At 71.6% G+C, this 54,428-nt stretch carries 57 protein-coding genes, 1 tRNA gene and 1 pseudogene (1 of these 59 running past the window's edge); 31 read left to right on the top strand and 28 right to left on the bottom strand.

All coding sequences use genetic code 11. The features are described from left to right. The first annotated feature begins 235 nt into the window (after positions 1-235). The gene (gene npdG / locus K933_RS12500) at positions 236-904 is read left to right on the top strand and encodes an NADPH-dependent F420 reductase (protein ID WP_023395100.1); all 669 of its coding nucleotides are present in this window, start codon (positions 236-238) and stop codon (positions 902-904) included. Positions 905-967: 63 nt separating this feature from the next. On the opposite strand, the pseudogene K933_RS12505 reads toward npdG, so the two are convergent. Next, positions 968-1,629: pseudogene (locus K933_RS12505) on the bottom strand (hypothetical protein). Positions 1,630-1,795: 166 nt separating this feature from the next. Here K933_RS12505 and K933_RS12510 point away from each other — a divergent pair. Then, the gene (locus K933_RS12510; RefSeq protein ID WP_023395103.1) at positions 1,796-2,194 is read left to right on the top strand and encodes a CopG family ribbon-helix-helix protein; all 399 of its coding nucleotides are present in this window, start codon (positions 1,796-1,798) and stop codon (positions 2,192-2,194) included. A gap of 52 nt (positions 2,195-2,246) precedes the next feature. On the opposite strand, the gene K933_RS12515 is transcribed toward K933_RS12510, so the two are convergent. Together K933_RS12515 and K933_RS18020 are read right to left on the bottom strand one after the other, a co-directional pair. Further along, positions 2,247-3,260, bottom strand: coding sequence for an NADP-dependent oxidoreductase (locus tag K933_RS12515; RefSeq protein WP_023395104.1), 1,014 nt, complete (start codon positions 3,258-3,260; stop codon positions 2,247-2,249). A 95-nt stretch (positions 3,261-3,355) separates the two neighbouring features. Next, entirely contained in the window at positions 3,356-3,886 is a 531-nt protein-coding gene (locus K933_RS18020) for a DoxX family protein (protein WP_023395105.1), read from the bottom strand. 211 nt (positions 3,887-4,097) lie between these two features. Here K933_RS18020 and ubaA point away from each other — a divergent pair, with 211 nt between their 5' ends. From ubaA to K933_RS12540, 4 genes are all read left to right on the top strand, one after another. Beyond that, a complete protein-coding gene (gene ubaA / locus K933_RS12525) occupies positions 4,098-4,913 on the top strand; it encodes an SAMP-activating enzyme E1 (RefSeq protein WP_023395106.1) in 816 nt (271 codons plus the stop codon). A 312-nt stretch (positions 4,914-5,225) separates the two neighbouring features. Further along, positions 5,226-6,221, top strand: a complete 996-nt coding sequence (locus K933_RS12530; protein WP_023395107.1) for a transcription initiation factor IIB — start codon at positions 5,226-5,228, stop codon at positions 6,219-6,221. 276 nt (positions 6,222-6,497) lie between these two features. Then, a complete protein-coding gene (citZ, locus tag K933_RS12535; RefSeq protein WP_023395108.1) occupies positions 6,498-7,640 on the top strand; it encodes a citrate synthase in 1,143 nt (380 codons plus the stop codon). 197 nt (positions 7,641-7,837) lie between these two features. Beyond that, a complete protein-coding gene (locus K933_RS12540; RefSeq protein WP_023395109.1) occupies positions 7,838-8,101 on the top strand; it encodes a hypothetical protein in 264 nt (87 codons plus the stop codon). 121 nt (positions 8,102-8,222) lie between these two features. Here the strand turns inward: K933_RS12540 and K933_RS12545 are convergent, their stop codons facing one another. Then, complete coding sequence (locus K933_RS12545; RefSeq protein ID WP_049947853.1) at positions 8,223-9,623, bottom strand: MATE family efflux transporter; 1,401 nt, start codon at positions 9,621-9,623, stop codon at positions 8,223-8,225. Positions 9,624-9,828: 205 nt separating this feature from the next. Here K933_RS12545 and K933_RS12550 point away from each other — a divergent pair, with 205 nt between their 5' ends. Next, complete coding sequence (locus tag K933_RS12550; RefSeq protein WP_049947856.1) at positions 9,829-10,284, top strand: gamma-glutamylcyclotransferase family protein; 456 nt, start codon at positions 9,829-9,831, stop codon at positions 10,282-10,284. Between the two features lie 198 nt (positions 10,285-10,482). Further along, positions 10,483-11,694, top strand: a complete 1,212-nt coding sequence (gene ilvA / locus K933_RS12555; protein WP_023395112.1) for a threonine ammonia-lyase — start codon at positions 10,483-10,485, stop codon at positions 11,692-11,694. Here ilvA and K933_RS12560 read toward each other — a convergent pair whose 3' ends face one another. Then, the gene (locus K933_RS12560; RefSeq protein ID WP_023395113.1) at positions 11,695-12,663 is read right to left on the bottom strand and encodes a hypothetical protein; all 969 of its coding nucleotides are present in this window, start codon (positions 12,661-12,663) and stop codon (positions 11,695-11,697) included. 52 nt (positions 12,664-12,715) lie between these two features. On the opposite strand from K933_RS12560, the gene K933_RS12565 reads away from it, so the two are divergent. After that, the gene (locus tag K933_RS12565; protein ID WP_023395114.1) at positions 12,716-13,096 is read left to right on the top strand and encodes a Rid family detoxifying hydrolase; all 381 of its coding nucleotides are present in this window, start codon (positions 12,716-12,718) and stop codon (positions 13,094-13,096) included. After that, positions 13,093-13,290 (top strand): hypothetical protein, encoded by a 198-nt coding sequence (locus K933_RS12570; RefSeq protein ID WP_023395115.1) that lies wholly within the window; start codon positions 13,093-13,095, stop codon positions 13,288-13,290. The genes K933_RS12565 and K933_RS12570 overlap by 4 nt, the downstream gene beginning before the upstream one ends. 50 nt (positions 13,291-13,340) lie before the next feature. Here K933_RS12570 and K933_RS12575 read toward each other — a convergent pair whose 3' ends face one another. Further along, on the bottom strand, positions 13,341-13,580 hold the full coding sequence (locus K933_RS12575) for a hypothetical protein (RefSeq protein ID WP_023395116.1): 240 nt from the start codon (positions 13,578-13,580) through the stop codon (positions 13,341-13,343). 96 nt (positions 13,581-13,676) lie between these two features. Between K933_RS12575 and K933_RS12580 the strand changes: the two genes are divergently transcribed. Continuing rightward, positions 13,677-13,757: transfer RNA gene (locus K933_RS12580), tRNA-Ser, on the top strand. A gap of 192 nt (positions 13,758-13,949) precedes the next feature. Here the strand turns inward: K933_RS12580 and K933_RS12585 are convergent. Further along, the gene (locus K933_RS12585) at positions 13,950-14,738 is read right to left on the bottom strand and encodes a class I SAM-dependent methyltransferase (protein ID WP_023395117.1); all 789 of its coding nucleotides are present in this window, start codon (positions 14,736-14,738) and stop codon (positions 13,950-13,952) included. Beyond that, positions 14,739-15,386 carry a riboflavin synthase gene (locus K933_RS12590; protein ID WP_023395118.1) on the bottom strand — a complete coding sequence of 216 codons (648 nt, stop codon included), beginning with the start codon at positions 15,384-15,386 and terminating at the stop codon, positions 14,739-14,741. A 104-nt stretch (positions 15,387-15,490) separates the two neighbouring features. Here K933_RS12590 and K933_RS12595 point away from each other — a divergent pair, with 104 nt between their 5' ends. Together K933_RS12595 and K933_RS12600 are read left to right on the top strand one after the other, a co-directional pair. After that, the gene (locus tag K933_RS12595; protein WP_023395119.1) at positions 15,491-16,132 is read left to right on the top strand and encodes a DUF502 domain-containing protein; all 642 of its coding nucleotides are present in this window, start codon (positions 15,491-15,493) and stop codon (positions 16,130-16,132) included. A gap of 148 nt (positions 16,133-16,280) precedes the next feature. After that, the gene (locus K933_RS12600) at positions 16,281-16,550 is read left to right on the top strand and encodes a DUF7533 family protein (protein ID WP_023395120.1); all 270 of its coding nucleotides are present in this window, start codon (positions 16,281-16,283) and stop codon (positions 16,548-16,550) included. A gap of 57 nt (positions 16,551-16,607) precedes the next feature. On the opposite strand, the gene K933_RS12605 is transcribed toward K933_RS12600, so the two are convergent. From K933_RS12605 to K933_RS12630, 6 genes are all read right to left on the bottom strand, one after another. Then, on the bottom strand, positions 16,608-17,834 hold the full coding sequence (locus K933_RS12605; RefSeq protein ID WP_023395121.1) for a M24 family metallopeptidase: 1,227 nt from the start codon (positions 17,832-17,834) through the stop codon (positions 16,608-16,610). 4 nt (positions 17,835-17,838) lie between these two features. Next, the gene (locus tag K933_RS12610; protein ID WP_023395122.1) at positions 17,839-19,695 is read right to left on the bottom strand and encodes a UvrD-helicase domain-containing protein; all 1,857 of its coding nucleotides are present in this window, start codon (positions 19,693-19,695) and stop codon (positions 17,839-17,841) included. Positions 19,696-19,894: 199 nt separating this feature from the next. Continuing rightward, on the bottom strand, positions 19,895-20,083 hold the full coding sequence (locus tag K933_RS12615) for an HVO_0416 family zinc finger protein (RefSeq protein WP_023395123.1): 189 nt from the start codon (positions 20,081-20,083) through the stop codon (positions 19,895-19,897). 187 nt (positions 20,084-20,270) lie between these two features. Continuing rightward, positions 20,271-21,731, bottom strand: a complete 1,461-nt coding sequence (locus K933_RS12620; protein WP_049947858.1) for a carboxypeptidase M32 — start codon at positions 21,729-21,731, stop codon at positions 20,271-20,273. Between the two features lie 171 nt (positions 21,732-21,902). Next, positions 21,903-22,769 carry a deoxyribonuclease IV gene (locus K933_RS12625; RefSeq protein WP_023395125.1) on the bottom strand — a complete coding sequence of 289 codons (867 nt, stop codon included), beginning with the start codon at positions 22,767-22,769 and terminating at the stop codon, positions 21,903-21,905. 44 nt (positions 22,770-22,813) lie between these two features. Then, positions 22,814-23,641: a lipoate--protein ligase family protein gene (locus tag K933_RS12630; protein WP_023395126.1), complete on the bottom strand. Its 828-nt coding sequence runs from the start codon at positions 23,639-23,641 to the stop codon at positions 22,814-22,816. 121 nt (positions 23,642-23,762) lie between these two features. Between K933_RS12630 and K933_RS12635 the strand changes: the two genes are divergently transcribed. From K933_RS12635 to K933_RS12645, 3 genes are all read left to right on the top strand, one after another. Beyond that, on the top strand, positions 23,763-24,674 hold the full coding sequence (locus K933_RS12635; RefSeq protein ID WP_023395127.1) for a serine/threonine-protein kinase RIO2: 912 nt from the start codon (positions 23,763-23,765) through the stop codon (positions 24,672-24,674). Between the two features lie 270 nt (positions 24,675-24,944). After that, entirely contained in the window at positions 24,945-25,535 is a 591-nt protein-coding gene (locus tag K933_RS12640; RefSeq protein WP_023395128.1) for a 50S ribosomal protein L15e, read from the top strand. A gap of 54 nt (positions 25,536-25,589) precedes the next feature. After that, a complete protein-coding gene (locus tag K933_RS12645; RefSeq protein ID WP_023395129.1) occupies positions 25,590-26,105 on the top strand; it encodes a CNNM domain-containing protein in 516 nt (171 codons plus the stop codon). Positions 26,106-26,158: 53 nt separating this feature from the next. On the opposite strand, the gene K933_RS12650 is transcribed toward K933_RS12645, so the two are convergent. From K933_RS12650 to K933_RS12660, 3 genes are read right to left on the bottom strand one after another with little or no spacing between them, the layout of a single operon-like run. After that, positions 26,159-26,782: a uracil-DNA glycosylase gene (locus tag K933_RS12650; RefSeq protein WP_023395130.1), complete on the bottom strand. Its 624-nt coding sequence runs from the start codon at positions 26,780-26,782 to the stop codon at positions 26,159-26,161. Between the two features lie 31 nt (positions 26,783-26,813). After that, positions 26,814-27,431 (bottom strand): endonuclease dU, encoded by a 618-nt coding sequence (locus K933_RS12655; RefSeq protein ID WP_023395131.1) that lies wholly within the window; start codon positions 27,429-27,431, stop codon positions 26,814-26,816. 9 nt (positions 27,432-27,440) lie between these two features. After that, positions 27,441-27,623, bottom strand: a complete 183-nt coding sequence (locus K933_RS12660) for a DUF5786 family protein (RefSeq protein WP_023395132.1) — start codon at positions 27,621-27,623, stop codon at positions 27,441-27,443. A gap of 123 nt (positions 27,624-27,746) precedes the next feature. Between K933_RS12660 and K933_RS12665 the strand changes: the two genes are divergently transcribed. Then, on the top strand, positions 27,747-28,367 hold the full coding sequence (locus tag K933_RS12665; RefSeq protein ID WP_023395133.1) for an MBL fold metallo-hydrolase: 621 nt from the start codon (positions 27,747-27,749) through the stop codon (positions 28,365-28,367). A 186-nt stretch (positions 28,368-28,553) separates the two neighbouring features. Here the strand turns inward: K933_RS12665 and K933_RS12670 are convergent, their stop codons facing one another. Further along, entirely contained in the window at positions 28,554-28,703 is a 150-nt protein-coding gene (locus K933_RS12670; RefSeq protein ID WP_023395134.1) for a 50S ribosomal protein L40e, read from the bottom strand. Between the two features lie 187 nt (positions 28,704-28,890). Continuing rightward, positions 28,891-29,157: a thioredoxin family protein gene (locus K933_RS12675; protein WP_023395135.1), complete on the bottom strand. Its 267-nt coding sequence runs from the start codon at positions 29,155-29,157 to the stop codon at positions 28,891-28,893. A gap of 124 nt (positions 29,158-29,281) precedes the next feature. Here K933_RS12675 and K933_RS12680 point away from each other — a divergent pair, with 124 nt between their 5' ends. The 6 genes from K933_RS12680 (at position 29,282) to K933_RS12705 (ending at position 32,791) form a co-directional block, all read left to right on the top strand. Further along, positions 29,282-29,443: a preprotein translocase subunit Sec61beta gene (locus tag K933_RS12680; protein ID WP_023395136.1), complete on the top strand. Its 162-nt coding sequence runs from the start codon at positions 29,282-29,284 to the stop codon at positions 29,441-29,443. A 116-nt stretch (positions 29,444-29,559) separates the two neighbouring features. Next, a complete protein-coding gene (gene pdxT, locus K933_RS12685; RefSeq protein WP_023395137.1) occupies positions 29,560-30,225 on the top strand; it encodes a pyridoxal 5'-phosphate synthase glutaminase subunit PdxT in 666 nt (221 codons plus the stop codon). After that, a complete protein-coding gene (gene hisE / locus K933_RS12690; RefSeq protein ID WP_023395138.1) occupies positions 30,222-30,557 on the top strand; it encodes a phosphoribosyl-ATP diphosphatase in 336 nt (111 codons plus the stop codon). Before pdxT ends, hisE begins: the two co-directional genes overlap by 4 nt. A gap of 66 nt (positions 30,558-30,623) precedes the next feature. Beyond that, on the top strand, positions 30,624-31,292 hold the full coding sequence (gene hisH / locus K933_RS12695; protein WP_023395139.1) for an imidazole glycerol phosphate synthase subunit HisH: 669 nt from the start codon (positions 30,624-30,626) through the stop codon (positions 31,290-31,292). A gap of 108 nt (positions 31,293-31,400) precedes the next feature. After that, a complete protein-coding gene (gene pheA / locus K933_RS12700; protein WP_023395140.1) occupies positions 31,401-32,225 on the top strand; it encodes a prephenate dehydratase in 825 nt (274 codons plus the stop codon). Positions 32,226-32,347: 122 nt separating this feature from the next. Further along, positions 32,348-32,791: an Hsp20/alpha crystallin family protein gene (locus K933_RS12705; RefSeq protein WP_023395141.1), complete on the top strand. Its 444-nt coding sequence runs from the start codon at positions 32,348-32,350 to the stop codon at positions 32,789-32,791. A gap of 66 nt (positions 32,792-32,857) precedes the next feature. On the opposite strand, the gene K933_RS12710 is transcribed toward K933_RS12705, so the two are convergent. After that, positions 32,858-36,211 carry a prolyl oligopeptidase family serine peptidase gene (locus K933_RS12710; RefSeq protein WP_023395142.1) on the bottom strand — a complete coding sequence of 1,118 codons (3,354 nt, stop codon included), beginning with the start codon at positions 36,209-36,211 and terminating at the stop codon, positions 32,858-32,860. Positions 36,212-36,359: 148 nt separating this feature from the next. Here K933_RS12710 and K933_RS12715 point away from each other — a divergent pair, with 148 nt between their 5' ends. Continuing rightward, a complete protein-coding gene (locus K933_RS12715) occupies positions 36,360-36,803 on the top strand; it encodes an Hsp20/alpha crystallin family protein (RefSeq protein ID WP_049947854.1) in 444 nt (147 codons plus the stop codon). A gap of 119 nt (positions 36,804-36,922) precedes the next feature. Here the strand turns inward: K933_RS12715 and leuS are convergent, their stop codons facing one another. Further along, complete coding sequence (leuS, locus tag K933_RS12720; protein WP_023395144.1) at positions 36,923-39,610, bottom strand: leucine--tRNA ligase; 2,688 nt, start codon at positions 39,608-39,610, stop codon at positions 36,923-36,925. Positions 39,611-39,777: 167 nt separating this feature from the next. Between leuS and K933_RS12725 the strand changes: the two genes are divergently transcribed. Further along, entirely contained in the window at positions 39,778-39,996 is a 219-nt protein-coding gene (locus tag K933_RS12725; RefSeq protein WP_023395145.1) for a DUF7535 family protein, read from the top strand. 84 nt (positions 39,997-40,080) lie between these two features. Here K933_RS12725 and K933_RS12730 read toward each other — a convergent pair whose 3' ends face one another. After that, on the bottom strand, positions 40,081-41,079 hold the full coding sequence (locus K933_RS12730; protein ID WP_023395146.1) for an ornithine cyclodeaminase family protein: 999 nt from the start codon (positions 41,077-41,079) through the stop codon (positions 40,081-40,083). Between the two features lie 123 nt (positions 41,080-41,202). Here K933_RS12730 and K933_RS12735 point away from each other — a divergent pair, with 123 nt between their 5' ends. Then, on the top strand, positions 41,203-41,694 hold the full coding sequence (locus K933_RS12735; protein WP_152529829.1) for a hypothetical protein: 492 nt from the start codon (positions 41,203-41,205) through the stop codon (positions 41,692-41,694). Positions 41,695-41,816: 122 nt separating this feature from the next. Here the strand turns inward: K933_RS12735 and thsB are convergent, their stop codons facing one another. The 3 genes from thsB to K933_RS18790 all read right to left on the bottom strand — a co-directional run bounded on the left by thsB (position 41,817) and on the right by K933_RS18790 (position 44,292). Further along, complete coding sequence (gene thsB / locus K933_RS12740) at positions 41,817-43,487, bottom strand: thermosome subunit beta (protein ID WP_080509279.1); 1,671 nt, start codon at positions 43,485-43,487, stop codon at positions 41,817-41,819. A gap of 186 nt (positions 43,488-43,673) precedes the next feature. Beyond that, positions 43,674-44,069, bottom strand: a complete 396-nt coding sequence (locus tag K933_RS12745) for a DUF7383 domain-containing protein (protein WP_023395149.1) — start codon at positions 44,067-44,069, stop codon at positions 43,674-43,676. Positions 44,070-44,121: 52 nt separating this feature from the next. Further along, positions 44,122-44,292 carry a hypothetical protein gene (locus K933_RS18790; protein WP_200862325.1) on the bottom strand — a complete coding sequence of 57 codons (171 nt, stop codon included), beginning with the start codon at positions 44,290-44,292 and terminating at the stop codon, positions 44,122-44,124. Positions 44,293-44,594: 302 nt separating this feature from the next. Between K933_RS18790 and uvrA the strand changes: the two genes are divergently transcribed. Continuing rightward, positions 44,595-47,609, top strand: coding sequence for an excinuclease ABC subunit UvrA (uvrA, locus tag K933_RS12750; RefSeq protein ID WP_023395150.1), 3,015 nt, complete (start codon positions 44,595-44,597; stop codon positions 47,607-47,609). A 350-nt stretch (positions 47,610-47,959) separates the two neighbouring features. On the opposite strand, the gene K933_RS12755 is transcribed toward uvrA, so the two are convergent. After that, a complete protein-coding gene (locus K933_RS12755) occupies positions 47,960-48,466 on the bottom strand; it encodes an ester cyclase (RefSeq protein ID WP_023395151.1) in 507 nt (168 codons plus the stop codon). Positions 48,467-48,601: 135 nt separating this feature from the next. Here K933_RS12755 and K933_RS12760 point away from each other — a divergent pair, with 135 nt between their 5' ends. Then, positions 48,602-49,594 (top strand): WD40/YVTN/BNR-like repeat-containing protein, encoded by a 993-nt coding sequence (locus K933_RS12760; protein ID WP_049947855.1) that lies wholly within the window; start codon positions 48,602-48,604, stop codon positions 49,592-49,594. A 226-nt stretch (positions 49,595-49,820) separates the two neighbouring features. Next, positions 49,821-50,900: a geranylgeranyl reductase family protein gene (locus K933_RS12765; protein ID WP_023395153.1), complete on the top strand. Its 1,080-nt coding sequence runs from the start codon at positions 49,821-49,823 to the stop codon at positions 50,898-50,900. Positions 50,901-51,284: 384 nt separating this feature from the next. Here the strand turns inward: K933_RS12765 and ygfZ are convergent, their stop codons facing one another. Then, the gene (gene ygfZ, locus K933_RS12770; RefSeq protein WP_023395154.1) at positions 51,285-52,373 is read right to left on the bottom strand and encodes a CAF17-like 4Fe-4S cluster assembly/insertion protein YgfZ; all 1,089 of its coding nucleotides are present in this window, start codon (positions 52,371-52,373) and stop codon (positions 51,285-51,287) included. A gap of 66 nt (positions 52,374-52,439) precedes the next feature. Next, positions 52,440-52,739: a DUF6432 family protein gene (locus K933_RS12775; protein WP_023395155.1), complete on the bottom strand. Its 300-nt coding sequence runs from the start codon at positions 52,737-52,739 to the stop codon at positions 52,440-52,442. Between the two features lie 248 nt (positions 52,740-52,987). Here K933_RS12775 and K933_RS12780 point away from each other — a divergent pair, with 248 nt between their 5' ends. Beyond that, the gene (locus K933_RS12780) at positions 52,988-54,118 is read left to right on the top strand and encodes a DUF7093 family protein (RefSeq protein WP_023395156.1); all 1,131 of its coding nucleotides are present in this window, start codon (positions 52,988-52,990) and stop codon (positions 54,116-54,118) included. 184 nt (positions 54,119-54,302) lie between these two features. Next, positions 54,303-54,428, top strand: the start of a protein-coding gene (locus tag K933_RS12785; protein WP_023395157.1) for a DUF5611 family protein. 258 nt of this gene lie beyond the right edge of the window; 126 of the gene's 384 nt are visible here — the first part of the coding sequence; it begins with the start codon at positions 54,303-54,305; its stop codon lies off the right edge, out of view.

A 54,428-nucleotide genomic window follows, 5' to 3' on the forward strand; every position in this document is an offset into this window, starting at 1 on the left:
CCCCGCCTCGTCGGGGGTCCCCCCGAGACCGGCGTCGCCGTCGGACTCGCCGCCGGCGTCGTCGGCGCCGCGGCGGCGTACCGCTACCCGCGCCCGGCGGACGACGACGGGTCCGGGGACGGCCGCGACGGGAGCCGGGGCGGCGCCGAGGCGGGGAGCGGGAGCGACGCGTGAGTCGGACGCCCGTGCCGCGGGGCGCGTAACGCTTACCGCCCGCCCCTCCCACCCTCCCCGCATGCGAATCGCGCTCCTCGGCGGCACCGGCGACGTCGGCGCGGGTCTCGCGCTCCGGTGGGGCCACGACACGAACCACGAACTCCTGGTCGGCTCGCGCGACCCCGAGCGGGCGCGCGAGGCGTCCGAGCGGTACGCGGCGGCCGTCGCCGACCGCGACCGCGAGGCGACCGTCAAGGGGTTCGACAACGCGATGGTGACCGACCGGGCGGACGTGGCCGTACTCTGCGTCCCGGCGTACCACGTCGCCGACACCGTCGCGTCGGTCGCGAGCGGACTCGACGGCGACACCGTGGTCGTCACGCCCGCCGCGGGGACGAGACGCGACGACGAGGGGGTCCACTCCCACCCGCCGAGCGCGGGCAGCGTGGCCGCGCTCGTCCGCGGGGCGGTTCCCGACGAGGCGCCCGTGGTGGGCGCGTTCCACACGCTCGCCGCCAGCCGACTCGCCGACCTCGACGCGGCGTTGGGCGTCGACACGCTCGTGTTCGGCGACGACGACGACGCGAAGGCGACGGTGGCGCGACTGGCCGAGGAGATAGACGGCCTGCGGGCGCTCGACGCCGGCGGGCTGGCGAGCGCGCCCGAGGTGGAGGCGACGACGCCGCTGTTGGTCAACGTGGCGGCGAACGACGACGACGTGTCCGACCCCGGGATCAGGTTCTCGTGAGCGGCCGGCGGGCCGCGCGGGGCAGGTATCGGGTGGCCGGCGGGCCGTGCGGTCGCGAGCGTCTCAGAACAGCCCGAGGAGGAACCCGACGCCCATGACGACCAGTACGGCCGCCGAGAACAGCGGGAGGTAGCCGGCGTACGCCTCGACGCGCGCCTCGAACCGGTAGTAGCCCGCGACCAACGGGAGCGTCAGCGCCACCAGCGCGGCGATCACCGCGAGCGCGTACGCCGCCATGAGTTCGAGACAGAACGTCGACCCGGTACACAGCGCGATTATCTCGAACTCCTCCTCGTGGGCGAACCCGAGCACGAACGCGGCCGACGCGATGCCCCACAGCCCGCGGTCCGCGGCGTCGTCGAGCGAGCCGTGGTCGTGCGAGTGGTCGTGGTCGTCGTGCGAGTGGTCGTGCGAGTGGCCGTTGCGGTACTCGCGTACGCGAGGAGTATCAGGAGGACGCCCGCGACGATGCCCATCCGGCTCCCGACGGTTACGGCGGCGTCGCCCGCGCGGAGGACGACCGGGTCGGTCAGGCCGGCCAGGTCGAACTGCCGTCTCGCGAGGAAGGAGACGCCGACCATCGCGACGCTGCTGACGAGGTGGCCGACGCCGAGGAGGAGACTCGCCGCCAGCCCCGAGAACCACCTGTTCGACCGGTCGAGCGCGTACGCGGCGGCGACGGGCCAGCCGTGACCGGGTTCGACGCCGTGGACGACACCGAGCAGGACCGCCCCGGCGCCGGGAGCGCGAGCCCCGTCGGGACGACGCCGACGGGCGGAACGGGCACGTGCACGGTCGGTGTCGGGCCGGGGGTCGAATGAGGGTTGTTATGCACGCGGCCGGGAAACCGTAATAACGACCTCTTAGGCGCCCGCCGCCGAGCCTCCGGGTATGCGAACGAGCGTGAACCTGCCCGCCGAGACGCTGGCGGCGTTCGACGAGGTGTGGGAGGCGGAGGGGTTCGACTCGCGGTCGCGGGCGGTTCGGGAAGCCGTCCGCGAGTACGTCGAGCGACACGACCGACTCGAACGCGTGACCGGCGACGTGGTGGCCGCCATCGCGTTCGACTACGAGCACGCCACGGTCATCGGCGAACTCCACGCGCTCCAACACGAGTACCAGGACGTGATCCGGACGACGGCGCACGCCCACGAGGGCGAGTGGTGTCTCGAAACGGTGTTCTGCCGGGGCGACGCCGCGGAGATACGCGAACTCCTCTACCGACTCCGCGACTTCGACGCCGTCGGCCGCGCGAACGTGATGTTCCTCGAACGCGTCGACGGGGAGTGAACTGGAACCGGGGGTGAGCCGGGACCGGGGGATGAGCCGGGACGGGTGCCGGTTACTCGCCGTCGGGGTCGGCCACCTTCACGACCTGCTTGCCGACGTTCTCGCCCTCGAAGAGGCCGAGGAACGCGTCGGGCGCGTTCTCGAACCCCTCGGTCACCGTCTCCCGGTAGGAGAGGTCGCCGCTCGCCACCCGGTCGCGGAGGAAGGCGGTCGCCTCGGCGAACCGCGGCGCGAAGTCGCCGACGAGGAACCCCTCGACGCTGGCGCGGGTCCGGATCAGGTCCGAGAGCTTCCGGGGACCGGTGGGGCGCTCCTCGGCGTTGTACAGCGCGATCTGTCCACAGACGGCGACGCGGGCGTCGACGTCGAGCCGCGGGAACACCGCGTCCGTCACGGGACCGCCGACGTTGTCGAAGTAGGCGTCGACGCCGTCGGTCAGGTCGTTGAGGCGGGCGCCCACGTCCTCGGTGTCGTAGTTGATACCCGCCGAGAAGCCCAACTCCTCGGTGAGCCACTCGACCTTCTCGTCGGTGCCGGCGACGCCGACGGCGTCTGCACCCTGTAGCTCGGCGAGTTGGCCGACGACGGAGCCGACCGCCCCCGCCGCCCCCGAGACGACCATCGTGTCGCCCGCGCGGGGCTGTGCCACCTCGCGGGTGCCGAAGTAGGCGGTCCGACCGGGCATCCCGAGCACCCCGAGCGCCGTCGAGACGGGGAGTTCGCCCGTGTCGACGGGCGTGAGGTCGCTCCCGTCGACGGCCGCGTACTCCGCCCACGGGACGTTGCCGACGACGGTCGCCCCCTCGTCGACGGTCGCGCCGTTCGACTCGATCACCTCACACACCGCGGCGCCGTACAGCGGCCCGTCGACCTCCCACGGGTCGGCGTACGACTCCGCCGCGCTCATCCGGCCGCGCATGTACGGGTCGACCGAGAGGAACAGCACCCGCACGAGCGCCTCGCCCGGTCCGGGGTCGGGCCGGTCGACCTCGCGGAGGTCGAACGTGTCGTCGCCGGGCGTTCCCTCGGGTCGCTTCGCCAGGTGGAACCGACGGTTGTCCGTCACGGCCGCTGTTCGGCCGCGCGACCCAAAAGGGGCCGGAAGTCGGAACCCGCCATCGGGAGCCGAACCCGAGCGTCGGCGCCGGCGGTCGTGCCGGGTCAGTCGGCGGTGACCGACTCGGCGCCGTCGGCGTCGTCGGTCAGGTCGAGGTCCACCTCGGCGTCGGCGAGCGCGTCGCCCGCCTCGTCGAGGGCGCCGCCCGCGTCGTCGTCGCTCCCGTCGGCGTCGCCGCCGCCGCCGCCGTCGTCCGACGAGCGCGCGTGGCCGACGAACGCCAGCGCGGCCGCGAACAGGCCGACGTTCTTGAGGAAGTGGAGCCGCTGCCGTTCGCGTTCTCCCTCGTCGTCGGCGTTCCAGAAGTCGTGCATCGTCGGCGTGGTGCCGGCGAGGAACGTCGCCACCGCGCCCGCCGCGAGCGTCGGCAGCCGCCAGAGCACGACGCCGACGGCGCCGACCGTCGCCATCCCGCTCGCGAACGGGACGAGCACGTCCGCCATCGGGACGTCGTTCGCCTCTGCGTACTCGACGGCTCCCTCCATGTCCCGGAAGTTACCGCCCACCAACGCGACGATGGCGCCGCCGAACAGCAGGCGCGCCAGCCGCGAGGGCGCCGAGCCGTCGTCGCTCACCGTTCCACCCCGTCGGATCCGATCGAATCCATGAGCGGTGGGGCGTACGGGGGACGGTGGCATAATCCCGGCGGCCGCGGCGGCGCCGCCTCGCTCCCGTTGGGTGCGGCCGTCGACGGTCCCGCCGCGGGTCGGCGGCGCCGCGACCGCTCCCGGCGCGGATCGGTCGCCGGACCGTGGGCTTATTCGCGCCGGCCGCCAAGCCGGGCGCATGAGCGGACTCTCGCTCGACGCCACCCAACTCGACCGCTACTCCCGGCACATCATCCTCGACGGGGTCGGGCCGGAGGGGCAGGCCGCGCTACTCGACGGGTCGGTGCTCGTCGTCGGCGCGGGGGGACTCGGGGCGCCCGCGATCCAGTACCTCGCGGCGGCGGGCGTCGGGCGGGTCGGGGTCGCCGACGACGACGCCGTCGAGCGGTCGAACCTCCAGCGGCAGGTGGTCCACGCCGACGCCGACGTGGGGCGACCGAAGGCCGAGTCGGCCGCCGAGTACGTCCGCGACCTCAACCCGGACGTCGACGTGGAGGCGTACGAGACGCGCGTCGGTCCCGACAACGCCCGCGAACTGGTCGAGGGGTACGACGTCGTCGTCGACGCCTCGGACAACTTCCGGACGCGCTACGTCGTCAACGACGCCGCGAGGCTGGCGGGCGTCCCCGTCGCGCACGCCGCCGTCTACAAGTTCGAGGGGCAGGCGACGACGCTGGTCCCCGGCGGGCCGTGCTACCGGTGTCTGTTCCCCGAGGCGCCCGACCCCGGCGAGGTGCCCGACTGCGCGACGACAGGCGTGCTCGGCGTGCTCCCGGGGACGCTCGGCTGCATCCAGGCGACGGAGGCGGTGAAACTCCTCCTCGACGCGGGCGAGACGCTCGCGGGCCGCCTCCTCTTTTACGACGCGACGGCGCTGTCGTTCGAGACGGTGCCGTACCGCCCGAACCCCGACTGCCCCGTCTGCGGCGACGAACCTATCGACTCCATCGAGGGCGTCGAGTACGCCGACGGCTGCCGCATCTCCGCGGACTGAGCCGCCGTCGCCCGGCGCGTCGTCCCGGCCGTACGCCCCGGCGACCCACCCACGGCGACCAATCCCCGCCGCACCCGCCCGACCTGCCGGTCGCTCGCCGACCGCACGGCCGCGCCCCGCCTCCAATCCGACCGGTGAAAGAGGACGCAATCGGGTAACACGCTTCAGAGGCCGCATGGGCCGTGAATTCTGGTTTCCTATTTTATAATTCGGGCGCAAAATACCCGATCACTTATGAGCATCCCTCCCCTAACTGTGAGTGAAGTCGTCCCGTCCCGGGCGCGGTCGGACGGGCGGCCTCCCCGTTTCACAATGAGTCAGTCAACACGCCACGAGTCCACCGAGCGGGATGTAACTCGAACGAACGAGCAGGAGCGAGAACAGGAAGGGGGCGACGAGCGCGAGCGCTGTCCCGAGTGCGGCGGCAAACTCGTCTCCGACGACGCGCGCGCCGAGACGGTCTGTGCGGACTGCGGGCTAGTCGTCGACGAGGACGAGATCGACCACGGGCCGGAGTGGCGCGCGTTCGACGCCGGCGAGAAGGACCAGAAGAGCCGGGTCGGCGCGCCGACCACGAACATGATGCACGACAACGGGCTGTCGACCAACATCGGGTGGCAGAACAAGGACGCGTACGGCAACTCGCTGTCGAGCACCCAGCGCAAGAAGATGCAGCGGCTCCGCACCTGGAACGAGCGGTTCCGCACCCGAGACCACAGCGAGCGGAACCTCAAGCAGGCGCTCGGCGAGATCGAACGGATGGCCAGCGCGCTGGGACTGCCCGAGAACGTCCGCGAGACCGCGAGCGTCATCTACCGGCGGGCGCTCGACGAGGACCTCCTGCCCGGCCGCTCCATCGAGGGGATCGCCACCGCGAGCCTCCACGCGGCCGCCCGGATGGCGAACGTCCCCCGGTCGATCGACGAGGTGACGCGCGTCTCGCGGGTCGACGAGGCGACGTTCGAGCGGGCGTACCGCTACATCGTCCGCGAACTCAGCCTGGAGATCCAGCCCGCCGACCCCGTCGAGTACCTCCCGCGGTTCGCGTCGGACCTCGAACTGTCCGACGAGACGGAGCGGCGGGCGCGGGAACTGCTCGAGACCGGCAAGCGCGAGAACGTCCACTCCGGCAAGTCGCCGGTCGGACTCGCGGCGGCGGCCATCTACGCCGCGGGCATCCTCACCAACGCGTCGCTGACGCAGGCGGAGGTCAGCGAGGCGACCGACATGAGCGAGGTCACGATCCGGAACCGCTACCAGGAACTGCTCGCGGCCGAAGAGCAGGACTACCCGCTCGCGGACGCGTAAGCCGGACGGACTCGACGTGCGCGGGGGAAGCCGCGCGACCGACTGAGGTTCGACTTTTCGCCGACGTGACGGCGTGGGAGGTTCTCGCCAGCGACGCCCGACTCGGAGCGGCGCCGCCCGCCGATCGACCGGGAGGATCACGAAGGAGAACCCGCAGACGGCGCGGCTGTCGGTGGCGGCGGCGCGAGCCGCACGCTGGCGGGACGAGGCCCGCGGTTCGCGGCCGCAGCCGTCGCAACGACAACGCTTTTCGGCGGTCCGCTGGAAATTCGAGCCATGTCCGACGAACTCAAGCGTGGACTCGAGGGCGTGCTGGTCGCCGAGTCCGGTCTGAGCTACATCGACGGCGGCGAGGGACGGCTCGTCTACCGCGGGTACGCCATCGAGGACCTCGCGGAGCACGCCACCTACGAGGAGGTGCTGTACCTCCTGTGGGAGGGTGAACTCCCCACCCGGTCGGAGTTGGACGAGTTCGAGGAGGCCATGTCCGCCGAACGACACCTCTCGGAGGACGCGATGGAGACGGTTCGGCGGCTCGCGGAGGCCGACGAGGAGCCGATGGCGGCGATGCGGACCGCGGTGTCGTCCTTCTCGGCGGCCGACGAGGACGCCCGCGCCGACGCCGACCCGCAGGACCGCGAGGCCAACGTCCGGAAGGGCCGGCGGATCACCGCGAAGATGCCCACCGCGCTCGCGGCGTTCGCGCGGATCCGCGACGGCGACGACCCGGTCGAACCCCGCGAGGACCTCGACCACGCGGCCAACTTCCTCTACATGCTCAACGACGAGGAGCCGAACGACGTCCAGGCGGACGTGTTCGACCAGGCGCTGGTGCTCCACGCCGACCACGGGCTGAACGCGTCGACGTTCTCCGCGATGGTGACCGCCTCGACGCTCGCGGACATCCACTCGGCGGTCACGTCGGCGATCGGCACGCTGTCGGGCGGGCTCCACGGCGGCGCGAACGCCAACGTGATGCGGATGCTCAAGGAGGTCGACGACGCCGACCGGAACCCCACCGAGTGGGTGGAGACCGCCCTCGACGAGGGCCGCCGGGTCGCCGGCTTCGGTCACCGCGTCTACGACGTGAAGGACCCCCGCGCGAAGATCCTCGGCGCGCGCTCGGAGGAACTGGGCGAGGCGGCGGGCGACACCAAGTGGTACGAGATGTCAGTCGACATCGAGGAGTACGTGATGGACGAGAAGGGGCTGGCGCCGAACGTCGACTTCTACTCCGCGTCGACGTACTACCAGATGGGGATCCCGATCGACGTGTTCACCCCCATCTTCGCCGTCTCGCGCGTCGGCGGCTGGGTCGCGCACGTGTTGGAGCAGTACGAGGACAACCGGCTGATCCGGCCGCGGGCGCGGTACGTCGGCGAGACGGACGCCGAGTGGGTCCCGGTCGACGAGCGGTAGAGGCGAGGAGTCGGGTCGTCGGCGTCGCGGCGCGGAGACGGACGGGTGCGCGGCGCCGACGCTTCCGTCGTCGGTGTCGCAGACGCCCGGATCGGCGGTGGTTCGACGGGCGATAGCCTGACGGGCGGGGTCGGATTTCGGATCACGGAGTCGCACGGCCAAGAAACTTATATCTTCAGGGATACGTACTATCCAGTATGGATATCAAACTAACACCCGAGCAGCGACGAGAGTACACCGAACGCGTCCGCGAGGAGACCACCAAGGCCCGCGAAGAGGCCGGAGAGCGCGGCGACGAGATGCGGAGCCAGGTCGGCGACCGACTGCTCGACGTGATGGCCGAGAACTTCCCCGAGGAGTACGAGTCGCGCCGCCGCGCGGCGATGCTCAAGGGGTTCGGCGTCGGCGTCGCGGTCGGTCTGCTCGGCCGCGAGGCGCTCCGGATGCGACGCTCGGAGTAGGTCGCGACACGTCGGCCGACGACGACCGGTCAACCCGCCACGTTTTTCGAGACGACACCCGATAGCCGACGGCTCGTCGGCCCTCGCGCGGGCCGCACCGACGGGTCGGCCGGTCGGCCGGTCAGCCCGTCTCCTCCACTTGCGGGTCCTCGTTCTCCTCGCTCCCGCTGCCGCGTTCGGCCATCATCGCCGCCGCCCGCGACGCCCACCCGGAGTAGCGGAACCCGGCCGCGACGACGAGCGCCATCCAGACGAACTGGAGACCCACGCCCCAGTACGCCCCGACCGGCCCGTAGCCGAGGGTGTCTCCGAGGAGGTACGACAGCCCCAGAAGGAAGCCGAACGTGCCGGTCAGCCGCGCGACGAGCGGGATGCGGGTCTCGCTGGCGCCCTGGAGCGCGCCCGACAGTACCGAAAACGCGATGAGGAACGGCGCGGTGACGCCGTAGACGCGGGCGAACGCGACGCCGTACGGGACCGCGGGGGCGGCCACGTCGAACACGCGCACGAACGCGGGCGCGAGCGCCACGAGCGCCGCGCCGACGGCGCCGACGGTGAGGAGGCCGAGCGCGACCACGGCGTACCCCTGATAGCGCGCACGGTCGGGGTCGCCGTCGCCGAGCGACTGCCCGACGAGGACGCTCGCGGCGACGTTGTACCCCCGCGAGAGCGGGCCGGTCACCTGCTGGTACATCCGCCGACCGATCTGGAACCCCGCGTTGACGGGCGTGCCGAACGCCAACAGGAGGCTGTTGAACGGGAACTCGGCGACGGCGGCCGAGAAGCCCTCCAGCACCCGCGGGGCCGACACGCGAACGAGTTGCCGCGCGACGACGGGGTCGCGCGGCCTGACGAGGGTGGCGCCCGCCCACGACGTCGCGAACGCGAGCACGAGCAGTAGAGCGGTGAAGACGTTCGCGCCCGCGGTGGCCAGCCCCACCCCGACCACGTCGAGGCGGGGGAACGGCCCGACGCCGAGGCCGAGCGCGACCGACCCCGCGATGTTGAGGCCGTTGGCGACGACGTTGACGTACATCGGCGTGCGGGTGTCGCCGGTGCCCTGGAGCGAGCGCGCGCCGATGAGCGCGACGTGGCGGGCGGGCGCGGTGGCGAAGACGACCGCGAGGTACGTCCCCCCGAGCCGCGCGGTTTCGGGGGCGGCGCCGAGAAGCGCGATCAGGTCCCGGCCGAAGAGCGCGCCGACGGCGACGAACGGCAGTCCGAGGAGCGCGCCCATCACGAGCGCCTGCGTGACCGCCTCGTCGCGGTTGGCGGCGGCCGCCGCGCCGGTGTCCTGACTGGAGAGCGCGATGGCGCCGCCGCCGAGACCGAGACCGATCCGCAGCGGGAACCGCGCGTACAGGTCGGCGAGACCGATGGCGACGACCGCGGCGGGGGAGAACTGCGCGGTGACGATGACGTCGGTCGTCCGCATCGCCGTGCGGAACGTCTGTTCGGCCATGACCGGCCACGCCAGCGAGAGCACCCGCTTCCAGACGCCCGTCAGCCGGCCGGTATCCATGGAGCGGCGTCGGCCGGTCGCGGTTTCACGCTACCGGAACCGGAACGCGTCGGCGCGAGCCACGGGCCGCGGGCCGCGCGGCGGCGGACCGTCGACGGCGGGGTCGGCGAGCGCCGAACCGGCGAATCGTCGGACCGACCCGGCGAACCGCCGGACCGACCCAGCCGGCGAAACGGCCAAGCGCTCGCGGGGCGTCGACCGGCGTGTGTACGCGTTCGTCTACGGGACGCTCACGGAACCCGAGCGGGTCCGGGCGGTGCTCGACTCGTTCGTGTTCGTCGGGACCGCGACCCTCGAGGGACTCCGCGTCGTCGAGGGGGAGTACCCGACGCTCGCGCCGCCGGCCGGCGCGGACGCCGGGGCGGGCTGGGACCGCGGGGGCGGCGAGAGCGGCGGCGGTCCCCCGGCGGTCGGCGGCCGCCTGCTCCGGACGGAGGAGGTGGCCGCGCTCGACGCCTACGAGGGGGTCGACGACGGCCTGTACGTCCGCGTGACCCTGCCGTACGCGGGCGACGCGGACGAACCCGACGAGGTGGCGACGTACGTGGGCGACCCGGAACGGCTGGGTGCGGACGCCCGCTGGCCCGGCGACGGCCCGTTCGCCGAGCGCGTTCGGGCGTACCTCGACGGGGCCAGCGTCCGGGTCGCGAGTGGCCACTAACTTCATACGTGGGACGGGCGGCGGACGGCCGTCATACACCGACACGATCCCGTCGCCGTCTATCGATTTCACTTCCGCCGCGCGTGACTCACATTTATGTATCCGCGGCCGCTTCGTACACCTGCACGTCACACGCGTGCATTCCCCCATTCCCTTTCGACGGAAACGGCTAAACCGCGAGCGCCGGCTACCCCACGTATGCTCTCGTTCGACGACGTGCTGGCGGCGCGCGACCGCGTGATGGAGGTGGCGCGGGAGACGCCGCTGGAGTACTCCTACTCCTTCTCCGAGATGACCGGCGCCGACGTCCACCTCAAACTGGAGAACACCCAGCGGACGGGGTCGTTCAAGATCCGCGGCGCGACCAACCGGATCGCGGACCTCTCGGCGGTGGAGCGCGACCGCGGGGTGGTGACGGCGTCGGCGGGCAACCACGCCCAGGGGGTCGCGCTCGCGGCGACGCGGGCGGGCGTCGACTCGACCATCGTGATGCCGAAGTACGCGCCCGTCTCGAAGGTGGCCGCCACCCGCCGGTACGGCGGCGAAGTCGTCCTCCACGGGGTCGACTACGACGAGGCCCAAGGGCGCGCACACGAGATCGAAGCCGAGGAGGGGCGGACGTACGTCCACGCGTTCGACGACGAGGCGGTGATGGCGGGGCAAGGCACCATCGGCCTGGAGATAGCCGAGCAGTGTCCCGAGGTGGACACGGTGGTGGTGCCCATCGGCGGCGGCGGCCTCATCTCGGGCGTCTCGACGGCGCTCGACGGCCGCCTCGACGACGTGCGCGTGGTGGGCGTGCAGGCCAGCGGCGCCTCGTCGGTCGCCGACTCGCTGACGAAGGGCGCGCGACAGGAACTCGACAGCGTCGACACCATCGCCGACGGCATCGCGGTTCGGGAGGTGGGCGAGCGCACGTTCGAGGTGATCCGCGAGCGGGTCGACGAGGTGGTGACCGTCGAGGACGAGGAGATAGCGGTCGCGCTCACCCACCTGCTCGAACGCTCGAAGACGCTGACCGAGGGCGCGGGCGCGGCGCCGCTGGCGGCGCTTCTGACCGGCGCGTTCGACTACGAGGCGGGCGAGACGGTCGTGCCCGCGCTGTGTGGCGGCAACATCGACATGAACACCCTCACGACCGTGATCGTCCGCGGGCTGGTCGAGATGGGTCGCTACCTCAAGATCCGAACCGAGTTGAAGGACCGCCCGGGCGCGCTCGAACGGCTGGTCGAGGTGATCGCGGCCGCCGACGCCAACATCTACGCGATCCACCACGACCGGACCTCCCGCGACATCGCGGTCAACGCCGCCGAGGTGGAGATAGAACTGGAAACCCACGACGACGACCACGCCGCCGAACTCGTGGCCGCACTCGAAGCGAACGGCTACACCGTCGACGTGCTTGCGTAGTCAGGCGTCGGGGTCCGAACCCGGGGGCGCGTCGGAGTCGGACGGAGCGGCGCCCGCCGACCCCGCGGGCACCGCGCGGTACGTGACCGTCAGGAAGCGCCGGCCGAACAGCCACATGCGGTGGTCGGCGACCACGCCCGCATCGGTCCCGGCGGCCGCGTCCGAGAGCCGTGATACGTCGGGGGCGTCGACCGAGTACGCGCCCGTCGCTCCGGCGGGCCACACGCGGAACGCCTGGTCGACCGGGAGCGCGAACGCCCCCAGCGGCGTGACGAGGTACAGTCCCGGGTCGTCGCCGTCGGTGTGGAGGCGGACGCCGGTTCCGCCCGTCTCCCCCCTCTCGGCGTCGCTCGCGTCGCCGTCCGCGTCGAGGTGGTCGACCCGGAGCACCGTCGAGAGGTTGCCGCCCGGCAGCGGGACGGCAACGTTGACGAACCGCTCGCCCCCGGACTCGTGGTGGGCGTACGCCGCGACGAACACCGCGGTCCCGTCGGGGCGGGTGCGGACCCACGCCCGCGCCCCCTCGCGGGGGTCCGCATCGGCTGTGACGGCCGCGAACCGGCTCCGGAGGCGGCCGCCGCCGCCGCGGCCGGGGAGGTTCAGTTGTCCGAGGAAGCTCGTGAGCGGCGAGACGAGCGCGGCGCCCGACCGGAACGGGGCGTGCCAGCGGGCGCGGTAGGCCATCCGGTAGTCGCCGGTCCGCTCGTAGAACGCGCGGACGGCGGGCGCGACCCGGTCGGGGTCGAACCCCGGCCGCGCGAACTCGGTCAGGTCGTCCATCTCGCCGGCGGGCGCCTCGTCGGTGACGACGCCCGCCCGTTCGGGCCAGTCGGCGCCGACGCGGCCGCCCGCCGACAGCGGCGACAGCGGGACAGCGGCGGCCGCCCGGCGGGCGCGCGCGAGGGCGGCTCCGAGGAGGGCGAGCGACGCGAGGAGGACGGCTCCGACCGCGGGGCGGCGGCGTGACACGTCCGCGGGTACGTCGCCGCGATTTAAGGTGATCCCGGTCCCGTCTGGAGCCGTGAAGCGAGTCATCTCCACCGACGACGCGCCCGCGGCGGTCGGCGCGTACAGTCAGGCGACGACGAACGGGTCGCTCATGTTCACCGCGGGGCAGATCCCGCTGACGACCGACGGCGAACTGCTCGACGACGCGGACATCGCGACCCAGACCGAACAGGCGCTCGACAACCTGCTCGCGGTCGTCGAGTCGGAGGGCGCGAGCGCCGACGACGTGTTGAAGACGACGGTGTTCCTCGCGGACATCGGCGACTTCGAGGAGATGAACGAGACGTACGCGTCGTACTTCCGCGACGACCCGCCCGCGCGGTCGGCGGTCCAGGCGGGCGCGCTCCCGAAGGGCGTCGGCGTCGAGATCGAGGCGGTCGTCGACGTCGAGTGAGCGGCCGGCGGCGACGGTCGGCGCTGCTGTGGGGCGCGGTCGGCGCGCTCGCGTTCCTGGTGCTCGCGCAGGGAGCGACGCTCCTCGGGGTGCCCCTCCCGGTCGACGTCCCCGGTCGACTCGGTCTCGCGGTCGTCGTCGGGGGGGTCGCCGCCGTCGCGGCGTACGCGGCGGAGCGCCGGCTGGTCGGGTGAAAAAACGGAGGACGGAGGGGTCGGTCGGGGAGCGGTCGCCGGCCGCGCGGTCAGACGTCGCCCGTCAGTCTCACCTCGTCGTCGGTGACCGTCTCGACGGAGTCGAACGGGAGTTCGAGGTCGTCGGAGTCGGTGTCGGCGTGGCCGAACGCCGCGAGCACCCCCTCCGAGACGCTCGGGTCGGGGTCGAAGTACGCCGTCCCGTTTTCCACGCCGGTCACGATTCCGAGCTCTTCCCCCTCAGCGTCGACGAGGATCTTACCGGAGTCCTCCTCGGTCAGCGTCGCCATTACGTCGTGGCTCGGCCCGGGGTGACGTGTACCTGACGGCCGCCGGGTCGGGCGAAAGGAAGAACTTAAACGGCGCAGGGCGGTAGGTTCGACCGAGCCGGGATGGCCGAGTGGTAAGGCGCACGCCTGGAAAGCGTGTTCCCTTTGGGATCCAGGGTTCAAATCCCTGTCCCGGCGTGTTCTCGGGCCGCACCGCGAGCGGAGCGAGCCGCGGTCCGTTCCACCCGTTCGACGGGGATTCGAGCAGGGAGTGGAGTGACGGAGCGATACTCGCTCCGAACGGAACGACCGTGTTCAAATCCCTGCCCCGGCGTTCTCCGTCTACTGTCTCCCCGAGCGACGGTGTTCGCGGCGTCCGCTCGCGACGGCTCACCCGGGCGCGACGAACCGCAGACAGAGGAAGTTGGGGTGGGTCGACTCGTAGGCGTACCGCTCGGGGCGTTGCTCCGCGAACGCCGCCGTCGGCGTCGGCTCCACCAGTTCGTCGAGCCGGAACCCCGCGGCCAGCGCCGGGTCGAGCACCGCCGACAGCGGCCGGCGGTAGGCGGGCACCTCCACCCGCTCGCCGAACGACTCCCAGACGGCCGACACCCGCTCGACCTCGTGGTAGTTCTCGCTGTCGTCGTACTCCTCGAAGTCGGCGTGGGGGTGTTGGACCGAACAGACCACCCAGCCACCCGGGCGGAGCACGCGCCGGAGTTCCGCGAACAGCGGTCCCCACTCGCGGACGTAGTGGAACGCGAGCGAGCTCGCGACGCCGTCGAACCGGTCGGCGTCGAACGGCAGCCCCGTCCCCAGGTCCGCGCGGACGAACCCGGCGTCGGGGACGCGCCCGCGGGCGTAGCCGAGCATCGCCGCCGAGGCGTCGAGACCGACGACCGCCGCGCCGCCGTCGGCGAGTCGGTCCGCGAGGTGGCCCGCCCCACAGCCCGCGTCGAGAACGGTCCGCCCGGAGACGTCGGGCAGCAGCGACCGGGTCGCGGGGCGTTCGAGGTGAGCGTTCGACGGCTTGCTCGCCCCCTCGCGGTCGTAGCCCGCCGCCAGCCGGTCGTACGCCGCGCGCGCGAGCGGTCCCGTCGAGTCCGACCCGTCGGCCGGACCCGAGCCGTCCTCCGGGTCGGCGCCGGCCCGCGGGTCCGGCCTCGGGTCGTCGGCCATCTACTCGGCGGGCGGCGACTCGGAAGCGGGCGCGAGTCGCTCGGCGTACCCCTCCAACATGCGCTCGACGTACTTCGCGACCACGTCCACCTCCAAGTGGACCGGGTCGCCGACCGCCTTCTCGCTCAGGCTCGTCAGGTCGTACGTCGTCGGGATGACCGCCACGTCGAACTCCCCCTCCCGGCGGTCGGCGACGGTGAGCGAGATACCGTCAAGCGTGACCGACCCCTTGTCGACGACGTAGTTCCCGTAGCCGTCGGGCAGCGCGAACGTGAACCGCCAGTCCTCGCCGACGCGTTCCCGCCCGGTCACGCGGGTCGTGGTGTCGACGTGCCCCTGGACGACGTGGCCGTCGAACCGACCGTCGGCGGGGAGCGCGCGCTCGACGTTGACCGCGTCGCCCTCGCGGAGGTCGCCGAGGTACGTCTTCGCCACCGTCTCGGCCGCGAGGAACACCGAGAACCAGTCGCCCGCCCCGTCCGTCCCGCAGTCCTCGACCGTGAGACAGACCCCGCTGACCGCGACCGACTGGCCGTGGTGGAAGTCGGGGTCGTCGAGGCCCGCGATGCGGAGTCGGAGCCGGAGCCCCTCGTCGGTCGACTCCCGGCGGACCACCTCTCCCGTCGTCTCGACGATACCGGTGAACACACCCCGAGTTCGATCCCACAGCTGGAAAGCGTTCCGACACCGTGACGCACGGCGGCCCGCGAGAGCGGCGGAAGCTATTTGCTCGGCGCCGGGCGGGGAACAGCATGGACCTGTTCGCGCGGCTCCGGGGGAGTTTCATCGCCGGCGTGTTCATCGTCGCGCCGCTGGCGGTCACGCTGTTCGTCCTGGCGTTCGCCGTCGACTGGGTCGGCGGCTTCCTCCGGCCGTTCGTCCGCGAGACCAACCTCGCGGCGCTGGTCGGCGGGAGCGAGCCCCTCGCGCAGGGGCTCGCGGCCGTCCTCATCGCGGTCGGCATCATGCTCGTCGGGTTCGTCGCCTCCAACGAGGCCGGCCGGCGGCTGTTCGGCGGGTTCGAGCGCGGCGTCGCGCTCCTCCCGGTCGTCAGGGCGGTCTACTTCGGCGTCAGGCAGGTCAGCGAGTCGCTCGCCTCCCCGGGCGAGGGGTTCGACCGGGTGGTCGTCGCGGAGTTCCCCCACGACAACACGTACGCCATCGGCTTCGTCACCAACCCCGCACCCCGCCGGGTCAGCGACGCCGTCGGCGCCGACCTGAAGGCGGTGTTCTTCCCGCACAGCCCCAACCCGACGGCGGGGAAGTTGGTGATGATGCGCCCCGACGACTTCGACGAACTCGACATGAGCGTCGCCCGCGGGCTGCGACTGCTCGTGACCACCGGCCTGTCTGTCGACAACGTCGAGGAACTCCCCGACCCGGTCGCGCGGTGAACCCGCGTCCGGTCGGTCGACCCCCATCCGGTCGAGGTCCGCCGGCTCCGGGTCCGCCCCGCGGTGTGCCGGCAGGGACGCCGACGGGCCGGCGTCGCCCGGCGACGCCACGGCACCGCTTTTGTCCGCTCCCGTCCAACGGGTCGGCGTGGCACTCGGCATCCTCGATCTGGTCGGACTGGGCGCGAGCCTGCTGTTCGCCATCCCGCTGGCGGGCTACGGTCTCGGGCGGCTCTCGGACGGTGACCCGCTCGTCGGCGCCGCGTTCGTCGCCGTCGCGGCGCTGATGGTGTACCTCCCCCAGCGACTCACCACGCCCGGCGACATCCCCGGGAAGATAGCGGAACGGACGGTCGGGTCGGCGGTGACGACGCCCGACGGCGAGGAGGAACCGGTCGAGCGGTCCGACTCCGAGTGAGTTCGACGCCGAGCGACCCGGCCGCTCGATCCCGGGTGGGCAGGCCGGCGGGTCGGCTCACCCGCGGTCGTGCGGCACCAGGCTCCGCGGGTACTCCCCGAGCAGTTCGTAGCCGTCGTCGGTGACGACCGCGAGGTCCTCCAGGCGCACCCCGCCCGTTTCGGGGTCGTACACGCCCGGCTCTACGGTGACCACGTTCCCGGCTTCGAGTTCGTCACTCCCCGAAGTCGACAGCGACGGCGCCTCGTGGAGCGAGACGCCGACGCCGTGGCCCGTCGAGTGGACGAACCCGCGGTCGGCGCCGTCGACGCGGAAGCCGTGAGCGGCGAGTTCCGCGGCGGCCTCCTCGTGGACGGTCGAAGCGGGCACGCCCGCCGCGAGTTCGTCGAGCGCGGCCTCGCGGGCCGCCTCGACGGCGACGTACGCCCGGCGCTCCCAGCCGCCCCCCGAGTCGACCGCGAACGTCCGCGTCACGTCGCCGTAGTAGCCGTCGGGACCGCGCGGCGAGACGTCGAGCAGGACGGTCTCGCCCGGCCGGACCGCGTCGAGTCCGGTGAAGTGGAGGTCGGCGGCGGTCGGGCCACAACCCACGACGGTGTTGCCCGCGTCGCGGACGCCGTGGGCGGCGAGGACGCCGTTCACCTGCCGGCGGAGCCGCTCGGTCGACAGCGGCCCGCCGTTCCAGGTCACCCGGTCGCCGTCCGCCTCGCCGGCCGCGAGTATCGCCTCCGCGCGCGCCACCCCGCGGAGCGCCGCCCGCTGGACCCGCCGGAGGCGGTCGAGCTCCGCGTCGGCCTTCACGCGGCGCGCCTCGCGGACCGCGGCGGTCGATTCGAGGTCGAATCCCGCGTTCTCCAGCCGGACCGCCGCGTCGTGCGGGATACCCTGCGGGACGAGCAGCGTCCCGCCGTCGACCCCGCGGGCGTCGAGCGCCGCCGCGGCGCGGACGCCCGCCGGCGCCCCCTGGTCGGCGGTCCGCACCGTCCCGCCGGGGAACTCCCGGCGGGCCTGGTCGTCGAACAGCGCCGGCGCGCACAGCGTCGCCTCGCCGGCGGCGAAGACGAACGCGTACGCCCGGTCGGGACCGGAGAAACGGGTCAGATAGCGCAGGTCGTCGTCGAACCGGTCGCCGACCGCGACGAACCCGACCGCCCCGCGCGCGTCGAGTTCGGCCGCCAGAGAGCCGTAGTCGGTCGCGAGCGCGTCGAGATCCGAGTCCGGCGCCGACTCCGGGTCGGCGCCGGCGGCCGCGTCCGTCGGGTCCGCGTCGGGGCGGGGTGCCATCCGACTACGCTTCGGGTTCGGGGGCGTCCTGTTCGTCGACGACCTCGCCGACCAGCTCCGCGGGCGACTCCTCGCGGGGTTCGTTGTGGAGGAGGACGCTGATCGGCAGCGTGGGCGCGCCGCTCACCAGGCTCTCCATCAGGACGAGCCGCTCTCTCGCGCGGGACATCCCGACGTAGAACACGCGCCGCTCGTTGTCGGTGAGGATCGGCACCGGGGTGGTGGTCTTGGTGAACTCCTCGCCGTCGGGCAGGCCGTCCACCTCGATCCCCTGCTGGTCGACGCGGGCCGCCATCTGTTCGACCACCTTCTCGGTCAGGTCGGTCGAGACGAACACGTGGTCGGCCTCGCGACCCTTCGCGGAGTGGATGGTGCCGAGGCGGACCCGGTCGGGGTCCATCTCGGTGTACTCGCCCGCGAAGTACGCCTTGATCGACTTCCGCTGGAACGACGTGATCTTCCGCGCCATGTCGGCCGCCGACGGCCCGTCGGGCATGAACGGGATGAACCCGGTCACGTCCTCGGGCGAGACGGGGATCTCCGCGAGGTCGTCCTCCTCGGCGGTCTCCTCTACGTCGTCGATGAAGTCGTACAGGTCGTCGCGGTCGCTCGACCCGAACGCCGAGTCTTGGAGGATGTCGGCCAGCCGGCGCGCCTGGAGCGCGGTCATCACCTCGTCGCGTTCGGCCGCCTCGACCGCGCGGACGTAGTCGGTCAGCCGGTCGGTCCACATCCGCTGGTCGGTGAGACAGGAGAAGGGGATCCCCTCGCTGATGAACTCGTCGATGAACTGGAACATCTGGTAGCGCGCGCGGAACAGCACCATCAGCGTCTCGTCGGTGCCCTTGACCGTCGCGCGCACGTTCCGCACCAAGTCGAGCATCGACGGCGACTCCACCGCCTCGACCGACCCGCCCTCCTTGCGCGGGTGGAGGTCCTTCTCCTGGCGCTTGTCGATGTGGCGGATCTCCCGGTTGACGACGTTGAGGATGTTCGACGGCAGGCGGTAGGAGTTGGGCAACACCTCGTCGTGGGTCACCTCGGTGTCCAACAGGAGGTCGGGGTCGGCGCCCTGCCAGGCGTACACGACCTGGTCGTCGTCGCCCGCGATCAGGCACTTCCGCATGTGGGGGCGCCACTCCTCGTACACCGCGTACTGCAGCGTCGTGATGTCCTGGAACTCGTCGATGATCAGGTAGTCGACGTTCGGCAGCAGCGACCGCTGTTGGACCCGTTCGAGCATGTCCGCGAACCCGACCAGGTCGTGGTCGCCCTTGTAGTTGCGCCAGCCGCGGATCGCCTCGGGGATGTCGACCCGGTCGTCGTCGGACGGCCACGTCGGGGTGTACTTGTTCCCCTCCTGGGCGTTGGGGTCGATGTCCGGCGGGAGCCGCACCTCCTCGACGTCCCACTGGAAGGGGACGTCGTACCAGTCGGCGACGTCGCGGTTCGTCCGCTGGAGCCACTGGGAGGTGGCGATCACCTTGTTGCCGAGCGTCGTCGACCGGGCGGTCCGCCGGCCGCCGCCGGAGTACTCGTCCTCGTACTCGATGCCGTAGTCGTCACAGAACCCCTCCTTGTCGTCCTCGCCGACCACGTCCCCGCGCGAGAGGTCGAGCAGTTCGTACGCCTTCGCGTGCATCGTGGCGACGTTCCCCTGCAGGTGACGGGGCGTGGTGTCGAGCCGCTCGGCCAGTCGCTCGCGGATCTCCGCGGCGGCGGCGCGGGTGTACGAGACGACGAGGATGTCGCGGACGCTGACGCCCTCCTCGGAGATGATCCCCTCGACGCGGTCGAGGAGCGCGGTCGTCTTCCCGCTGCCGGGCCCACCGAACAGTCGGGTGACCGTCGGGTCGCTCATTGTCACCCAGTCGGGGTCCTGCGGCATAAGCGCCGTGTTTCACCTCAACCCGCGGAGACGAACGGCTCGCGGACGGACGAGCGGCCCGCGTCCCGCGGGTCGGGCGCGGGGTGGGAGTCGACTAACGGAGTCGGCTCCCGGTCGGCCGGCACCGCTCGCGGATGCCGGCGCGAAGAAGGTCGTATCGGAGCCGTTCGACTCAGTCGGAGGCGGGTCGCCAGCCGCAGACGCCGCACTCGTCGGCCCCGTCGTCGTGGAGGCCCCCGCAGTCGGGACACTGTTTCTTGTTATACGACTCCTCCCAGCCCGGTGAGTCGGGCTCGTGACCGCGGCTGGTGAGGAACTCGTCGAACAGGTCGTCGTCGTCGGAACGGGGTGCCGACGCCATACATGCTACGCTATGTCATACCACTACATAGGTCTTTGGGTGGCTCCCACCGTCCGAGAATCGGCAGACGGGAGCGGTGTGGGCGGCCACGTGCGGCGGTTTCGGTGACCCGGCGGTCCACGGGGGCACGCCCGGGCGTCGGGGGTTCCCTCGGTGGGGACCCCCACGACTAACGTCGTGGGAGGGGTCAGAGGTCGTAGAGGTCGCCGAACTTCGACTCGACGTAGTCGACGAAGTACTCCGCCGTGAGCGGTTCGCCCGTCGCCTCCGCGACGAGTTCGTCGGTGGGGTAGCGTCGGCCGTGGCGGTGGACGTTGTCGGTCATCCACTCCCACAGCGGTTCGAGGTCGCCCTCGCGGATCAGCGCGTCCACGTCGCCCAGGTCGTCGCACATCGCGGCGTCGAGTTGGGCCGCGAGCACCGAGCCGATGGTGTAGCTCTGGAACGCCGCGAACCGCCCCGACCAGTGGATGTCCTGGAGCACCCCCTCCGCGTCGGTGTCGGGCGTGACGCCGAGGTACTCCTCCATCTTCTCGTCCCACACGTCGGGGAGGTCGTCGGCCGCGGTATCGCCCTCGACGAACGCGCGGTCGACCTCACACCGGAGGATTATGTGGAGGTGGTAGGTGAGTTCGTCCGCCTCGACGCGGATGAGGTTGTCCGGGTAGACGTGGTTGATCGCGGCGTACGCCTCCTCGGCGCTCGCGTCCGTTCCGAGGTGTTCGTTGACCGTGTCGACGAACCGCTCCCAGAACGGCCGGGTGCGCGCGACGTGGTTCTCCCAGAAGCGCGACTGCGACTCGTGGACGCCGCTGGAGAGCGACTCGCCCAGCGGTTCGCCGAACCGGCCCCGGGGCAAGCCGAGGTTGTAGCTGGCGTGGCCGAACTCGTGGACCGTCGACGTGAGCGCCCCCAGCGGGTCGTCGGGGTCGTAGCGGGTGGTGATCCGCGAGTCGAACTGGTTGCCCGACGTGAACGGGTGCGCGGAGACGTCGAGGCGGCCGCGGTCGTCCGGGAAGTTCAGCAGGTCGAGTACGTCCTCCGAGAGCGCCCGCTGGGTCGCGTCGTCGTACGGGCCGGCGTCGGCGAACGGCGTGGGGAGGTCGGTCCCGGTGGCCCTGATGTCGTCGATGAGCGGGATCAGCGCCTCCTTCAACTCCTCGAATATCTCCGCCATCCGGGAGATGGGGAGGTACGGCTCGCCGTCCTCGTACATCACCTCGTACGCCGGCCGGTCGGGGTCGATCGCCTCCGCGCGGTCGACGTGGAGCTCGCGGAGCGTCTCCAGTTCCGGCGCGAACGACGCGAAGTCGTCCGCCTCTTTCGCCTCCTGCCACACCTGCTGGCTGTGCGACCGGTGTTCGGTCAGTTCCTCGACCAACTCGCCGGGGAGGCTCCGGTTGCGGTCGTGCCGTCTGCGGACCTCGCGGACGTTCGCCGCGCGCTCGTCGTCCAACTCGCACCCCTCGGCGGCGTCGAGGGCGTCCGCCATCGCGTCGCTCGTCAGCTTCTCGTGGGTCGTCCCCGACAGCGCCGCCAACTGCTTGCCGCGGGCGGGCGTGCCCCCCTCCGGCATCGTCACCTGCTGGTCCCAGTAGAGGACGCCCGCCCCGCTCTCCAGGTGGGCGATCCGGCGGTACCGCTCCATCAGGTCGCGGTACGCCGCCGGGCTGTCGTCGGTCACCGTCGAGTCGAGGTCGGTCGAGGCCTGGCTCACACCCGCGGGTGTGTGCGGGTCGGTATCAACTCCCGGGTGGACCGCGTGGATCGCCGACTTCGGGGCGGGGCGCGGCGTCGCGGGTCGGTACGAGCGGCCCGCTCAGTCCGCGCGGAACCCCTTCACGCGGTCGATGTTCCACGCGAACGACTTGCCGTTCTCCGTCGGCGTCTCCAAGACGAGGGGAACGTCCAGGAGCTCCTCGTGGTTGACGAACGCGCGCATCCCCTCCTCGCCGATGTGGCCCTCGCCGACGTGGGCGTGTTCGTCCTTGTTGGTGCCGCGGGCGTGTTTCGAGTCGTTGAGGTGGACACACTGGAGGTGCTCCAGTCCGACCACGTCGTCGAGTTCCGCCACCGTCTCGCGGACGCCGTCGGCCGTCGAGAGGTCGTACCCCGCGGCGAACGCGTGGGCGGTGTCGAGACAGACGTCGAGGGCCTGGGCGGAGCGGTCGAGCACCGCCGCCAGGTGTTCGAACTCGCCGCCGAGTTTGGTTCCCGACCCCGCGTCCGACTCCACGAGGACGGTGACGCCGTCGGGCACGTCGAGTTCGTCGAGGGCGCTCGCGGCGTTGTCGAGGCCCTGCTCGACGCCCGCGCCGGTGTGCGCGCCGAGGTGGACGTTGACGTAGGGAACGTCGAGCGCCGCGGCGGCGTCGACCTCCGCTTGCATCGACTCGACCGACTTCTCGCGCAGGTCCGGCTTCGGCGTACAGAGGTTCACGAGGTACGACGAGTGGATCACCCACGGCCCCACGTCGTGTTCCGCGGAGGTGGAGCGGAACCGCTCGGCCTCCTCGTCGTCGATGTTGGGCGCCTGCCACACCTGCGGCGAGTGGGTGAATATCTGCCCGCAGTTCCCCCCGTCGTCGACGACGTCGTCGACGGCGTTGTACACCCCGCCGGCTATCGACTCGTGGGCGCCGACCCGGAGGTCCGTGTCCGCGTTCGCGTCCGCGTCCGTACTCATATCCCCCCTCGCGGGTCGGGCGGCAAAGCCGTATCGAAACCCGGCTACCGTCCGCCGGGGTCCCGCCGCACCCACTCGTCGGCGCGGTACTTCTCGTCGGCTATCGCCTCCGCGCGGTCGAGTTCGGCGTCGGTCCACGCGCCCTCGTCCGCGCCGGCCCACTCCCCGAGCGCACCCTCGAACGCCGCCACCGCCTCCGCGCGGGAGGCGTCTGTCAACTCGGCGATACCGACGACCCGCTCGCGGAACTCGGCCGCACTCACGCCCGAGTCGGCGAAACACCCGAGGTGGGCGTCGGGCAGCGACTCGTACGTGACCGAGCCGTGCTGGATGACCGCGTCGTCGCGGCGGTACTGGGCGTTGCCCGAGAGCTTCCGGCCCCCGCCGCCCCCCGAGAGCACGTCGTGTGCGGGGTGGAGTCCCCGGAGGTAGCACGCGGGCTGGTAGACGGCGGGGCGCTCCTCGTCGGCGTAGCCGGCGTCGACGCCCAGCCGCGCGAACGCGTCGAGGACGGGCGTACACAGCAGGTGGTAGGCGTCCAGCAGGTCCCCGGGGAGTTCGTCGGCGGGCGCGGCGATACTGTACGAGATATCACCCGCCGAGTCGTGGTAGATGCCGCCGCCGCCGGTCTGTCTGCGCGTCACGTCGACGCCCGCCGTCCGACACCCGTCCCAGTCGACGGTGTCGGGGTCCTGGTGGTAGCCGAGCGAGAGACACGACGGTGCCCAGCGGTACACCCGGACGGTGCGGGGGCCGCCCGCGGCGGCCGTCTCGGCGGCCACCTCGTCGAGCGCCATGTTCAGCGGTCCCGGACGCGCCTCCTCGCGTATCAGTCGCCACTCCCCGTCGGGGACACCGTCTGCGGGCTCCATGCGCGTCGTCGGCCGCGGGCGGGCAAGTCGCTTGCGACCCGAGCGACCCGCGGCGGGGCGAGAGACCGCCGTCGCGGGCCGCGACCGACCCCTTTTACCGCACGGCGGGCCACGCACACCCATGGTCGAGAACGTCGCGGGGGTGATGGCCGAACTCGAAGCCGGCGACTTCTACCTGCTGTCGGGCGTCGAGCAGGGGATGCGCTTCTCCGAGTGGGTGAAACGGGAGAAACTCCCCGACTACGCCGACCTCACCGACGAGGAGGTGGACTACCGGGTGCAGCGCTGTGCCGAGCGGGGGCTGGTCCAACGGAAGACGATCCAGTACGAGGGCTACCAGCTCACGTTCGAGGGGTACGACGCGCTCGCGCTCCGGACGTTCGCCGAACGCGAGACCATCTCCGGCGTGGGCGCGCCGCTCGGGGTGGGCAAGGAGAGCGACGTCTACGAGGTGGAGTCGTACCGCCCGTTCGCGCTGAAGTTCCACCGCGAGGGGTTCACCAACTTCCGGCAGGTCAGCAAGGAGCGCGACTACACCGCGGACAACCACCACGTCTCGTGGCAGTACACCGCCCGGAAGGCGGCCGAGCGGGAGTACGCCGCGCTCGAAGACCTGTATCCGCAGGTGTCGGTGCCCCAGCCGGTCGACCACAACCGCCACGCCATCGTGATGGAGAAGCTCCCCGGGCCGGAACTCGCGAACGCGAAGCTCCGCTCCGAGCAGGTGGTGGGCGTGCTCGACCTGGTGCTCAGGGAGATGGACGCCGCCTACCGCGCGGGGTACGTCCACGCCGACATGAGCGAGCACAACGTCGCCATCAGCGACGAGGGCGTCGTCGTGTTCGACTGGCCCCAGTCGGTCGAGACGGACCACGAGAACGCCGACGAGCTGCTCGCGCGCGACGCCGGGAACGTGGTGGGCTACTTCGAGCGGAAGTACCCCAACGAGACGCCCGACGTGGACGCCGACGCCGTCGCGAACGCCGTCGCCGACGGGCGCTTCGAGTCCATCCGAGAGCTGAGCGAGGCGTGACCGGCCGCAGGGGGCGAACGACGCCTCGAACGGCGGCGAGCCGCCCGGGAAACGGGACGCGGAACGGTGCGACACTGACGCACGGTCGAGCGGCGTTCGAAGTGCTTAACAGCGCCGCACCGGTACGTCCGCCAACTCGCTGGCACGTGGGCCGCCAGCGGGCACCCGGTCCGCCCGGGACGACATGTGGTCGGCGGGCGTCGTCCGACGCCCGAGGGCGGGGGACCCGCCCGACCGCCGACTGAATCGCAAGCGCCCGCGGAGCAACCCATGGCACGAAGTTTCTACTCGCACATCAAGGAAGCCTGGCGGAACCCGGACGACGGGAAACTCGCCGAGCTACAGTGGCAGCGCAAGCAGGAGTGGCGCGAGCAGGGCGCCATCGTCCGCATCGACCGACCGACGCGGCTCGACAAGGCGCGCGAACTCGGCTACAAGGCCAAGCAGGGCGTCGTGATGGCGCGCGTCTCCGTCCGGAAGGGCGGCGCGCGCAAACAGCGGCACAAGGCCGGCCGCCGGAGCAAGCGGCAGGGCGTCAACCGGATCGGCCGCCGGAAGTCGATCCAGCGCATCGGCGAGGAGCGCGTCTCGCGGAAGTACCCCAACATGCGCGTGCTCGCCTCCTACCCCGTCGGGCAGGACGGCTCCCAGAAGTGGTTCGAGACGATCCTGGTCGACCCCGAACACCCCGCCATCGAGTCCGACGACGACCTAAACTGGATCTGTCAGGACACCCAGAAGGGGCGCGCGTTCCGCGGGCTGACGAACGCCGGCAAGAGCAACCGCGGCCTCCGCACGCGCGGGAAGGGCGCCGAGAAGACCCGTCCCAGCGTGACGAGCAACCAGCGCGGCGGGAAGTAACGCCGCCGCGCGGTCCGGCGACGGACTCTTTCGCGGACCGACCCTACCCGGTCCATGGACGGCCTATCGACGCTGGCGGTCGGGGTCGCGGCGACCGCGATCCTGCTGTTGTGTAGCGCGTTCTTCTCGAGTTCGGAGACGGCCATCTTCTCGTTGCCCCCCGAGTGGGTCGAGCGACAGGCGACGACCGACGACCGCCGGGCGCGGGTGCTCAAGGAACTCCACGACGACCCCCACCGCCTCCTCGTGACGCTGCTGGTCGGGAACAACATCGTCAACGTCGCCATCTCGAGCATCGTGACCGTTCTCGTCGCCGAGTCGCTCCCGACGGGACCCGCGGTGGTCGTGACGACGGTGGTGACCAGCGTCCTCCTCCTGATCGGCGGCGAGATCGTCCCGAAGTCGGTCGGCCTCGCGAACGCGCGGACGTGGTCGCTGACCGCCGCGCCGGTCGTCCGACTGGTCGAGCGCACGCTCGCACCGGTGATCGGGCTGTTCGACTGGATCACCCGCCGCATCAGCGCGCTCGTCGCCGCCGAGAGCGCCATCGAGCGGCCGTACCTCGACTGAACATCGGTCACCGGGTCGTCGGTCGGGTCGGCGGGTGCCCGTCCGACCCGCGCTCAGTAGTCGCCCAACCGCGACTGCCCGCCGCCCTCGCCGTCGCCCGCACCCGACAGCTCCGCGGCCCGCGCGACGGTCGACTCGAACGTCTCCGCCTGACTCCGGTCGTACAGCGTCGCCGCGGGGTGGACGCAGACGAGCAGCCGGACCGCCGTCTCGCCGACGCGGGCGTCGAACACCTCCCCCGCCTCCTTCGTGACCGCGACCGAGCGGTCGAGCAGGTGCTCGGAGGGCACCTTTCCGAGCGTCACGACCAGGTCCGGGTCGAGGCGGGCGAGTTCCGCCGCGAGGTAGCCCCGGCAGTTCGCCAACTCCTCCGCGCTGGGGTCGCGATTCTCCGGCGGCCGACACCGGACGCAGTTGGTGATCCGGACGTCCGCGCGGTCGAGACCGGCGTCCCGCAGCGCGTCGTCGAGGACGGTGCCCGACCGGCCGACGAACGGTTCGCCCTCGCTGTCCTCGTTCGCCCCGGGCGCCTCGCCGACGAAGACGAGGTCCGCGTCGGTCGGACCGACGCCGTTGACGATCCGCGAGCGCGACTCCACCAGCGCGGGACAGCGCGTACACTCCTCGACGCGGAGGTCGGCGTCGAGCGCGTACTCGTCGTCCGGACTCTCGCTCATACCGGGAACCCCGAGCGCCGCGGAGTTACAGTTACCCCTTTCGGTCGCCGCCCGCGCCGTTCCCCGACTCGCGCTCGCGGTACGCCCGGCCCGCGGCGGCCGCGACGCTCGCGACCCGGAGCGGTTCGGGCCGGGCGGCCCCGTCGGGCGTCAGCGCCGCGAGCGTCTCGCGCGCCTCGGCGTCGGTCGCGCCCACCGAACGGACCCACAGCGTCCGACCGTCGCCCGCGGCCCCGGAGTCACCGTCGAGTTCGACGCGCGTCCGCGGCGGCTGGCGGTCGTAGACGGCGAGTCGGTGGGCGAGCGCGTCGCCGGAGAACTGCTCGCACAACGCGGGTTCGAGCCCCCCGCTCGCCTCGAAGGAGACGGAGAGGACCGGTCGCTCGACGGCGTCGTGCAGTCGCCGGAGGTCGAGGACGTTGAACCACGCGGGCGCGACGCCCGCGACGAGCAGTAGCCGAACGTCCTGCCTACCGAGTTCGTCGAAACAACGGAGTACCGCGTCGGTCGCGTCGGTCCCGCCGACGGCACACGACGCGAACGCTAACCCCGAGAGCGCGCGGTCGGCCCGAACCAGCGCGCCCGCGAGCGTCGACCGCTCGGACCCGTCGGAGAACGCCACCCCGAGTGCCCGCGCGCCCGACTTCACCCGCCGACCTCAGGAGTCGGCGTCGCCCTTAATGTCCTGCAGGCGGTCGAGGAGTTCGTCGTTCGACGCCCCCGCCTCGAAGCTCACGTCGCCCTTGTGGTCGGCCTCGCCGGAGTCGACCGTCTCGTCGTCGAGGTCGGCGTCGAGCTCCTGGTTCTCCTGTTCGGACTCGTCGTAGCTACCGAATCCCATACGTCCTTTGCTAGCCGGGTAGCACGGAAAAGTGTACGGGTTCGCGTGTGCGGTGGTAGCGCTCCCCACGGGAGTGAGACCGTCTGACACCCCATTTAACACCGCCGCGGCCGTGGGACGACCGTGAACGTCGTCAACGTGACCGCGGACGCCGAGGAGTTCACCTGTAACGCGTACTTCGTCGACGGGGAGACGCCCGCGCTCGTGGACGCGGGGTCGATGTCCGGCGTCGAGGACGTACTCGCCGACCACACCTCGACGCTCGACCGGGTGGTGCTCACCCACCAGCACCACGACCACGTGGGCGAACTCGACGCGGTGCTCGACGCGTACGACGCGGACCTGTACGCGTACGCCGACCACCCCAGACGCGACCGGGCGCTCGAAGCCGGCGACGAGGTCGACCTCGGCGACGAGTCGTTCGAGGTGGTGTACACGCCGGGACACGCCGCCGACCACGTCTCCTTGGCGGGCGAGACGGCGCTGTTCTCCGGCGACGTGGTCGTCTACAACGACGGCGCGTTCGACGACGGCTCGTTCGGCCGGACGGACATGTCGGGACAGTCGCGCGAGCGACTGGTCGAGAGCCTCCGCGACCTGCTGGAGCACCTCCCCGACTCCGTCACGGGGATGTACGCGGGTCACGGCGACGCCTTCCACGCGAGCGACGAGGAGTCGGTGGGCGACGTGATACAGCGCGCGCTGGAGCGGGCGGAGCGACGCGAACCCAAGTACGACGAGTGAGCGACCGAGCCGACGCGCGGCCGCGTACCGTCAGCGGTGCGGCGGCGCGTCCGTGCGGCGACGGCTGTGGCGGGTCGAACGACCGGTCGCTCGTCGCGGACGGAGGAGACAGTAACGACGTGAAACTGGGTCGAACCGAGCGATGCGTCTACGGAAGCGCCGCGACGGCCCGGCCGCCGACCGGCCTCACGCGGTCCGCGGTTCCTTCGCCTTGGGGCGGAGCCGCGAGTAGCCGCACTTCCGACAGCTGTCGGCGCGCGGGGAGTTACGGGCGTTACACCGCATGCAGATCATCTTGTTGAGGATGCGGTCCTCGGCCGCTTCGAAACTCGCCATACATACCCCGAGCGGCCGGAGCCGTGTTAACCGTTGCGAGTCGGACGGGACGGCGCGCGGCGGGAGTCGGGTGGTGTGCGGCGGGAGTTCGGTGGTGTGCGGCGGGAGTCGAACCGCACGCGGCGGGCCGGCGCGGCCGCTCGGCGGGCGGTCGGCGGAGGAACGGGGCGGAGCGGTGGGAACCCGACTACGCGCCGGCGTCGGCGAGGGCGGCTTCGAGGTCCTCGCGCTGGGTCACGCCGACGAACCGGTCGACGACGCCGTCGTCGTTCTCGACGATGAGGGTGGGGAGCGAGCGAACCTGGTACTGGTTCGCCACCTCCTGTTCGCTCTCGACGTCGACCTTCTCGAAGTTGACGTCCGGGTAGTCGGATTCGAGTTCTTCGAGGATGGGGTCCTGCGTCTTGCACGGCCCGCACCAGTCCGCGTAGAAGTCCTTCAATCGAACGGTCATTCCGACCCCGACTTGCCCCGCGCCGCGCATAAGGGTTACTCACTCGGGAGGACGCCCCGGGAACGCGGCCGCGTCCGGGAGGCGAGGCGAAAAGCTTACGCGGACGTACGCCGACGGTTCGCGCATGAGCAGCGGCCAAAACAGCGGGGGGCTGATGTCGAGTGCGGGGCTGGTCCGCTACTTCGACGCCGAGGACCGGAACGCGGTACGGATCGACCCGAAGACGGTCGTCGCGTTCGGCGTCCTCTTCGGCGTCCTCGTGATGCTCCTGCGGTTCATGGTGTAGCGTCGGACCGGACCGACCGCGGGCCGACGACTCCGACCCCGGTTCCGCGTTCGTACCGACCGGACTCGACGGCCGACAGCGACAGCTTTTCACGACGGCCTCCCCCACGTGTGTCCATGAGAGCGGGCGTCATCGCCGTCCAAGGCGACGTCTCCGAGCACGCCGAGGCGATCCGGAACGCGGCCGCGAGCCACGGCGTCGACGCCGAGGTCGTGACCGTCCGCGAGGCGGGCGTGGTCCCCGACTGCGACGTCCTCCTGATGCCGGGCGGGGAGTCGACGACCATCTCCCGGCTCCTCGCCGAGGAGGGTATCGACGAGGAGGTCCGCGCGCACGTCGACGCGGGCAAACCCGTCCTCGCCACCTGCGCGGGGCTGATCGTCGCGTCGACGGACGCGAAGGACGACCGCGTGCAGACGCTGGGCGTCCTCGACGTGAGCGTCGACCGCAACGCGTTCGGCCGGCAGACCGACTCGTTCGAGGCGCCGCTCGACGTGACGGGGCTCGACGAGCCGTTCCCCGCCGTGTTCATCCGCGCGCCCGTCATCGACGAGGTGGGCGACGGCGTCGAGGTGCTCGCCCGCTGGGAGGGCGACCCCGTCGCGGTCAAGCGGGGTCCCGTGGTCGCCACCTCCTTTCACCCCGAACTCACCGACGACTCGCGGGTCCACGACCTCGCGTTCTTCCGGCAGGCGTACGCCGACGCGGGCGACGGCGGCGAGCGGGCCGTCGACGAGGGGGCCGCGGCCGACGGGGAGCCGACGGCGGAGGCGGACGAGTGAGCGACCCCGCCGACGCGGGCACGAGCGACGACGCGGACGCGGACGACGCCGACCGCGTGCTCGACGACCTGTTCGCCACCATCGAGGACCGCCGGGAGACGCTGCCCGACGACTCGTACACCGCGTCGCTGTTCACCCACGAGAAGGGGGAGAACGCGGTGTTGGAGAAGCTCGGCGAGGAGACAACCGAGACCATCCTCGCGGCGAAGGACGACGACCGCGAGGAACTCGCCGCCGAGAGCGCCGACCTGGTCTACCACCTGCTCGTGCTGTACGCCGCGAAGGGGATGGACCTCGACGACCTGCGCGGGGAGTTGCGCGCGCGCTTCTGAGCGGGGGCGGGAGCAGGTGTCTCCCCGAGCGGTCGCTACTTGTACCCGCGGCGGTAACCCCGACCCATGAGCGAGGCCCGAACCGAGACGGGGAGCGAGGAGCGCCTGGCGGACGTGGTCGTGGTCGACTACGGGCTGGGCAACCTCCGGAGCGCGACCCGCGGACTCGAACGCGCGGGCGCGTCGGTGACCGTCACCGACGACCCCGACGCGTTCGCCGACGCCGACGGGGTCGTCCTCCCGGGCGTCGGCGCGTTCCGCGAGGGGATGGAGAACGCCGGCCCCTACCGGGAGGCGCTGGTCGACCACGCCGAGGCGGGTCGCCCGCTGTTCGGCATCTGTCTCGGCATGCAGATGCTCCTGACGACGAGCGAGGAGGCCGAACGCGCCGGTCAGGGCGACGTCGAGGGGCTGGACCTGGTGCCGGGGCGGAACGTTCGCTTCTCCACCGACCGGAAGGTGCCCCACATGGGGTGGAACGAACTCGACGTCGAGCGCGACCACCCGCTGGTCGACGGCGTCGACGGCGAACACGCCTACTTCGTCCACTCGTACTACGCCGTCCCCGACGACGGCGACGCGGTGGTCGCGTCGACGGAGTACGGCGAGCGCTTCCCCGCGGTGGTCGCCACCGAGGCGGGGAACGTGATGGGCACCCAGTTCCACCCCGAGAAGTCGGGCGAGACCGGTCTCCGCATCCTCCGGAACTTCGTGGAGTACTGCGCCGAGCGGTAGTCGGCGCCCCTCCCGGGTCGTCGTCGCGCGCGCTCGACCGTCCCGGTTCCCTCCGCGGGCGCGGCCGCACCCGATGGGCTTATCCGGAGCCGTTGCACACGCGGGGGCATGCAGGTCGTCACCCTCGGACCCGCCGGGACCTACTCCCACCGCGCGGCGCGCGCCGTCGCCGACGACGTCGCCTTCCGGGAGTCGGTCACGGCGATCGTCGGCGCGGTCGTCGACGGGGAGTGCGAGCGCGGAGTCGTCCCGGTCGAGAACAGCATCGAAGGCAGCGTCACCGAGAGCCTCGACGCGCTCACCGACGGCGACGTGGCCGTCGTCCGCGAGATCGTCACGCCGATCCGACACGCGCTACTCGCGCAGTCGGGGGAGTTCTCCGTGGTCGCCTCCCACTCGCAGGCGCTCGCGCAGTGCCGCGACTACCTCGAACGCGAACACCCCGGCGTCACCCGCGAGGCGGTCGCCTCGACCGCCCGCGGGGTCGAACGCGCCCGCGAGGACCCCTCCGTGGCCGCGATCGGGCACCCGTCGAACGCCGAGCCCGCGTCGGGGTCGGGCGTGTCGCTGCGGGTGCTCGCCGAGGACATCCAGGACCGCGACTCGAACGCGACGCGCTTCCTCGTGGTCGCGCCCGCCGACGAGCGGTCCGACGCGGGCGGGAAGACGTCCGTCGTCGTCTACCCCGGCGCCAACTACCCGGGGCTCCTGCTCGAACTCCTCGAGGCGTTCGCCGAACGCGACATCAACCTCACGCGCATCGAGTCGCGCCCCAGCGGCGAGCGCCTGGGCGACTACCTGTTCCACTTCGACTTCGAGGCGGGGATGTACGAGGACCGCGCGCGCGCCGCGGTCGACGACCTCGAAGCGCTCGCCGCCAACGGCTGGGTCCGCGTGCTCGGGTCGTACGACACCGACCACGTCGTCGACTGAGCCGCCCGCGTGCGGGGCCGGACGCCGACGGTCGACCCGCTGACCGCGCGTCCGGGCGGCCGGGCGCATCCCGTCGTCGGACGCACGACAAATTCAAGCCGGCGGGCCACGCAGGGTCGGGTATGTCCCGACGGAATCCGTTCGAAGACGTCGAGGCCCTGTTCGACCGGATGAACCGCGAACTGGAGGAACTCGGACGCCAGATGGAGGGGGGCGGCGGCGCCGCCGGCCGTCCCGGCGCGGACGTGGCGGAGACCGACGACTCGCTGGTCGTGACCCTCGACCTGCCGGGGTTCGACCTCGACGACATCACCGTCACCGTCGACGACCGCGAACTCGTCGTGACCGCCGACCGCGAGGAGTCCGAGTCGTCGGCCGCCGCCGACGAACCCGGCGCGCGCTACCACCGCCGCGAGCGCTCCCGGCGAGGGACGAGCCGCCGCCTCCGCCTCCCGGTCGACGTCCGCGGCGAGGCGGCGAGCGCCGAGTACGAGCGCGGCGTCCTCACGGTCACGCTCCCCAAAGAGCGGACCGGCGGGGGCGGGACCCGGATCGACGTGGAGTAGGTCCGAAACGGGGAGCGCGGACGGCGACCCGGGCGGTCGGCGGGTCCGCTCCGCGCGTCGGCCCGCTCAGTCGCTCCCCGGCGCGGGGAGCGTGACCGTGATGGTGTGTTCGCCGGGACCGTAGGTTCCGGTGGCGGCTTCGAGCAGTTCCTGGTCGTTGGCGGTGTCCGTCGAGAACTCGTCGCCGGGCATGGAGTAGGCGACGAGCGACAGCGTCACCGCCTCGCAGTCGTCGGCGACGGTGAACGTGACGCTCGCCGTGCCGTCGTCCTCGACGATGTGACCGTAGTCGACGCAGTCCCGTATCTCCGCGCTCGGCCACGCGGTGTCCTTCTCCGTAATGCCCTCGTCGGCCGACCCGAACGCGAACCGCATCAGGCGGTCCTGGTCGGCGTACAGCCCCTCCTCGCCGAGGTTCTCGATGGGTTGGCCGGCGACGAAGTCCACCTGGTAGTGAGTGACCCCGTCCCCCCCGTCGCCGGGCGCGTCGCCGCCGTCGCCCGTCTCGCCGCCCGACCCGGTCAGCCGCCGAGCGAACCCGAGCGTCGGGTCGTGCTCCCACGACTTATCGAAGAAGCCGGCCGCGAGCATCGCGTTCCACCCCTCGACCCGGACCCGGTCGTCGAAGACCAGGTAGTCGGCGGTCGGCGTCTGGGTCGGCGTCCAGTCGCGCGCGCCCGTCAGCCGAAGACCGTCGGCGCTGGTGCCGCTCTCGACTTGGACCAGGCGGTCCGACTCGGGGTTGGGCGCGACGAACGAGACACCCAGGTCGCCCTCGTACGTCTCGCCGCCGACGGTCACCTCCCCGTCGCCGACCGCCACGGGGAGGTCGTCGGCGTACTCCGCGAGCAGGCTGTTGGTCTCCGGCCGGCCGAACAGCACGAGGTGGTTGCTCGCCGCGTCCGCCTCGGTGACCGCGGTGTCGGGGACGACCGTCGCCGGGGCGCGGGCGCGCGAGACCAGACGCCCCGAGCGGAGGTTGGCCAGGTCGCGCGCGGCCTCGGTCTCCGCGTCGCTCCCGGCGGTACCGTACACCAGCAGGTAGCGGTCCTGGTGGACCTCCTTCAGGGGGCCGTACTGGTCGGGACCCTTCGCGGCGGTTGTGGGGTCGCTTGCGGTCGCCCGCGTCGCGTCGTCCCGGAAGTCGAGGTAGACCGTGTCGCCGTCGGGCAGCGACACCGACTCGCCGTCGACGAGCGCTCGCCGCGGCCCGCCGCGTTCGTCGAACACCGTCGCGTCGAGTTCGAGCACCGCGACGTTCTCGGTTTCGATGGCTACCCCGTCGTCGGTCACCCGGGCGTCGACGCGCGTGGGGTCGTACACCCGGACCTGCTCGGGGACCGCCACCCAGTACTTCGCGTGTTCGACCCGGAGGTTGGTGGTGAAGAGGTGGACGTGTTCGGGGTACGGGTCGCGGGTCGTCGACAGGAGGAACTCCATCAGGTCGGGATGGTTGACCGTGTCCGCCCCCTCGCCGATGTCGGCGTCCCACCAGTGGCCCTGCCCCGGCACCTCCAGAAGCGCGGCGTCCACCTCGTCGGGGTCGGGGTTCGAGTAGCGCCGGCCCACCTCGCCGCGGACGGTCAGCCCGCGGTTGGCGAGCGCTCGGACGTACGTCCGCGGGTGGACCGACGGGACGGAGGTGTCCTGACCGCCGTGGAGCACGAACGTCGGGAGCGTGCCGTCGGCGGCGTTCTCGGTCTTGGGGAGCGCGAGGTTCTTGTACAGCGACGTCTCGGCCAGCGACTTGAGCCGGGGGTGGGTGTACAGTTTGTCGCGTTCGAACGGCACCACGATGTACGTCTCGTGGTCGGTCCATCCCGCGGAGGGCGCCAGCCCCGCGAACCGGTCGGGGTTGGTGAGTCCGACGTGCCACGTCCCGTGGCCACCCATCGAGTGCCCCGTCAGGTAGACCGCGTTCTCGTCGATGTCGTACCGGCGCTTCATCTCCGCCATCGCATCGAGGTCGTCGACCCGGCCGAGGTCCTCGTGGTCGTAGTTGGCCGGGCCGCGCGCGCCCGGCGCGACGAAGTACGTGTTCTCCCGCTGGGTGTACGCCCCGACCCCGTTGATCGAGGGGACGTTCGCGCCGTGGAGCGCCACCACAAGGTCGAACGGTCCCTCCGAGTCGGGGTTCGGCGGTTCGCGCACCGAGAACTCCTGGACGCTCCCGTCGACGTCGGAGACGAACGTGGTCTGGAATCGCGTCTCCTCCTCGGCGCGCACTCGGAGCGGTATCGACCGCTCGGCCGTGACGCCGTCGGCGGTGACCCGCGCGAGCACCGACACCGGTGACGACGCGACCGGGAAGTCGGCGGCGGCCCCGGTCGTCCCGCCCGAGCGGTCGGCGTCGACCGCGTCGGGCCCGACGGCTGTCGAGGTCATGGCGAGACCGGGCGGGCCCTCGCCGCCCGCGTCGGGGGACGCCGCGTCGACCGCGGCCGCCTCGCCGTCACCGTCGCCGGCGAGAACGACCGGGCCGTCGGTCCGGACGCGGGTCTCGATCCGGCGCGTCTCGTACGGCGCGAGCGGCCGTTCCGTCTCGGTCGTCACCGTCAGCAGGCCGTCGCTCTCGGGCGCGAACGTGAGGGTCACGTCCCGCTCCTCGGCGGTCGTGTTGGTCACCCGGACGGAGGCGGGCCGGTCGAGCGACTCGCCCGCGCGCAGGTCGGGGAGGACCGCGTTCTGTGGCGTCCCGCGGAACGGCGCGAGGTCGTTCACCTCGACGGGCGCGCGCGGCGGACGGAACGAGACGCTCACCGACCCGGCGCCGAGCGTGACGGTGTTCTTCACCAGCACCACGTTGGTCCCCGCCTGGAGGGTTAGCCCCGCGGGCGCCTCGTCGTACCGCGACCCGTTGACCCACGCCGCGGTGGCGTCCGTCTCCAGGACCGCACGGCGCGGCGCGTCCAAGTCGAACGTGGTGATGGCGTAGCCTGCCGAGTAGACCACGCCCCCGTAGCCGAACCAGTCCTGGAGGTCGTCGGTCAACCCGTCGGCGTCGACCAGCGGCATCAACCCCTCCGTCGGCGTGATCCGGTCGGAGAACTCCAGCGGGACCGACCCGTCGCTCGCCTCGACCGCGCCCCAGCCGACCGTGGCGCCGGCCGCGAACGCCGACTGGAGCGGCGCGTCGGTGTCGCCCTCACCCGCCGCGAACGCGTCCTCGCCACCGGCGGGGAACAGCCACCCGGTCTCCACCCCGCGGCGCTGGTACTGGAACGGGCCGACCGCGAGCCACGACCGGGGCGTGAACGCCTCCGACACCGGGTCGGCGTCGGTGTCGGCGACCGCGGGCCCCTCGCGTAGCTCCGCGGCGGCCGCCGGGTCGCTCGCCGCCGCGAGCACACCGCCGCCGGCCGCGGCCGCGAACGCACGCCTGCTCAGGTTCGGTTCGTCGAAGTCGACGTCTCGTCGCATACTTTCTACCACAGTTAGATGTTGTGTGATTAATCTACTTTCCTCTTGGTTGAACAAACACCCCCAACAGTTTGTCGTGTACAGGGATATCACGTATCCAGCTACGTTTAATATTTCAGCCGCCCTCTCTGTAGTCGGTAACACTCCGATGACCCGAATGACTCCCTTCGACGACATGAACCGCATGTTCGACCGCATGACCCGCGGCTTCGACGAGAACTGGGGGCAGGGCTGGAACGGCGGTCGCGGCCGGTTCGGCCGCTTCAGCATCGACCTCGCCGAGTACGACGACGAACTCGTCGTGGTCGCCGACCTCCCCGGCTACGACACCGACGAGCTCGACGTGAGCGTCGACGACGGCCGGCTCACCATCGCGGCCGAACACGCCGCCGAACGCGAGGAGGGCGACGAGGGCGCGTACCTCCGCCGCGAGCGCCACAGCGCGTCCGCCCGGCGCACCGTCTCGCTGCCCGCCGAGATCCGCGAGGCGGACGCGAACGCGACGTACACCAACGGCGTGCTCACCGTCACCCTCCCCAAACTCCACGTCGAGGACGGCGACGAGGACGCCCACCGCATCGACGTCGACTGAGCCGCGGGAGGGTAGAACCGACCTCGGGTCGACCCGCGTCGGCCGAACTCGGCCGGGCGGGTGACCGTTCCGACGTTTCGAACACCGCGTTTTCCGACCGCCGCGACCGGCGAGCCGCGCTACTCCGCGATGTCGATCGCCGGCCGGCCGGGTTCGGCCTTCCGGGCGACGCTGTCGTCGGCCTCGTCGGCGCGCAGGACGCGGACGGGCGCGTCGAACTCGCGTTCGACCAGCCACGCCGCCGCGGTCAGCGCGTCGTACTCCGCGTCGGGCGACAGCGCGGGCGTCAGCGCCTCCCGCTCGGCCTGAAGGTCCTTCCCGTAGTCGGCGGCCGCGTCGCCGTGTTCGCGGATCTCGTCGTGACCCATCAGCTCGCCGACCAGGTTGGGCGCGTCGCTGTCGAGCGCTATCTCCAGCGCGCGGTGTTTCCAGTCGGGCGCGACCACCACGTCGACCCGTTCCGGCTCGTCGATCCCCGCCACGTCGACGATGTTGCGCACGTCGCCGCGGGTGTTCTCGACCAGCCGCCGCCGCCGCTCGGCCGTCTCGACGTCCGCGTCCGACGCCGGCCAGTCGGCGTCGACGACGAACCCCTCGCCGCCCAGTTCCTCGTGGAGCGTCTCACACAGGTGCGGGGCGACCGGCGCCAGCAGGCGGACCGCGACCGTCAGCCCCCGCCGGAACACGGCGTCGTCCACCCCGTCGGCGTGCTCGCGGTAGTTGCGGAGCGTGCTCACCAGCCCCTGCGCCTCCCGCAGCGCGGTGTTGAACGTGAGCGTGTCGTACTCCTCGGTGGCGACGGCGACGGCGGCGTCCACCTCGCCGTCGACGTACGCCGCGACCGGGTCGTCGGGGTCGACCCCGCTCGCGTCGGCCGCGTCGGCGTCGAACGCCTCGACCGTCCGCTTCAGCCGCGTCAGGAACCGGTAGGTCGAGCGCACCCCCTCCTCCGACCAGTCGAAGTCGCGTTCGGGCTGGGCGGCCTGCATCATGAACAGCCGCGCGGTGTCGGCGCCGTACTCGTCGACGATCCGCTGGGGCGAGACGACGTTCCCCTTCGACTTCGACATCTTCTCGCCGTCCAACTGGACCATCCCCTGTGCGAGCAGGCGCTCGAACGGTTCGCGGTGTTCGAGCATCTCCATGTCGGCGACGACCTTCGTGACGAACCGCGCGTACAGCAGGTGCATCACCGCGTGTTCGATCCCGCCGACGTACTGCTCGACGGGCATCCAGTCGTTCGCCCGGTCGACGTCGAACGGGGCGTCGCCCAGGTCGGGCGAGACGTACCGCAGGAAGTACCACGAGGAGTCGACGAACGTGTCCATCGTGTCCGTCTCGCGGACCGCCTCGCCGCCGCAGTCCGGGCAGGTGGTGCGTTTCCACTCCTCGGCGGCGTCCAGCGGGTTGCCCGTCGTGTTGACGAACTCCGGCAGTTCCACGGGCAGTTCCGCCTCCGGGACGAGGACGGGTCCGCAGTCGTCGCAGTGGACGACCGGGATCGGCGTCCCCCAGTAGCGCTGTCTGGAGATGCCCCAGTCGCGCAGGCGGTACTGGACGTGCGACTCGGCGGAGTCGATGGCCGCGGTCAGCCGCTCGCGCGCCTCGGCGCTCGCCAGCCCGTCGTACTCGCCGCTGTTGACCAGGACGCCGTCGTCCGTGTAGGCGGCGTCGCTCACGTCGGGCGGGGTCGGCTCACCGTCGTCGGCCTCCCCGTCCGCGGGGGCGGGCGCGACCACCGGCACGATGTCGACCCCCATCTTCTCCGCGAACGCGTGGTCGCGGTCGTCGTGGCCGGGCACGCCCATCAGCGCGCCCGTCCCCACGTCCGAGAGCACGAAGTCCGCGACGAAGACGGGCACCTCCTCGCCGGTCGCCGGGTTCGTCGCCGTCAGGTCGGTGGCGACGCCGTTCGGTTCGTCGCCGTCGGGGTCCGCCTCCTCCTCGAGGAACCGCCGCACGTCGTCGTCCGCCGCGGCCAGTTCCTCGCTGATCGGGTGGTCGGGCGCGAGCGCGAAGAACGTCGCGCCGTGAATCGTGTCGAGGCGGGTGGTGAACGCCTCCACCTCGCCGCGCCCCGACACGTCGAAGCTCACGCGCGCGCCCTCCTGCCGGCCGATCCAGTTGCGCTGCATCTGCCGGACGCTGTCGGGCCACCCCTCCAGGTCGTCGAGTCCGTCGACCAACTCGTCGGCGTACTCGGTGATCTTCAGGAACCACTGGTCGAGTTCGCGCTGTTCGACCGGCGTGCCGCAGCGCCAGCAGCGCTCGTCGTCGCCCTCGACCTGTTCGTCCGCGAGTACCGTCTCGCAGTTGGGACACCAGTTGACCTCGGCGGCCTCCCGTTCGACCAGCCCCTCCTCGGAGAAGCGCTCGAACAGCCACTGGTTCCACTTGTAGTAGTCGGGCGTGCAGGTGGTCACCTCGCGGTCCCAGTCGTAGCCGAACCCCATCGACTCCATCTGCCCCCGCATCGTCTCGATGCAGTCGAGCGTCCAGTCGCGGGGGTTGGTGTCGCGCTCCTTGGCGGCGTTCTCGGCGGGCAGGCCGAACGCGTCCCACCCCATCGGGTGGAGCACGCTGTCGCCGCACATCCGACGGTAGCGGGCGTACGCGTCCGTGATCGTGTAGTTGCGGACGTGGCCCATGTGGAGCTGTCCGGACGGGTAGGGGTACATCCCCAGCACGTACGTCGGGTCCGTCGCGTCGTCGGGCGTCCGGTACGCGTCGGTCTCATCCCACGCCTCCTGCCAGCGTCGTTCGACCGCCGCGTGGTCGTATCCCTCCTCGGGTGGGGACTCGGACATTCTCGTGTCCGTTCATCGTCCGCTTTTACCCCTATACCTTTCCATCCGACTGTCGTTCGGGCCGACCCCCGCGGTCGCACCCCGCCGGCGCCGGGCGACCGTCGGGTCCGGCCGCCAGTCGGACCCACACCGGTTCGGTTTTAGTGACGGCGGGCGTCCGTACGGGTATGAGCGACGAGACCAGCGACGACCCGGGACCGGTGAGCCGAGTGTACCGGACCGTCACGCCCGGCTATCGCGGACACGACGACCCCGGGATGAACGCGGTCGGGTGGGCGATCCTCCTCGGACTGATGGTGATGTTCGCGCCGTTGTTGCCGTTCATCGTGATCGTCTGGCTCATCAGCAAGGTCGTCGACGCGCTCACCCCCGGCAACCACCTGTAGAACGATTTCCGAAACCGGACGGGACGGGAGGGGAGGGAGCCGCTCCCCGAGCGGACGCGTCCGCCGGCCCGCAGTCGCGTTCTCCTACTCCCGGTCGCCGAGACCGAGCAGGTCGAACGGGTAGCCGTTGTCGCGTTCGTCCGCGTGTTCGTAGACGACGTGTGCGGCCGCGACGTCCTGGATCGCGAGACCGGTCGAGTCGAACACCGTGACCCCGTCGTCGTCGGTCCGGCCCGCGCGGTCGCCGACGACGATCTCGCCGATCTCCCCGTAGATGTCGTCGTCGGTCAGCGTCCCCGCGGCGTACGGGACGTTGATCTCCCCCGAGTGAGTGGTCTGTGCGTGGTCGTCGATCACGAGTTTCGCGTCGAGCAGTAGCTCGTCGGCGAGTTCGTGTTTCCCCTCGGCGTCGGCGCCCATCGCGTTGATGTGGGTGTGTTCGCCCACGTCCGCCCGCGAGACGACGGGCGACTCGACCGGCGTCACCGTCGAGAGCACGTCGCACGACGCGGCCTCCGCGATCGACCCCGCGCGCACGTCGAACCGGTCGTCGAACGCGTCGACGAACCGCGCGACGCGCTCCTCGTCCAGGTCCGACACCACCACCTCCTCGATCGCTCGAACCGTGGCGATCGCTTCCAACTGGGTGTACGACTGGACGCCAGCGCCGACGATGCCGAGCGAGGTAGCGTCCGCCACGGCGAGGTGGTCGGTGGCGACCGCCGCCGCCGCGCCCGTCCGCTTCATCGTGAGTTCCGTCCCGTCGAGGATCGCCAGCGGGAACGCGGTCTCCGGGCTGGAGTACACCATCGTCCCCATCACCGTCGGCAGGTCGTACTCCGCCTCGTTGTCGGTGTGGACGTTGACCCACTTGACGCCCGCGGCGTCCCACTCGCCCGCGTCGAGGTAGGCGGGCATCGACCGGAAGTCGCCGTTGTACTGCGGGAGGTCGACGTAGCTCTTCGGCGGCATCTGGGCGTCGCCGCGCTCGTACGCCGCGAACGCCTCCTCGACCGCCGGCACGAGTTCCCCCATCGCCGCGTTCTCGTGGACCGCGTCGCTGTTGAGTAGGAGCGTCTCCATTCGCTGGCAAGTTTTACGCGACCCGTTAGAAAGCCACCGGTCGCGGCGTCGAGACGGTCGACCGGGCGCGTCTCCCGGCGCCCCCCGGAAGACCCATGCCGTTCGACTCCGTCGCGGGTCGTGATGTCACCGCCCTCCAGCATGCGTCTCGCGGTCGTACTCGCGCTCGTCGTCCTCGCCGCCGGCTGTCTCGACGGCACGCCCGGGGGCACGCCGACCGCGACTCCGACACCCACGCCCACCGGGTCGGTTACGTCGACGACGCCGACCGGGACGTTCCCCGGCAGCGAACACGCCGCCGACCGGCCCGAACCGAGCCACCCGGTCACGCTCTCCAACCGGTGGAACCGCAGCGTCGAGATGCGCGTGACGGTCGTCCGCGAGGCGACCGACGGGACGGTCCACGAGGCGACGTACGACGTACCGGCCGGGAGCGAGCGCGCGGTCTACGACACCGCGGAGGCCGACCCCGACGGCGTCGAGGCGTTCACCGTGACCGTGAGCGCGCGGAACGCGACCCAGTCCGTGACGATAGAGAGCTCGCAGTGTTACGGCGACGTGTACGCCGAGGTCGGGGCGGACGGCGACCTGTTCGTCACGTACGCGGTCTGTTGAGCGCCGGACGGAGCCGCGGCTATCGGGTGGTGTCGAGCGGGTCGAAAGAACGGGAAGTCGAGCGTTCGGTCGGGAGGCGGTGCGGCAGTCGTCGGTGGGGGTGAACAGCTCGTCGGCCTACTTCACATCGCGCCGCCCATGCCACCCATCCCGCCCATGCCGCCCATGCCGCCGCCGGGCGCGCCGCCCTCCTCGTCGCCGCCGGACGTCGAGAGGTCGCCCGCGGCGATGATGTCGTCGATCTTGAGCACGAGGTTCGCGGCCTCGGTGGCACTCGAGAGCGCCTGCTCCTTCGAGTGGGCGGGTTCGACCACGCCGGTGTCGAACGTGTCCGACACGTCGCCGGAGAACACGTCGAGACCCGCGTTCTGGTCGCCGTTCTCGTGGGCCGCCCGGAGGTCGACCAGCGTGTCGATCGAGTCGAGACCCGCGTTCGCGGCGAGCGTGCGCGGTACGATCTCGAGCGCGTCGGCGAACGCCTCGACGGCCAACTGCTCGCGACCGCTCACGGAGTCGGCGTAGTCGCGCAGCCGGGAGGCGACCTCCACCTCGATGGCGCCGCCGCCCGCGACCACGCGGCCGTCGGAGACGGTGGTGGCGACCACGTCGAGCGCGTCCTGAACGCCGCGTTCGAGTTCGTCGACGACGTGCTCGGTCGAGCCGCGCAACAGCAGCGTCACGCCGTGGGCGTCGTCGCCGCCCTCGACGTAGAACAGTTCGTCGGCGTCGTCACGCGACACCGTGCCGTGCCCGAGGTCGTCGGCGGTCGCCGACTCGACGTCCGAGACGATGGCGGCGTCGAGGATGTTCTTGAGGAACTCCAGGTCGGACTTCTTCACGCGGCGGGCCGCGAGGATGCCCTCCTTCGCGAGGAAGTGCTGGGCCATGTCGTCGATGCCCTTCTGACAGAAGACGACGTTCGCGCCCGTCTCCTTGATCGCCTGGACCTTCTCCTTGAGCTGGGTCTCCTCCTGGTCGAGGAAGCTCTGGAGTTGGTCGGGCGAGTCGATGGAGACGCTGGTGTCGGCGTCGGCCTCCTCGACCTCGATGGGGTCGTCGAGCAGCAGGACGTTGGCGTCGTCGAGCGACGTCGGCATGTCGTCGTGGACGGGGTCCTTGTCGATGACCGCACCCTGGAGGAGTTCGGACTCGGCGGCCGAGCGGCCCGTCTGGGTCTCCATCTTCACGTTCGCCAGGTCGACGACGTGCGAGCCGTCGTCCGCCTCGACGGACACCTGCTGGACCGCGCGGTAGACCAGGTCGGCGAGGACGTCCTTGTTGAGTTCGGCGCCCTTGCCGGTCATCGTGGTCTCGGCGACCTTCTTGATCCGCTCCTCGTCGTCGGGTTCGACCTGCTGGGCGACCTCGTCCACGGCCTCGCGCGCCTGCTCGCTCGCGAGGTGGAACCCGTTAATGATCGCCGACGGGTGGATCTCCTGCTCGATGAGGTCCTCGGCGTTCTTGAGGAGTTCGCCCGCGATGGCGACGGCCGTCGTCGTCCCGTCGCCGGCCTCGTCCTCCTGGGTCTCGGCGACCTCGATGATCATCTCGGCCGTCGGGTTGTCGATGTCCATCGTCGTCAGGATGGTGACGCCGTCGTTGGTGATGGTGACGTCGCCCATCGAGTCGACGAGCATCTTGTCCATCCCTTTCGGCCCGAGCGTCGAGCGGACGGCGTCCGCCACGGCGCGGGCCGCCGAGATGTTGTATTCCTGCGCGTCGCGGTCCTTCACACGCTGGGAGTCGTCACCCATGATGATCATGGGCTGACCCTGCATACGCCGTTGGCTCATAGTCACTCGAAATGATGTTGTGGTTCTACATAAATCTTCGGAAAGCTGCCCGGGACCCTCCCGTCCCCCTCCGCCGGCGCGACCGGAGAATTCGCGGGTCACGAGTGCCCTATACGCTGGTAGTTGTTCTCACACCGCACGAGTATCCCGGCGTCACTGCCGGGGGTACGCGCCCGTTTTATATCCTCACTCCTCGTCGACCGGCGCCTTCCAGTTGACCCAGACGGTGCCGACGGCGAACGCGTCGCGCGTGTCGGTGTCGCGGGCGACTTCCAGCGTGTTGGTGCCCCGCGTCAGCGACGCCCCCGTCACGGAGTCGACCCAGTACTGCCAGCCGTCGCCCGGCGGGATGTCGAACCCCGAGAGCGGGTCGTCGTTGAGCAGGAGTTCGTGGCCGTACTCGCTGACGTCGAACGCCTGCACCCCGAGGAACGCGTCGCGGGGGTCGGCGGTCGCCACCTCGAACTCGTGGGCGTCGGTCCGGTCGCCGGCGTCGTCGGCCCACTCAAGGTTCAGGCTGCGCCCCTCGGGGGCGAGTTGTGCACCGACGTTGACGGACGCGTAGGTCGCACGGGTTCGCATACGGAGCGGCTTCGGGACGGCGCGGTAAAAAGGACTGTCGTCCGGCGGGCGGCTACTCCTCGCGCGGCGGCGCGGGGAGGAGGTCCGACTCGGACTCCGCGGGCGGGTACTCGGGTTCGGCCTCCTCGTCGAGCGTGGCGACCTCTCGCTCGGCGAGGTGGGTTTCGAGTTGCTCGCGCTTCTTCCGGCCCTGCCGTTCGCGCCCGCGCTTCGTGTCTGGCATCGTCACCCGTGACAACGATACCCACGGTTAAGAGTCTTTCCGCTCGAACGATCGGGGCGGATATCCGGTCGTACGCGGGTCGAGCGCCGCGTTCCGTCGTGGACTCGGTCGCCCGACCCGTCCGGCCCGGTGGAGCGACGGCGGCGCGAACCGGAACCGCCGGGTCGGCATAAGCGCCCGGCCGGCGAGTGCGGTCGGCCGATGACGCGCCCGTTAAGTGGCTCGGAGGCGTGATCCGGTGTAATGACCGATCGGGAGCGGGGAGCGAGTCGGAACGGACACCGGGTGCGGGGTGAGTTGTAGTGTCGAAGGAGTTCGTCCGGGTGACGGGGGCGGAGGAACACAACCTGAAGGACCTCGACGTGGAGATTCCGCGCGAGGAGTTCACGGTCGTCACCGGGCTGTCGGGGTCGGGCAAGTCGTCGCTCGCGTTCGAGACCATCTACGCCGAGGGGCAGCGGCGGTACATCGAGTCGCTGTCGGCGTACGCCCGGAACTTCCTGGGTCAGATGGACAAACCGCAGGTCGAGAGCGTCGAGGGGCTCTCGCCCGCCATCTCCATCGACCAGAAGAACGCCGCCAACAACCCCCGGTCGACCGTGGGGACGGTGACGGAGCTACACGACTACCTCCGCCTGCTGTACGCGCGCGTCGGGACGCCCCACTGTCCGGAGTGCGGCCGCGAGGTGGGCGAGCAGTCCGCCCAGCAGATGGTCCGCCGGGTGTTCGACCTGCCCGAGGGGACGCGCGCGATGATCGCCGCCCCCGTGGTCCGCGACCAGAAGGGCGCGTTCGAGGACCTGTTCGCCGACCTCCGCTCGGAGGGGTACGCCCGCGTCGAGGTGGACGGCGAGGAGTACGACCTCGCGTCGGAGGCGCCGGAGCTCGACGAGAACTACGACCACACGGTCGACGTGGTCGTCGACCGGATCAAGGTCCGCGAGGCGGACCGCTCGCGGATCACCGACTCCGTGGAGACGGCGCTCGAGGAGGCCGACGGCGTGATGAAGCTGATCGTGCCCGACCCGCCCGAGGAGGCGGGCGACCTGGGGACGACCGCCCGCTCGACGGGCGACCTGGCGGGCGACGGCGACTCGCGGGTCGTCGTGGAGTTCTCCGAGGAACTCGCCTGCACCCACTGCGGGATCGACTTCTCGGAGATCGAGACCCGCTCCTTCTCGTTCAACTCGCCGCACGGCGCCTGCCCGGAGTGTGAGGGGATCGGCTCGACCAAGGAGGTCGACGAGGACCTCGTCGTGCAAGACGAGTCGAAGCCGATCAAGTCGGTGTTCGAGCCGTGGAGCTACAACCGGTCGTACTACCGGACGCGGCTGGACAACGTCGCGAACCACTTCGACGTGAGCGTGAACACGCCGTTCGAGGAGTTGGACGACGACGTGAAACGCCAGTTCCTCTACGGCACCGACCGCCAGGTGGAGTTCACCCAGCAGACGAAGAACGGCGTCCGCCGGAAGACCCAGCGGTTCGAGGGGGTCATCCCCAACCTCGAACGCCGACACGTCGAGACGGACTCCGACCGCACGCGCGAGCACATCGAGGACTTCATGGCGACCACGACCTGCCCCGCCTGCGACGGCACGCGGCTCAAGCCGCAGTCGCGGTCGGTGCTGGTCGAGGGCACGGCGATCACCGAGGTCAACCGGATGAGCATCGGCGACGCGCTCGTCCACTTCGAGGGGATGGAGTCGGCGCTCACGGACCGCGACCGCACCATCGCCGAGGAGATCCTCAAGGAGATCCGCGCGCGTCTCGGCTTCATGGAGGAGGTCGGGCTGGAGTACCTCACGCTCGACCGCGAGGCGGCGACGCTATCGGGCGGCGAGTCGCAGCGGATCCGCCTGGCCACGCAGGTCGGCTCCGGGCTGGTGGGCGTGCTGTACGTCCTCGACGAGCCGTCGATCGGTCTCCACCAGCGCGACAACGACAAACTCCTCGACACGCTGGAGGGACTCCGGGACCTCGGCAACACGCTGATCGTGGTCGAACACGACGAGGCGACGATGCGCCGCGCCGACACGATCGTCGACATGGGTCCCGGCCCGGGCAAGCGCGGCGGCGAGATCGTCGCGCAGGGCGACTTCGACGACATCGTCGCGGCCGACGACTCGCTCACGGGCGACTACCTCGCGGGGCGGAAGGGCATCCCGGTGCCCGACGAGCGCCGCGACTCGGAGGCGGCGCTCACGGTCGAAGGCGCCCGCCAGCACAACCTCGCGGACCTCGACGTCGACATCCCCGTCGGCACGTTCACCGCCATCACCGGCGTGTCGGGGTCGGGCAAGTCCACCCTGATGCACGACGTGCTCTACAAGGGACTCGCCCGCGAGATGAACGACAACACCGAGGTCGACCCCGGCGAGCACGACGCGATCACGGGGGTGGAGCACCTCGGCGGCGTCCGGCTGATCGACCAGTCGCCGATCGGCCGCACGCCGCGGTCGAACCCCGCGACGTACACCGACGTGTTCGACTACGTCCGCGAACTGTTCGCGGAGACGAAGCTGTCGAACCAGCGGGGGTACGACAAGGGCCGCTTCTCGTTCAACGTCAAGGGCGGCCGGTGTGAGGAGTGCGGCGGGCAGGGCACCGTGAAAATCGAGATGAACTTCCTCTCGGACGTGTACGTCCCCTGCGAGGAGTGCGGCGGCGACCGCTACAACGACGAGACGCTCGACGTGACGTACAAGGGCGCGACCATCGCGGACGTACTCGACATGAGCGTCGACGAGGCGTACGAGTTCTTCGAGTCGCACTCGGGACTCAACCGTCGCCTGGGCCTGCTCCGGGACGTGGGGCTCGGCTACATGCGGCTGGGTCAGCCGTCGACCACGCTCTCGGGCGGGGAGGCCCAGCGGGTCAAACTCGCCGAGGAGTTGGGGAAGAAGGACGGCGGCGAGACGCTGTACCTGCTCGACGAACCGACCACGGGGCTCCACAAGGAGGACGAGCGGAAACTGATCGACGTGCTCCACCGCCTGACCGACAAGGGCAACACGGTGGTCGTGATCGAACACGAACTCGACTTGGTGAAGAACGCCGACCACGTCGTCGACCTGGGTCCGGAGGGCGGCGAGGGCGGCGGCGAACTCGTCGCCGCGGGTACGCCCGAGGACGTCGCGCGGACCGACGGCTCGTACACCGGCGAGTACCTCCGCGACTACCTCCCCCGGGTTGACGTCGAGGGACCGCGCGCCGACCGCCGCCTCCCCGCCGAGGACGACGGCCGGACGGCCGGCGACGAGGCGGAGACGGAGGAGACGGACGAGGCGGAGGCGACCGCCGCGAGCGACGACTAGCGGCGGCGACGGCCGGGCGGTACCCCCGCGGGCGGGAGCGGCCGACGAGACGGCTTTGCCCGCTTCTGCCGTCGAGCGAGCGACGCCGCGCCCGCTCGACGACGTGGGGTACGCGTTCGTCGGCTGGTTCCGTCGCGGTCGTCCCCGTCGCGTTCCTCCTCGGGGCAGTCGCGCCCGCGCGTTCGAGCGAACCCACACCCCTGCACCTCGCCGGGGCCGCCGCGCCCCCGTTCGCCGGGACGCCGGCCGGGCGGTCGGCCCGCTGGGGGCGACGCTCTTGTGGGCGGTGGTAGGGCGTCGGACTACCCGTCTACGTTCTCTCGGGGCGGGATCCGCCCGCCTGACCGCGCTCAGTTCGACGGCCGGTCGCGCGCGCCGACCGCGAGCCGGGCGGCGTCGTCGGCGGCCTCCGGGAGCGCGTCGAGTTGCCGTGCCGCGCCGAGCGCGTCGGCCATCCACCACCACTCCGCGACCTGCCAGTCGGAGAAGCGGAGCCGGTGGACGACGTCCACCTCGAACGAGTCGCCGGCGTCCGCCGGGATGTCGGGACGGTCCGCCTCCAGCGTCCCCCGGCGCGTACAGAACAGCACGACCGTGTCGTCTTGAACGACCACGTCGTCGACGGCGTCCTCGCCGTCGGGCACCGCCTCGTGCCACGCCGCGAGCGCGTCCGCGAACGCGTCGATACCCCTCGTCGTCGCGTCGCCGAACCCGTGGACCACGACCCCGTCGGCCACCAGCTCCCGCATCGCGTCGGGGTCCCCGCCGTCGACCACGTCGGTGACGACGCGGCGACTGCGCGCGGCGAGTTCCCGCGACCACTGTTCGCGCTGGCTCGGTTGATCCGGTTCGTTCATGCTAGATTCGACGCCCCGTCGAGGGATAGTCGTTGTCGCCGCACGTGCAGGGTCGGCCGCGAGTCGTTCCCACACGGCGGCGAGATGGTTCCCGCCGACGGCGGCTTTTCGGTCCCCGACGACGTACGGACGCGCATGGTCACGGCATACGCCGCCCTGGGGGACGGCCTGGTGGTCGTCGACACCGAACGGGAGACGGCGACCCGCGCGTCGGCGCTCGACGGCCGCGCGCTGGAGTGTCTCGCCGTCCACCCCGACGCGCCCGACCGGCCGGTCGTCGGGACGTTCGAGTCGGGGCTGTACCGTTCGACCGACGCGGGCGAGACCTTCGAACGGGTCGACGAGTTCGGCGCCGACGCCGTGATGTCGGCGGCGTTCGCGCCCGGCGACCCCGACGAACTCTGGGCGGGGACGGAGCCGTCGCGCGTCTACCGGTCGACCGACGCGGGCGACTCGTGGGCCGAACTGGACGGGCTGACCGACCTCGACTCCGCCGACGAGTGGTCGTTCCCGCCGCGGCCGCACACCCACCACGTCCGGTGGCTTGAACCCCACCCGACCGACCCCGAGCGGTGGTACGTCGCCGTCGAGGCGGGCGCGCTCGTCCGCACCGACGACCGCGGGGAGACGTGGCGCGACCGGGTGCCCGACGGGCGTATCGACAACCACACGCTGGCGACCCACCCCGACGCCCCCGACCGGGTGTGGGTCGCCGCGGGCGACGGCTACGCGGAGTCGGACGACGCGGGCGAGACGTGGCGCGTACTGGAGGAGGGACTCGACCGCACCTACTGCTGGAGCGTCGCCGTCGACGCGGGCGACCCCGACCGGGTGCTCGTCTCGGCCGCCCGCTCCGCCCGCGAGGCGCACACCGCGGCGCGCGCGGAGACGTACGTCTACCGCAAGGAGGGGGACGGCGAGTGGGAACGGCTGGACGACGCCGGCCTGCCGGTCGGCGAGGGGGTCACTCGGCCGGTGCTCGCGCGCGGCGACGCGGGCGAGTTCCTCGCGCTGTCGAACCGCGGGCTGTTCCGGACCGACGACGCGGGCGACTCGTGGACCGCGGTCGACGTGCAGTGGCCCGAGGGGTTCGAGTCCGCGACGGCGCGCGGACTCGCGGTCGTCTGAGCCGGCGACGGACGATTTTCTGGGGCCGGCACCGACCCGCACCGGCGAGTCGGAGGCCCGCCGCCTCGACTCGATAAACCGCTCGGCGCGATATCGAATCCCCTTCGGCGACGAACGGCCGGTCGAACACCGGGGCGACGGACGGGGCCGGACTCCGTCCCTCTCGCGTGACAGCCGGCGATACTCCGACCGCGAAACCTATCAGCCTCCGCGCGTACCGGCGGGTATGTACGACTTCGTCGTGGTCGGCGTCGGCCCGGCCGGCGCGCGGTTCGCCCGCCGGGCGGCCGAGGCCGGGTACGACGTGCTGGCGCTGGAGAAGGGGGAGGTGGGGACGCCGCTGGCGTGTTCGGGACACGTCTCGACGGACCTCTGGGAGTACGTCCCGGAGGAGGCGAAGGGCCGACTGCTCCAGAACCGGGTGTACGGCGCGGACTTCCACGTCGGCGGGCCGGGGACGGACGCCGAACGGTTCTACAAGCGCGAGGAGGTGTCGAACGTCGTCGACCGCGTGGAGTTGGACCGGACGCTCGCCGACGCCGCCCGCGACGCCGGCGCGGACGTACGCGAGGGCCACACGGTGACGAGCGTCCGCGAGCGTCCGGGCGGCGTCGACGTGACCGCGAGCGTCGCCGGCAGCGAGGAGACGTTCGAGGCGCGGATGGTCGCGGGCGCCGACGGGCCGGTGTCGCGCGTCCGCGACCAGTTGGGGCTACCGGGGCCGGGGGAACTCCTCCACGGCGTGCTCGCGTTCGACGACGAACCCGACTTCGGCGACCACGTGAGCGTCCACCTCACCGCGCCGCGCTTCTTCGCGTGGCGCATCCCCCGCGGCGAGGCGGGCGTCGAGTACGGACTCGGCGCGCCGCCGGGCCACGAGGTGCGCGCCCTGTTCGACCGGCTGACCGACGCGTACGGCGTCGAGACCGACCGGTTCTGCTCGGGCGCGATCCCGGTCGGCCCGCCCGCCGAGACGGTGTCGACCCGGGGGTTCCTCCTCGGCGACGCGGCGGGGCAGACCAAGCCGTTCACCGGCGGCGGCATCCTCTACGGGATGCGCGCGGCCGACGTCGCGGCCGAGGTGATAGAGCCGACCGACCCCACGACGCTGGAGCGGTACGAGTCGGGGTGGCGCGCCGACCTCTCGCGGGAGATAGCGCTCGGCCGGTGGATCCGGCGGGCGTACTCGCTGCCCGAACCCGTCCAGCGACTGGGACTGGGGGCGCTCTCGGGGGAGATTGCCGTCCACATGGACGAGCCGAGTTCGTTCTTCTCCCGCGAGCACCTCCGAACCCTGTTCTCGTGAGCCGGCGACGAGTCCGGGTCGGCCGCGGCGTGGCTCGTCGGTAACGACCCTCGTTCGGCGCTCCGGGCGATCACCGCGTTCGCGAGCCCCGTCGCCCAGGGACTCACCGGGAGCACGACCCGGAGTCGGATAGTCGAGCCGCCGCCCCGACTGTCGGCCGGGCGTCGCTCCGACGACCTCCTCGCCGACCGATCGGGATTCGATATAGCGTCGTTCGGTGTACACCGACGGGTCAGACGGGCGACGGCGACCGCGGTCGCTCGGCGGGGAGGGTACCGGCAGGATGGACACGACGGCGCCCCCGAGGGCCGCGGCCGGGTCGAGCGGAGGAGGCGAGGGGTTTCGGGTGTCCAGGTGATTCGTGCCGCTCGGGGTAACTCGGGATTACTCGGGGTACGTCGGGAGTCGCTCCGAGCGCGCGCTCCCCTCGACGAACGGGAGGTCGACCCGCTCGGCGGCGACCTCGCGGCCGTCGACGCGGACCTGCAGGTCGGTCCCCTCGGCGTCGAAGTCGACCAGCGCGAGCGCCACCGGTCCCTCGAGCGTGACCGAGTCGGCGGCGCGCGTCACCTCGCCGACGCTCGCGTCGCCGTCGAACACCGCCGCGCCCGCGTCGGGTCGCTCGTCGGGCCGGAGACCGACCAGTCGCTTGCTCGGCTGCCCGCGGTTCTCCACCTTCGAGACCACCTCCTGGCCGACGAAACAGCCCTTCTCGAAGTCGACCGCGTTCCGGAGGCCGAGCACGTTCGGGAGCCGTCCCTCCAACTCGGTCTCGAACAGCGGCGTCCCCGCCTCGGCCGTGAGTGCGTCCCAAGTGGCGTAGCCGAACGGGACGGCGTTCAACCCCCGGGTGAGCAGCGTGTCGAACACGTCCGCCGCCTGGTCGGCCGCACAGACCACCTCGTACCCCTCCTCGCCGACGAGCGCGTCGCTCGCGACCACCGTGACGCCCACCTCGTCCATGCGCCCGCGGACGAACGACAGCGCGGGTTCGGGCGCGCCCGCGCCGTCGAGCACGGACGCCACCTTCTCGGTCGCCTGCGGGCCGTGGACGCCGAACACCCCGAACTCCGCGCTCGCGTCGCGCAGTTCAACGTCGTCGATGAACACCTTCCCCGACCAGTCGTCGACCAGCGGGTCCGCCCGCCCGGGTGGCGTGAACAGCAGGAGCCGCTCGCCCGCGTTGTAGACGTACATGTCGGTCTCGATGCCGCCCTGCGGGTCGCACAGCAGGGCGTACGTTCCCTCGCCGTCGGCGGCCGGGACGCGGTTGGTCACCGCGTCGTCGACGAAGCCGACGCGGTCGTCACCCTCGACCACGACGACGCCGTACCCCATCTCGATGGTGCCGGCGCCGTTGCGGACGGCGCGGGCTGTCGTGGCCGGACGGCCGTAATCGACGACGACGTCGCGGCCGCCGCGCTCGTCGAACGTCGCGCCGTAGTCCGCGTGGAGATCACCGACGAGACTCATTGCCGGGGGTTACGCGCCGCACCGGAAAAGGCGTCCGCTACGCCGGAGCGGCGTTCGCGCGCCGGCTCACAGCCCGAGTCTGTCGCGGATGCTGTCGATGACGCTCCGCTCCGTCTCGGGCTGTTCGGTCGGGTCGGGCACCACGCGGTCGGCGGGGTAGATGCGGAGCGTCCCGCCCTCGTCGTTCACGTCGATGAGTCCGTCCGCCTTCAGGTTCGACAGCGCGTCTTCGATGTCGTCGATGTCGGCGTCGACGTGCGCGCGGAGTTCGAGGACCGTCATGCCGTCGTCGGGCCGCCCGACGAGCGCGTCGAGGACGGTCACGTCAACCTCCGCCCGGTCGCGGAACTCGGGCCGCGCTTTCATGCGCGATACATCGACCGACCGAGGGATACGTGTACCGGTGGATCTACCGTCGTACGTTACCACATGGCACGGATCTCGGGTGGCCGCCCGGTCGCGCCGGACGCTCCCGGCGGGGTCCGACGGGACCGCTCCGGGCGGTCGGACGGGCCGGTTCGGGACCGTTGCGGGCCGTACGCGGCGTACGCCCGGGCCGTCGGGCGTCAGACGGTAAGGAACCCTTTTGGTCGCGCGGGCCGGCTGGGACGGTAATGGGACTCAGGTGCCTCCTCGGTCACGACTTCACGGAGCCGACGACCGAGCGCGAGCGGGAGGAACGCGGCGACGAGGTGATCGTCGCCGTCCGGCGTGTCAAGGAGTGCAAGCGCTGCGGCGAGCGGCGGGTCGTCTCCGAGAACAAGGAAGTGACGTCGCTCGACAGGCCGCTCGGGGCGTCGGAGTCCGACTCCGCGGACGCGTCCGCCCGAGCGAGCGGCGCGACCGGGTCGTTCGACGCGAGCGGCGACGGCGACGACGGCGTCGCCCCCTCGGCTGGCGGCGGCTGGGCCGACAGCGGCGACCGGGGGAACCCGCTCGTCGACTCGGACGACGGCGACGAGTTCGACCACCCCGAGGCCGACCTCGACGGCGTCGACACCGACGTGGAGGACGACGCCGAGATCATCCGCTCGGGACCCGACGACGACGCGCCCGACGACGCCGCCGGCCGCGGGCGCGGCGAGTGGCCCGACGCGGACGTGAACCGCTCGACCGGCGCGGTCGGCCGCGCGACCGCCGGCGACGACCCCGCGGCCGACGGCGCGAACGACGACACGAGCGACGACCGAGCGGCGACCGACGACGGGGGGAGGACCGACCCCGCCGACGAGGACGCCGAGTTCATCGACGCCGATGCCGACGCCGGGACCGACGACGCGGGTGACGACGGGCGGGTGCCGTGGCCGGACCACGACGGCGCCGACGAGGGGTTCGACGCCACGTTCGGCGACGACGACGGCGCCGACGGGAGCCCCGAAACCGCGGCGGCGGCGACCGACGACGACGCGGGCGGGGAGTACATCGAGGCGGAGTCGGAGCCGCTCGACGGCGGCGAACCCGTCGGCTCGACCGGCGTCGGCGACGACGGCGGGTCGTGGGGAGCGACGGCGACGGGCGGGACCGACCGCTCCGACCGGTCGGAGCGGTCCGAGCGGTCGAACGGGTCGGGCGGCGGGTCGGCGACCCCGGCGGTCGAACTCCGGACGGTCTCGGGCGACCCCGACGCGGAGTACGTCTGCCCCGAGTGCGGGGCGCGCGAACCCGTCGGCGCCTCCTCGACGCGCGCGGGCGACATCTGCCCCGACTGCAAGCGGGGCTACATCGAGGAGCGCGAACTGGAGTAACCCGACGGCCGGCCCCCGCTCCCCGTCCGACGGGTCCGGCTCTGTCCCCGCACCGTCGCCGATTCTCGCTCCCTGGGGCGGCCGCCGACGCGGCGTTTTCGACCGCGCCCGGGAGCCGCGGACAGACGGCCCGTCGCCGTCGTCTGACGAAACTCGTTTACCGCCCCCCACCGAACGGCCGTCCATGAAGGAGTACAAGATGCGGCGGGGAGAGCATCTGGAAGACCGGATGCCCGACCTGGAAGCCGAGATCGAAGAGCGGTTCGGTCCGGTCACCGGCACCGAGGAGTGGAACGGCCACGAACTGTAC

The organism is Candidatus Halobonum tyrrellensis G22 (assembly GCF_000495475.1).
Taxonomy (GTDB): domain Archaea; phylum Halobacteriota; class Halobacteria; order Halobacteriales; family Haloferacaceae; genus Halobonum; species Halobonum tyrrellense.

Bases quoted from the DNA above. Each gene is read 5' to 3' on its own strand.
- K933_RS12595 (WP_023395119.1), top strand. From the start codon at position 15,491: ATGGACCTGTTCGCGCGGCTCCGGGGGAGTTTCATCGCCGGCGTGTTC.
- K933_RS12660 (WP_023395132.1), bottom strand. From the start codon at position 27,623: ATGGGATTCGGTAGCTACGACGAGTCCGAACAGGAGAACCAGGAGCTC.
- ygfZ (WP_023395154.1), bottom strand. From the start codon at position 52,373: ATGAGTCTCGTCGGTGATCTCCACGCGGACTACGGCGCGACGTTCGAC.
- K933_RS12585 (WP_023395117.1), bottom strand. From the start codon at position 14,738: ATGGCCGACGACCCGAGGCCGGACCCGCGGGCCGGCGCCGACCCGGAG.
- pheA (WP_023395140.1), top strand. From the start codon at position 31,401: ATGCAGGTCGTCACCCTCGGACCCGCCGGGACCTACTCCCACCGCGCG.
- npdG (WP_023395100.1), top strand. From the start codon at position 236: ATGCGAATCGCGCTCCTCGGCGGCACCGGCGACGTCGGCGCGGGTCTC.
- K933_RS12510 (WP_023395103.1), top strand. From the start codon at position 1,796: ATGCGAACGAGCGTGAACCTGCCCGCCGAGACGCTGGCGGCGTTCGAC.
- pdxT (WP_023395137.1), top strand. From the start codon at position 29,560: ATGAGAGCGGGCGTCATCGCCGTCCAAGGCGACGTCTCCGAGCACGCC.
- K933_RS12620 (WP_049947858.1), bottom strand. From the start codon at position 21,731: ATGGAGCGGTACCGCCGGATCGCCCACCTGGAGAGCGGGGCGGGCGTC.
- leuS (WP_023395144.1), bottom strand. From the start codon at position 39,610: ATGTCCGAGTCCCCACCCGAGGAGGGATACGACCACGCGGCGGTCGAA.
- K933_RS12640 (WP_023395128.1), top strand. From the start codon at position 24,945: ATGGCACGAAGTTTCTACTCGCACATCAAGGAAGCCTGGCGGAACCCG.
- K933_RS12710 (WP_023395142.1), bottom strand. From the start codon at position 36,211: ATGCGACGAGACGTCGACTTCGACGAACCGAACCTGAGCAGGCGTGCG.
- K933_RS12625 (WP_023395125.1), bottom strand. From the start codon at position 22,769: ATGAGTACGGACGCGGACGCGAACGCGGACACGGACCTCCGGGTCGGC.
- K933_RS12735 (WP_152529829.1), top strand. From the start codon at position 41,203: ATGTCACCGCCCTCCAGCATGCGTCTCGCGGTCGTACTCGCGCTCGTC.
- K933_RS12605 (WP_023395121.1), bottom strand. From the start codon at position 17,834: ATGGCACCCCGCCCCGACGCGGACCCGACGGACGCGGCCGCCGGCGCC.
- K933_RS12635 (WP_023395127.1), top strand. From the start codon at position 23,763: ATGGTCGAGAACGTCGCGGGGGTGATGGCCGAACTCGAAGCCGGCGAC.
- K933_RS12675 (WP_023395135.1), bottom strand. From the start codon at position 29,157: ATGACCGTTCGATTGAAGGACTTCTACGCGGACTGGTGCGGGCCGTGC.
- ubaA (WP_023395106.1), top strand. From the start codon at position 4,098: ATGAGCGGACTCTCGCTCGACGCCACCCAACTCGACCGCTACTCCCGG.
- K933_RS12615 (WP_023395123.1), bottom strand. From the start codon at position 20,083: ATGGCGTCGGCACCCCGTTCCGACGACGACGACCTGTTCGACGAGTTC.
- K933_RS12705 (WP_023395141.1), top strand. From the start codon at position 32,348: ATGTCCCGACGGAATCCGTTCGAAGACGTCGAGGCCCTGTTCGACCGG.
- K933_RS12670 (WP_023395134.1), bottom strand. From the start codon at position 28,703: ATGGCGAGTTTCGAAGCGGCCGAGGACCGCATCCTCAACAAGATGATC.
- K933_RS12715 (WP_049947854.1), top strand. From the start codon at position 36,360: ATGACCCGAATGACTCCCTTCGACGACATGAACCGCATGTTCGACCGC.
- citZ (WP_023395108.1), top strand. From the start codon at position 6,498: ATGTCCGACGAACTCAAGCGTGGACTCGAGGGCGTGCTGGTCGCCGAG.
- K933_RS12575 (WP_023395116.1), bottom strand. From the start codon at position 13,580: ATGGCGACGCTGACCGAGGAGGACTCCGGTAAGATCCTCGTCGACGCT.
- K933_RS12540 (WP_023395109.1), top strand. From the start codon at position 7,838: ATGGATATCAAACTAACACCCGAGCAGCGACGAGAGTACACCGAACGC.
- K933_RS12755 (WP_023395151.1), bottom strand. From the start codon at position 48,466: ATGAACGAACCGGATCAACCGAGCCAGCGCGAACAGTGGTCGCGGGAA.
- K933_RS12545 (WP_049947853.1), bottom strand. From the start codon at position 9,623: ATGGATACCGGCCGGCTGACGGGCGTCTGGAAGCGGGTGCTCTCGCTG.
- thsB (WP_080509279.1), bottom strand. From the start codon at position 43,487: ATGAGCCAACGGCGTATGCAGGGTCAGCCCATGATCATCATGGGTGAC.
- K933_RS12530 (WP_023395107.1), top strand. From the start codon at position 5,226: ATGAGTCAGTCAACACGCCACGAGTCCACCGAGCGGGATGTAACTCGA.
- K933_RS12610 (WP_023395122.1), bottom strand. From the start codon at position 19,695: ATGAGCGACCCGACGGTCACCCGACTGTTCGGTGGGCCCGGCAGCGGG.
- K933_RS12680 (WP_023395136.1), top strand. From the start codon at position 29,282: ATGAGCAGCGGCCAAAACAGCGGGGGGCTGATGTCGAGTGCGGGGCTG.
- K933_RS12765 (WP_023395153.1), top strand. From the start codon at position 49,821: ATGTACGACTTCGTCGTGGTCGGCGTCGGCCCGGCCGGCGCGCGGTTC.
- K933_RS12645 (WP_023395129.1), top strand. From the start codon at position 25,590: ATGGACGGCCTATCGACGCTGGCGGTCGGGGTCGCGGCGACCGCGATC.
- K933_RS12775 (WP_023395155.1), bottom strand. From the start codon at position 52,739: ATGAAAGCGCGGCCCGAGTTCCGCGACCGGGCGGAGGTTGACGTGACC.
- K933_RS12760 (WP_049947855.1), top strand. From the start codon at position 48,602: ATGGTCACGGCATACGCCGCCCTGGGGGACGGCCTGGTGGTCGTCGAC.
- K933_RS12725 (WP_023395145.1), top strand. From the start codon at position 39,778: ATGAGCGACGAGACCAGCGACGACCCGGGACCGGTGAGCCGAGTGTAC.
- K933_RS12780 (WP_023395156.1), top strand. From the start codon at position 52,988: ATGGGACTCAGGTGCCTCCTCGGTCACGACTTCACGGAGCCGACGACC.
- K933_RS12745 (WP_023395149.1), bottom strand. From the start codon at position 44,069: ATGCGAACCCGTGCGACCTACGCGTCCGTCAACGTCGGTGCACAACTC.
- ilvA (WP_023395112.1), top strand. From the start codon at position 10,483: ATGCTCTCGTTCGACGACGTGCTGGCGGCGCGCGACCGCGTGATGGAG.
- K933_RS12630 (WP_023395126.1), bottom strand. From the start codon at position 23,641: ATGGAGCCCGCAGACGGTGTCCCCGACGGGGAGTGGCGACTGATACGC.
- K933_RS12650 (WP_023395130.1), bottom strand. From the start codon at position 26,782: ATGAGCGAGAGTCCGGACGACGAGTACGCGCTCGACGCCGACCTCCGC.
- hisH (WP_023395139.1), top strand. From the start codon at position 30,624: ATGAGCGAGGCCCGAACCGAGACGGGGAGCGAGGAGCGCCTGGCGGAC.
- K933_RS12730 (WP_023395146.1), bottom strand. From the start codon at position 41,079: ATGGAGACGCTCCTACTCAACAGCGACGCGGTCCACGAGAACGCGGCG.
- K933_RS18790 (WP_200862325.1), bottom strand. From the start codon at position 44,292: ATGCCAGACACGAAGCGCGGGCGCGAACGGCAGGGCCGGAAGAAGCGC.